The sequence below is a fragment of the Bradyrhizobium sp. 1200_D9_N1_1 genome, from assembly GCF_052075915.1.
Classification (GTDB): Bacteria; Pseudomonadota; Alphaproteobacteria; order Rhizobiales; family Xanthobacteraceae; genus Bradyrhizobium; species Bradyrhizobium diazoefficiens.
The window spans coordinates 5,187,386-5,243,911 of sequence record NZ_CP197226.1 but is presented as its reverse complement, the minus strand read 5'-3'; the positions used below and the strand labels follow the sequence as shown (position 1 = coordinate 5,243,911).

Below are 56,526 nucleotides of genomic sequence, written 5' to 3'. Positions count from 1 at the left end.
GACATCGATCCGCGCGAACATGCCGGGCAGGAGCTTGCGATCCGTATTGTCGAAAATCGCGCGGACCTGAACGTTGCGGCTGGCCTGATCGACCTTGGAATTGAACGCCTGCACCACGCCCTTGAAGCTGCGGTCCGGAAAGGCGTCGATGCGAGCGGTGACCTCCTGTCCGACTTTGACCTGGTCGAGTGCCTGTTGCGGCAGCGTGAAGTCGACAAAGAGCCGGTCGAGCGCCTGTAGCGTGACGATGGTGGTGCCCGCGGTCAGATACTGGCCAACATCGACCTGACGCACGCCGAGACGCCCGGCAAAAGGTGCCTTCAGCGTCTTTTGGTCCATGAGCGCCTGCTGCTGGGCGACCAGCGCCAGCGCGTTGCGCTCGTTCACGACATCGCTGTCGACCGTCGCCTGGCTGACCGCATTGATCTTCAGCTGACCCTGGTCGCGCCGCAACGTGATGGCGTAGCCGTCGGCGGTGGCCTGCAACGACTGCAGCTTGGCGACGTCGTCCTGCTTGCGCAGGTCGAGCAACACGTCACCGGCGCCGACATCCTTGCCGGATTCGAAATGAATGCCGTCCACGATGCCTGACTGTTGCAGCGACAGATCGGCGCCGTTCACCGCACGAAACGTGCCGATGGCGGTCAATGCGGATTGCCAGTCGCTGAGCTGCGCGGCGGTCGTCGACACCGTCTGCGGGGGATCGGCGAGCGCGGCCATGGCCTGTTTGATCATGCCGGCGCGGAAGCTGACGAACCAGGCGAGGGCGGCGAACACCGCACCGACGACACACAACATGATAATCATGCGCTTCAACATGGCTTCGGGCTTTCGCATCAGTTGGCGGGCGGGGTCGGCTGAGCCGGCAGGGCCCCCGCGGGGGTGAATATCGCGGCAACGCCCGCGGGCTTTACTTCGGAGGCGGGGGACTCATCGACGCGATTCCACCAGCCGCCGCCGAGTGCCTGGTACAGCGAGACGGTGTCGGCATAGCGCGAGGCCTGCGCCTTCACGCGGTTGATGCGCGCGGTCAGCAGCGTCTGTTCGGCGTTGATGACGGAGATGAACGTGGTGGAGCCGGCCTTGAACTGGGCCTGCGACATCTTCAGGCTCTCCGCGGCGGTCTTCTCCGCCTCGATCTGGGCCTTCAGCAGATCAGCATCCGACTGGATGGCGCGGAGCGCGTCGGCGACATTCTGGAACGCGGTGATCACGGTCGAGCGATATTGCGCGCCTTTCTGCTCCAGTGCAGCGACCTTGGACTCCTTGGTGTGGAACAGCGAGCCGGCATCGAAGATCGGGCCGGTGACACTTGCCGCCACGCTCCAGGCCGCCGATTGCGGGCCGTAGAGTCCCGACAGCGCCAGCGCAGAGCTGCCGCCCGAAGCTGACAGCGTCACGTTCGGCAGCATGTTGGCCGTGGCAACACCGACATTCGCGCTGGCCTGATGCATCTGGCTTTCGGCAGCTCGGATGTCCGGACGCTGCCGCACCAGCAGCGACGGTACGCTGACCGGCAGATCGCGCGGCAGGCGCAGGTTTGCCAGCGGCACGGCCTCGCCTCTGTCCTGGCTCGGCAGTCTGCCGAGATACGCCATCAGCTGGTTGCGATTTTGCGCGCGCGACTTTTGCAGCGGCGGCAGCGTCGCAAGCGTCTGCGCCAGCTGGGCCTTCTGAGTCAGGACATCGCTGTTGGCGACGGCGCCGAGGGCAAACTGCTGTTCGAGCAACGCGACCAGCTGACGCTGACCGTCGATCTGTTCCTGGGTCACGCGAATCTGCGCCGCGTAGGACGCATCGCTGATCGCGGTCGTCACGACGTTTGCCGTCAATGAGAGATAGGTCGCCTCGAGTTGGAAGCGCTCATAGTCCGCATTGGCGAGATCCGCCTCGATCCCGCGCGCTTTGCCACCGAAGATGTCCGGCGTGAACGAAACCGGGACCGAGGTCTTGTAGAGGGTGTACAGCGATGACGGTCCGGTCTGCCCGGACTGTGCCAGCGGCACCTGGCTGCGCGTCGCACTGCCTTCCCCGGTGATCGACGGCATCAGGGCGCTGGTGTCTGCCGCCGCAACTTCGCGAGCCTGGCGCAGCGCCGCTTGCGCCGCGGCAAGGTCCGGATGGTTGTCGATTGCTTCCCGGACGAAGGCTTCGATCTGCCGTGAGCGAAACACCTGCCACCAGACCGCCGGCACGTCCGCGCCGTTCACGATCCGCTGTGCCGTTCCGCCAGGCCCGTCTGCGCCCTTGGTCGCGGAGAATCCGCCCGCAGTGTAGCCGCTGACCGGCGGGGCGTCCGGCGCCTCGAAATTCGGGCCGACGGCACAGCCGGCGAGGGCGATCGCGGCTTGGGCTAACGGTATTATGGCGCCTCTACGGAGGAATGTTCTGAACGGCATCCAAGGCTCATATCGAAACTGAACCGTTCAGTACTTGACCGAGCAAGCAGTTGTTGTCAACGATACTGAACTGTTTAGTTTCGTTGTGTACCGTAAAGAAGTTTTGCTACCTGTGTCGTGCTCAGGGCGTCTCTTCAGTTCTTTCAAGCTGTTGAGACGCAGCCATTGTGCGCGTTGACGCCTACGACACCGATTCGCGAGCCGACGGAGAGTCACCCTTGATCGAAACGATCGCCCATCCTGTTCACGAGAAGGAGAGCGCACCAGCGGGCCGCAAGATGGACATCGTCATCCGAGCGGCGTGGCAGCTTTTTCTCGAGCAGGGCTTTTCCGCAACCAGTATGGACGCCATCGCGAAAGCCGCCGGCGTGTCGAAGGCCACGCTCTACGCGTATTTCCCGAGCAAGGAGGCTTTGTTCGCCTCGCTGATCGTGGCGGAGTGCGAGAGCCTGCAACGCGATTTGCCCGTGCCCAAACTGTCCGCCGGACTGTCTGAGGCGCTGCGGGATTTCGCCAGGCAATACCTCCACACCTTCATCCATCGAAAGGACGTTGCCTTCGTCCGCATCATCGCCAACGAGAGCGGTCGGTTTCCCGTGCTCGCCCGGCTCTTCTATGAAAGCGGACCCGAGGCGACGATTCGGCGGCTCGCTCAATTCCTCGAAGAAGCCAGGGCTGCGAGGGTCTTGGAGTTTGACGATCCGATGGAAGCCGCCAATCAATTCCTGAGCCTGGTCCGCGGCGAACTACCGCTGCTGATTGTACTGGGCCTCAGCGATCTCACGGAGGAGGCGATCGAGCAGGAGATCGAAGCAGGACTCAAATTCTTCCTGAAGGCGTGTCAGCCTCGCGCCTGAAGCGCTCACGAATGTTCAATGAGGGCAGGGGCGCGTTCTAGCCCGCACTGAGACGCACGCCCGCGCGCAGGAACTTCTGCGGGTCGACCGCTTCGCCGTCGATGCGGGTTTCGTAGTGCAGATGTGGACCGGTGGAACGGCCGGTCGAGCCGACGAGACCGACGACCTGGCCGATCTTCACGATCTCGCCGACCTTGACGTTGATCTCGGAGAGATGGCCGTAGCGGGTCGCAAGTCCGTTGCCGTGGTCGACCTCGATCATGCGGCCATAGCCCCCGGACCAGCCGGCCGAGACCACCTTGCCGTTGGCGGTGACGCGGACCGGATCGCCCGTGGCGGCACGGAAGTCGAGGCCGGTATGCATCGCAGGCCGACCCAGGAATGGATCGCTGCGCACGCCGAATCCGGAGGTGAACTCGACCTCGCCGATGACGGGCTTGCGATAGGGCACCAGCGCCAGCGTGCGATTGAGCCGGTCCATCTCGGCGCGGGTGACGTTGATGCGATTGAGCTGCTTCTCGAACGGCCCGGCATTGGGCGTCAGCTTGACGGGCACGAACGGCCCACCCATCGCGGTCCGCGGCACGGCGGCTTCGAGACTGGCGAGGTTCAAACCGAGATCGCTGACCACGCCGCGCATCCGGCGCATGCGCGAATCCATGCCGTCCTCGACGGCGCTGAGCGCCGCCATCTGACGACGCTCGACCTGATCGAGCGAGGTGGTGAGGCGGACCAGGACATTGTCGAAACCCTGGTTCTTGGCGAACTGATTGGCCTGTGGGGCCATGACCGCCGGCGCGCGCGACTCGAGCCGCGCTTCGCGATCCGGCGGCGCCACGAAGATCACGGTGTCGCTGATCGGCGACGGCTTTGGCGTGCCCTGCGTCGTGCTCTGGCCGGCGTCGCCACGCTGCGGGGTCGAACGGGGAATCGAGCCTGTCACGTCAGGCATGGCCCCGAGCGCCGTGGCCCGGGACTCCAGCGCCGTCTGGCGCTTCATGATCTGGTCGAGCTTCTGGTCGAACTGTTCCTGGTCGAGCAGCTGCCGGCTGGTGGTGCGATCGACCTTGGCGCGCAGCTCGGCGATGCGGTCCTCATAGGCGTACTGCATCTCGGCCTGGCGGGCGATCAGCCGGGTCAGGACATCGTCGCGAAAGGCAAAGTAGGTGGCGGTCGCGGCCGACCAGAGTCCGAGCAGCACGACCGTGCCGACCACGATCCAGAACACCACGGGCCCGAAGCGCACCTGCTTGCCGGCATGGACGATGGTGTAGGCGTCGTCGGTCGCGGGCAGGGGAATCGCAATTGCCGCTGTTGCGGCGGCTGGACGGCGATGGAGGGCCCGTCCGTGGTCGTGAGGATGATGTTGGGGGTACTGCGAGTATTGGGCAGAACTTTTCGACATCGGCACTCCCGCGCCGGTCGGATGAGTCCGTACGGCCTAATTGCCGCAGCAATCTGGGCCGGTCATGGTTAATTTTCCGGAAACGGGAACAGTCGTATTTAAAGGTCTGGTTAAAGACTTGTTGCCGCTTCCAGCACCTGGTCGGCATGGCCGTCGACCCGGACGTTACGCCAGATCCTGGCCACTTTGCCGTCGCTTCCGACCAGCACCGTGGTGCGAAGAATCCCGAGGAAGCTCTTGCCATACATGGATTTTTCGCCCCAGGCGCCATACGCCTCCAGCATCTCGTGCTTCTCGTCCGAGATCAGTGGAATGCCGAGGCTGTGCTTGTCGCGGAATTTCTCCTGGGCCTTTAACGAATCCGCGGAAATACCGATCACGGCCGTTCCGGCCGCGGCGAAGGCGTCGGCCAGGCGCGTGAAGTCGATGGCCTCCCTGGTGCAGCCGGGCGTATCGGCGCGGGGGTAGAAGAACAGGACGAGCTTCCGGCCGGCATAATCCGACAGCGTGACCGCGCCGCCGCCGTCGCGGGGCAGGCGGAAGGCTGGGGCCTTCTGCCCCTCGGCCAGGACCTGCCTGGCCGCAGACGCAGGGGCCGATCTGGAGGAATTTAACTGTTTCGATGCGGCGCCATGCGATGCTGCTTTTGCTATGCTCCCGGTTGATTTGCTCGCCGGTGTCCGCTGTGTTTTCGCGGACTTTGTTTGAGTCGCTGCCCGGGTTTTCGAGGCCTTCTTTTTTGCCGCTGTCGTGCCGGAGGGCGTTTTGGACGATTTCTTTTGGGATTTCTTGGACATACGCCTTCCTTTCGACGCTTTCGGCGGGTCAACCAAAGCGGTATTGCAGCTCTCGTCCGGTGTACCGGATTCGCGCCCTCGGCTGGGCAAGTCTGACGACGCCGGAGTATGGTTACAAGGAATTCCACGCACCACCCCACTGCTCGTTGAACGCGCTCCCGGGGCGAAATGACGAACAGCAGGAATATTCGAGGTATGGCGGCAACGCCGGCGCAGGGGCGTTCGCTCCCGGTCGACGGCTGCGGTCCCGGCGGCGCTCAATCCCACGATGGGCGCCTGTATCGAGAGGCAATGGCAAGGAATAAGTCGCCCCAGGATTACAATCGGGATTTCGATCGGCGCGGCGGTCATTCGGAGCCGCAGGAATGGGACGATGCCGACTGGGACCCGGATCAGGAAGCGGCGGCGGGCTATCGTGCGCGCCGGCTGTTGTCGCGTTCCAATTCGGGCTTCCATCGCTTCGGTGACGGGTTTGGGGCGGTGCGCCGCTGGCTGGCGGCCGATCGCTGGCTGAAGCGGCTGGCTATCGTCGTCGGCGCCTTGGCCGTCATCTTCGTCGGCTGTTTCGGCGCGCTGTGGTGGCGGCTCGGGACCGGTCCGATCAATCTCGACATCGCAACGCCCTGGCTTGCAGCGGCGATCGAGGACAACATCGGCCACGGCAATACTGTGGAGGTCGGCGGCACGCAGATCGAGCGGGCCGGGCGGATCCGTATCGCCGTGCGCATCCGCGACATCGTCGTTCGCGACCACGACCACGCCATCGTCGCCACCGCGCCGAAGGCCGAGGTGAAGCTGTCGGGTGCGGGTCTGCTGATGGGGCACCTGCGCGCCGAAAGCCTCAATCTCGTCGACGCCGAGCTTGCGATCCGCATCGCGCCCGACGGGACCGTCACGGTGTCGGCCGGTGATACCGCAAAACCGCTGGCAACCGGCGTGGCCTCCAAGAAGGACGCCGGCCTGCCGCCGACATTCCCGCGCAACGGAGTCCCGCCGCCGCCGTTCGCGACCGCGCCTGCAAGCCCCGATGCATCCCAGGCGGCGCCTCAGGCGACTGCGCAGAGCGGCATTCTCCAGGGCCTCGACTGGCTCGACAGCCTGAGCATGACCGGCCTCGACGGCCAGAACCTCAACGAGATCGGTCTGAAGAACGGCAATCTGATCGTCGACGATCAGCAGCGCGGCAGCAAATGGACGTTCGAGAACATCACGCTCAGCCTGCGCCGGCCGAGCCGCGGCGGCGTCGCGCTCAGCCTCGGCGAGGAGGGCGCGCGTCCATGGTCGCTGCGTGCCACGATCGGTCCCGCCGAGAACGGCGTGCGCTCGGTCGACATCCGCGCCGACAAGGTTTCCACCGCCAACATCCTGCTGGCGCTACGGGTCAAGGATCTCACCTATACCGCCGACCTGCCGCTGACCGGCGAGCTCAAGGGCGAGCTCGGCCGCGACGGCGTGCCGACCTTCTTCCGCGGCAAGATCACGGTCGGCGCGGGCAACATCATCGACACCGACACGCCCGATTATCCGATGGCGATCGACTCGGCCGAGATCAATGTCGAGTGGGACTCCAATCGGCGCGTGCTGGTCGCACCGTTCAAGATTCTCTCGGGTGCGAACCGCCTGACGCTGCTGGCGCATCTGGAGCCGCCCAACGGCAGCATCAACGACTGGCAGCTCGGCTTCAGCGGCGGCTCGATCCTCCTGGGCGGCATCGACAACGAGCCGCCGCTCGTCTTCAACCGCATTGCGATCGGTCTTCGCTTCGATACCGACCACAAGCGCCTCCTGCTGACGCAGGCCGATATCAGCAATGGCGAGATCGGCGTCGCCGGCACCGGCGCCATCGACTATTCCGGCGAGCCGCGGCTCACGCTGGGCTTTGCGGGAACGCCGATGTCGGCTTCCGCGCTCAAGCGGATGTGGCCGACGCTCGTCGTTCCGGAATTGCGCGAATGGGTGATCGAGCGGATCGAGCGCGGCACGCTCCAGCGCATCGAGATCGGCGTCAATTCGCCGACCAGGAACCTTCCACGGAAGGGCCCGCCCATTCCCGACGACGGCCTCTCGGTCAACATCGTGGCGAGCGGCGTCGCGGTCCGCCCGGTGGACGGCATGCCTGTCGTGCACGATGCCGATTTGAAGGCGCGCGTGACCGGGCGCACCGCCACCGTGAGCATCGGGCAGGGCATTGCCGACACGCCCGCCGGCCGCAAGGTCACGATCTCCGACTTCGTCTTCGAGGTGCCGGACATGGCACCCAAACCCTCGCCCTCGCGCACCAGGTTTCGCGTCGACGGACCCGTGCCTGCGGCGGCCGAAATGCTCGCCAATGACCGGCTGAGCGATCTGTCGGCGACCGTCGTCGATCCCAACACCAGCAAGGGAACGTTCTCGGCGAACATCCAGCTCGGCTTGCCGGTCAAGGGCGAGCTGACCAAGGCCGACACCACCTATGCCGTCACCGCCGATCTCAACGGCTTTGCCGCCGACAAGCTGGTGATGAACCAGAAGCTGGAGGCCAACAATCTGAAGATCGTCGCGAGCAACCAGGGCTACCAGGTCAAGGGCGACGTCAAGATCAACGGGCAGGCGGCCTCGCTCGACTATCGCAAGCAGGCCGAGGGCGATGCCGACGTCCGCCTGCAGGCGACGCTGGACGATGCGAGCCGCGCGCGTCTCGGCTTCGATCTCAGCCCGGCCGTCAGTGGCTCGTTGCCGATCAAGCTCTCGGGCAAGATCGCGGGCGGCGCGGACCAGACCACCAAGCTCGGCGTCGAGGCCGACCTGACCTCGGTCAAGCTCGACAACATCCTGCCTGGCTGGGTCAAGCTGCCGGGCAAGTCGGGCAAGGCCAGCTTCAAGGTGGTGCCGACCGCGCAATCGACGCGCTTCGAGGACATCGTCATCGAAGGCGGTGGCGCCTCGATCAAGGGCTCGCTCGAGGTGGACCCGAACGGCGACCTCATGAACGCGAACTTCCCGATCTACGCGCCATCCGACGGCGACAAGGCGTCGTTGAAGGTCGAGCGCAGCCAGGACGGCGTGGTGCGCGGCACGATGCGCGGCGACGTGTTCGACGGCCGCGGTTTCCTGAAGTCGGCGATCTCAGGCAATTCCAAGGACGATGCCAAGAGCAAGATGAAGAACGTCGATTTCGACATCGACGTGAAGCTCGGCGCCGTCGCCGGATTCAACGGCGAGGCGATGCGCAGCGTCGATGCCAAGATGTCGCGGCGCAGCGGCGCCGTCAAAGCCTTCACGCTGAGCGGCAAGATCGGCCGCGATACGCCGGTGGCGGCCGATCTGCGCGGCGGCCGTGCCCAGGGTGCCCGCGAGGTGATCTATCTCCAGACCAACGATGCCGGCGCGCTCCTGCGCTTCACCGATACCACCAACAAGGTCTTCGGCGGCCAGATGGTGGTGGCGATGGAGCCGCCGACGTCAGAGCCTACGACCAGGGAAGGCCTGATCAATGTACGCGACTTCACGGTCAAGGGAATGGATCAGCTCGATCGCGTGGCGGCGGGCGGTCCCAATGGCGCGCAGAGCGGCGTGTCCTTCACCGCGCTGCGAGCGGAGTTCACCCGGCAGAACGGCGCGCTCACGATCCGCGACGGCGTCGTCAAGGGACCGATGATCGGCGGCACCATCGAAGGCTCGATCGACTATCCCGGCAACCAGGTCTGCATGAGCGGCACCTTCGTGCCGATGTACGGCGTCAACAACATCTTCGGCCAGATCCCGTTGTTCGGCATCTTCCTCGGCGGCGGCAACAACGAGGGATTGATTGGCGTAACCTATGAGGTCGTCGGCACGCCGGCCGCGCCCGTGATGCGCGTCAATCCAATCTCGGCGATGGCGCCCGGCCTGTTCCGCAAGATCTTCGAATTCAACACCGGCAAGCAGAACACGCCGTTCGACGAACAGTTGCCATCGGCACAATCCGGCGACAGCCCGACGGGGTCAGCAAGACCGCTGTCGAGCGGTTGCAGCCTCGCGCGGCGCTAGCGACAAGCTTGAATGGCTCGTTATGCCCGGGACAAGCCCGGCCATGACGAATGCGGAGGTTTAGGCGTCCGGAAACTTACGCCGCGCGCACGCCTGCCAGGAAGGTGCCGACTTCGCCGGAGAGCTGCTCGGCCTGCTTGGAGAGGCTGCTGGCCGCCGCGAGCACCATGCCGGCGGCGTTGCCGGTTTCGTTCGCCGCGGTGCTGACGCCGCCGATATTGGTGGTGACCTCCTTGGTGGCCTCCGCGGTCTGCGAGACGCTGCGCGCGATCTCGGCGGTGGCGGCGCCTTGCTCCTCGATGGCCGCGCCGATCGAGGTGGCGATCCGGCTGACTTCCTCGATGGTGGCGGTGATGCCGCCGATGGCATCCACGGCTTCCTTGGTCGCGCCCTGGATCTGGGCGATCTTGTCGCCGATCTCGCGGGTGGCCTCGGCGGTCTGGCTTGCGAGCGACTTCACCTCGGAGGCGACGACGGCAAAGCCGCGGCCGGCTTCACCGGCACGCGCGGCCTCGATGGTGGCGTTGAGCGCGAGCAGATTGGTCTGCGCCGCGATGCTGGAGATCAGCTCGGCGACGTGCTCGATCTGTTGAGCGCCGTCCGAGAGGGCGCGCACGATGGTGTCGGTGCGGCGGGCGTTGTCCACGGCGCGGCCGGTGACCTCGGCCGATTGCGCGACCTGGCGGCTGATCTCGGTGATCGAGGACGAAAGCTCTTCCGCCGCCGAGGCCACGGTCTGGACGCGCTGGCTGGCTTCATTGGCGGCCGAGCCGACCAATGCGGCGCGGCGGTTGGTGCCTTCGGCGGTGGACGACATCGACTTTGCGGTGGTCTCGAGTTCACCGGAGCCCGAGGCCATCAGGCCGACGAGCTGGCCGACGGAGGCATCGAAGCGGTCGGCGAGCGCGATCAGGCCGTCGCGCTTCTCCTGCTCGCTGCGGGTCTTGTTGGCGATCTGCTCGGCCTCCAGGTTGCGCGCCGTGAGTGCGGTCTGCCGGAGCACTTCGAGCGTCTCGGCCATGCGGCCGATCTCGTCGCCGCGGCCGGTCTCCTCGACCGGCTTGTCGATGGCGCCTTCGGAAATCTCCTGCATGCGGTTCTTCTGGCGGTCGAGCGCGCCGAGCACGTCGCGGGCGATCAGCCAGGACAGTGCGGCCATCAGCAGCATCAGGCCGACGCCGATGACGGCTAGCTCCAGCGTCAAGGCACGCACGTCGGCGTCGATGTCGTCGACATAGAGGCCGTAGGCAATCGCGACGTTCCAGGGTGCAAACTGGCGAGCGAACACCAGTTTGCGGACTGGAACGGTTTCGCCGGGACGCGGGAACAGATAGGACAGGATACTGCCTTCCGGTGCCTGCTTGCCCGCGGCCACCGTGGCGTCGCCGATGACGATGCCATTGGCATCCTTGATGCCGTTGTTCTTGCCCTCGAGCTGAGGCGCGCCGCCATTCATCATGACAGTGGAATCGGCGGTGTAGACCACGGGATAACCTTGGCCGCCGTTGAACTTCATCTGTCGGCCGCGCAGCTTGAACTGGGCCTGCGCCTCGGCGAGCGTCATCTTGCCGCCGGCGACCTCGTCCTGGAGCGATTGCGCGAAGCCGTGCAGCAGATCGACCGCCGTCTGCATCTGGCGCGCGCGATCTTCGAGCATGCGGGTCTTGCTGAGATAGGCTGACGCGACGATGAGGGCGGTCACGGTGAGCGCCGCAAGACAGACCATGCTGGCGAGCTTGGTGCGGATCTTCAGGTGACTGAGCAGCGTCATGACGGCCTCGCGAACGGTTGTAAGATGCTTGTTCTCGCGCAGCCGTATCAGGAAGTGCTTACCATTCCTGAACGCAGGGCATGGCGTGTTCAGACGCGGCGCAATTTGCGCAGCCATGGACACGCATATGCAGGCGGGGTGCCGACGCCTGCGGCGACATGTCCAAAAAAATCGGTCGGGATCGTGTTCGCGCGATCATGCAGGTTCAAGCCGGGCATCGATTCGTCGATGCATCGTCGCGGTCAGGCCAACGCAGACGTCGCACGGCTTACGCCGCGCGCACGCCTGCCAGGAAGGTGCCGACTTCGCCGGAGAGCTGCTCGGCCTGCTTGGAGAGGCTGCTGGCCGCCGCGAGCACCATGCCGGCGGCGTTGCCGGTTTCGTTCGCCGCGGTGCTGACGCCGCCGATATTGGTGGTGACCTCCTTGGTGGCCTCCGCGGTCTGCGAGACGCTGCGCGCGATCTCGGCGGTGGCGGCGCCTTGCTCCTCGATGGCCGCGCCGATCGAGGTGGCGATCCGGCTGACTTCCTCGATGGTGGCGGTGATGCCGCCGATGGCATCCACGGCTTCCTTGGTCGCGCCCTGGATCTGGGCGATCTTGTCGCCGATCTCGCGGGTGGCTTCGGCGGTCTGGCTTGCGAGCGACTTCACCTCGGAGGCGACGACGGCAAAGCCGCGGCCGGCTTCACCGGCACGCGCGGCCTCGATGGTGGCGTTGAGCGCGAGCAGATTGGTCTGCGCCGCGATGTTGGAGATCAGCTCGGCGACATGCTCGATCTGTTGAGCGCCGTCCGAGAGGGCGCGCACGATGGTGTCGGTGCGGCGGGCGTTGTCGACGGCGCGGCCGGTGACCTCGGCCGATTGCGCGACCTGGCGGCTGATCTCGGTGATCGAGGACGAAAGCTCTTCCGCCGCCGAGGCCACGGTCTGGACGCGCTGGCTGGCTTCATTGGCGGCCGAGCCGACCAAGGCGGCGCGGCGGTTGGTGCCTTCGGCGGTGGACGACATCGACTTTGCGGTGGTCTCGAGTTCACCGGAGCCGGAGGCCATCAGGCCGACGAGCTGGCCGACGGAGGCATCGAAGCGGTCGGCGAGCGCGATCAGGGCGTCGCGCTTCTCCTGCTCGCTGCGGGTCTTGGCGGCGACCTGCTCGGCCTCGAGGTTGCGCGCCGTGAGCGCGGTCTGCCTGAGCACTTCGAGCGTCTCGGCCATGCGACCGATCTCGTCGCCGCGGCCGGTCTCCTCGACCGGCTTGTCGATGGCGCCCTCGGAAATCTCCTGCATGCGGTTCTTCTGGCGGTCGAGCGCGCCGAGCACGTCGCGGGCGATCAGCCAGGACAGTGTCGCCATCAGCAGCATCAGGCCGACGCCGATGACGGCGAGCTCCAGCGTCAAGGCACGCACGTCGGCATCGATATCGTCGACATAGAGGCCGTAGCTGATGGTCACGTTCCAGGGCGCGAACTTGCGCGCGAACACGGTCTTGCGGACCGGCTCGGTCTGGCCGGGGCGGGGATAGAGATAGGAGGTCACGCCGCCCGGCGCGGCCTGGTCGGCAGCCTTGAGGATGGCGTCGGCGATCAGCACGCCATTGGAGTCCTTGGCGCCCGTGATCTTGCCTTCGAGCTGCTGGTTGGCGCCGTTCACCATCAGGGACGTGTCCTGATTGTAGACCACCGGATAGCCCTGGCCGCCATTGAAGTTCATGCGACGGCCGCGCTGGTGGAACAGGGCCTTGGCCTCGGCCTGCGTCAGCTTGCCGGCGGCGACCTCGTCCTGGAGCGATTGCGCGTAGTTGTAGAGGAGCTCCACCGCGGTTCGCATCTGCTGGACGCGGTCCTCCATCATGCGGCTCTTGCTGAGAACGGTCGATACCCCGATGATGGCCGTGACAGTGAGCGCCGCGAGGCAGACCATGCTGGCCAGCTTGGTGCGGATCTTCAGATGACTCAGCAGCTTCATCGCAGCCTCTACGGAATGGTTATTATTGCTCGCATCGGTAGCATGAAGTTCTTACCAATCATGAATGGAGGCATGCGGCGGCCTGCCGCGCGGAACGGCATTCGCAGGCTTGTGCGCAACCGTGCAGGCAAACCGCCACGCGCCGGGAGGCACCGGTTCATGCGCTGGAAAAAATCGATCTTGGACTTTGGTGGCTACAGAGCCTGGCAGGACCTGCAATGAATCGATTCGTTCATCGCATCATCATGTCCGTGCTGCTCGTCGCGGCCCTCGTTCTCATCTGGAACGTGCTGGGAGCGCGCTAGGACGGCACCGGCGATCTGCGGGTGCCGTCCTGCTTGCGGATTGATCCGCGGGCGCGTCAGCGCCGGGCGTAGGCCTCGCCGGATGCGTCGCTCTCCTTGCCCATGACGGCATCGACGCTGATCGAGCCGCCCCCGGCTGCCGAGAGATAGAGGCAGGCGAAGCAGAACAGGATCGCGGCGGTACCGCCATTGAGCAGTGGCAGGAACACCGGCGAGCCGGTCTTGAGCATGTGGCCCATGAAGTAGGCGAAGGCCATTTCGCCCGACAGGATGAACGCCGTGATCCGCGTGAACAGGCCGAGCATCAGGGCCGCGCCGAGCACCAGTTCAAGCGTGCCTGCCGCGTAGATCAGCGGCGGAATGTCGGCGAAGTAGGGAAGCGCCGGAAACTTGAACAGTTTTGCGATGCCGTACTGGAACAGCAGCAGTCCGGTGATGAAACGAAACAGGCTCAGCAGAGCCGGTTGATAGCGAGAGAGATAGTTGAAGTTCATGATTTGCGCCCTTCCATCCAATTCCCAAGCGACTTGAATCGCATTCGGTTCCACCCTGCAAGCTGTAGGCGCGGAATCCGCGCTGACTTTTTCGTCATGTCGGACAAAACGCCGTAAAGCCCGGCGAGTTCGGATTATTCGCGGGTGGCCATGTCGCGCGAGCCCGTAATTTCCCGGTGGCGCGGAGGGGTGCAGGTTACCTCGGACATACCTACCGCCGCAAGGCGGGGACAACCAGGAATGGAATCATCCCGAGCACCACGCTCGCAAGTGCGAAGGCGAGCAACGCGTTGTAGCCGTGGGCCGCGTCGTGGATCAGGCCACCGCTCCAGGAGCCGAACGCCGAGCCCAGCCCGCTGCCGATCGAAATGGTGCCGTAGATCGTGCCGACCCGCTTGCCCTGAAAGATCCGCATCGCGGTCGCGCTGATCAGCGGGCCGCGCGAGCCCATCATGCTGCCGAAGCAGACGACGAATCCGCTGAGCACCAGGATGTTGGGGACGTATTGCAGCAGCCAGAGCAGGGCGATGCCGAGGATCGAGATCGCGTAGCTCAACAGCACGGAAGGCCTGCGCCCGATCAGTCCGTCGAGCGCGGAGACCCCCAACATGCCGAACACAAGCACGACGCCGGAGAAGCCCCAGGCCGTCGCGGCCTGGAGCGGCGGGAAGCCTGCGTCGATCAGGTAGGCCACGATCTGCGCGGCGATCGCGTACATGCCGACGGCGGTGAAGAAGAAGGTCGAGAACAGCGCCCAGAAGGCGTGATGGCGCATCGCGCCGAGAAGCGTCCAGCCGTTGTCGATGAAGTCAGGATCGGTCCTCTTCACCACATGCGGCGAGCCCGTGGCGAACAGCCGCCACGGCAGCAGCAGCAGCGGCACCAGCAGGCCCAATGCTGCAAAGCCGAACAGCTGGTAGGTGCCGCGCCAGCCGATGTGATCGATCAGCAGCTGCGAGGCCGGCAGCAGCGCCAGCACGCCGCCGCCCATGGCCGAATACACCACCGACATCGCGGTCGGCAGGCGCGGCCCGAACCAGCGGCCGAGCAGGATCGAGTTCGGCACGATGCCGATGAAGGCGACGCCGATGCCGACGCAGAGGCCGATCGAGAGCTGGAACTGCCACAGGTGCTGTGCGTGCGCCGCAATCAGGAATGCCGCGCCGAGCAGCGATAGTCCGAGCGCATAGACGATGCGCGGCCCGGAATGGTCGAACAGCCGTCCGACGAAGGGAGCGGTGAGACCGCTCGCGAGCCATGTGAGCGAATAGACCGAGACGATCTGTGCGCGGTCCCAGCCAAAGCTTTCCGAGATCGGCTTCAGGAATACCGTAAAACTGTCGCCGAGCCCACGGCCCAGCACGGCCAGCGTGAAGCAGAGTGCGAGCACGGTGAGTGCGACGCGCACGGCGCCTCCCGGCGTCGCCGCGACGCCATCCTTGCGCGATTCCCTGGGCGTCTTCTGATCCATTGCCGGTCAGGGAGCGCGCTTCGGCGCGCCCTGACAAGCAGCGAAAAGCTCATACGCCTATGCAGGCTTGATGAGGATGTGCTTCTTCTTGCCGAACGACAGCTTGATCACGCCCTCAGGCGTCAGATGGGCCGCCGAGAGCGCCATCTTGTCGTCGGTGACGGGTTCGTCGTTGACGCGCAGGCCGCCGCCCTTGATCTGGCGCCGCGCCTCACCGTTGGAGGCAACGAGGCCCGCCTTGACGAAGGCGTTGAGCACGCCGAAGCCGGCGTCGAGCTCGCCGCGCGGAATTTCCACCGTTGGCAGACTTTCGGCGAGCGCGCCTTCCTCGAAGGTGCGGCGCGCGGTTTCAGCCGCCTCATTCGCTGCGTCACGGCCGTGCAAGAGCGCGGTCGCCTCGGTGGCGAGCACCTTCTTGGCCTCGTTGATCTCCGAGCCGCCGAGCGCCTCGAGCTTGCCGATCTCGCTCATCGGCAGCGTCGTGAACAGCTTCAGGAATTTGCCGACGTCGGCGTCCTCGGTGTTGCGCCAGTACTGCCAGAAGTCGTACGGCGAGAACTGGTCGGCGTTGAGCCACACCGCGCCTTGCGCGGTCTTGCCCATCTTGGCGCCGGAGGCCGTCGTCAGCAGCGGCGTCGTCAGCGCGAACAACTGGTGCGTGCCCATGCGGCGGCCGAGGTCGACGCCCATGATGATGTTGCCCCACTGGTCCGAGCCGCCCATCTGCAATTTGCAGCCGGTGCGCTTGGCGAGCTCGACGAAGTCGTAGGCCTGGCAGACCATGTAGTTGAACTCGATGAAGCTCATCTCCTGCTCGCGCTCGAGGCGCAGCCGGACGGAGTCCATGGTCAGCATGCGGTTGACCGAAAAGTGCCGGCCGACGTCGCGCAGCATCTCGATCCAGTTCAGCTTGGTCAGCCACTCCGCATTGTCGAGCATGACGGCGTCGCTCTTGCCGTCGCCGTAACGCAGCACCTTTGCGAACACGCCGCGGATCGATTCCTTGTTGGCCTCGATCTCGGCGACGGTGCGCATCGCACGCGTCTCGTCCTTGCCGGAGGGATCGCCGACCATGGTGGTGCCGCCGCCCATCAGGGTGATCGGCTTGTTGCCGGACTGCTGGAGCCAGTGCAGCATCATCATGGTCAGGTAGTTGCCGATATGCAGCGAGCGGGCGGTGCAATCGTAGCCGACATAGGCGGTGGCCTCGCCCTTGGCGGCGAGCGCGTCCAGCCCCTCGAAATCGGAGCATTGATGGATGAATCCACGTTCCTGCAGGATATTGAGGAAATCCGATTTAAATGCAGTCATCTGTCGGCGTGCCTGACAATTCTTGGTTTACTGTTTCGGGAGCAATTTAACGGTCTTCCGTGGGAACTCGATTGCTGCCCGCCACTTGGCGCTGTGGCATTATAAGATGTGTCCCTCTGGCACAAGATCGGCATGCCAGAGGGGGGTATTGAGGACGCTGATCCATGATGTTGACGGCACTCGGTTTGATGAGCGGCACCTCGCTGGACGGGGTCGATGTCGCGCTGATCGAAACCGACGGAAAGCAAGTGAAGGCGTTCGGTCCGTCCGGCTACCGGCCCTACAGCCCGGTCGAGCGCAACCTGCTGCGCCAGGCGCTGAGCGAGGCCGTGCACCTGACGCGGCGCGATGCCCGGCCGGGGATACTGGCCGAGGCCGAACGCGCAGTGACGCAGGCGCATGCCGAAGCCGTCGCCGCCTTCGTGGCCCAGAACCGGATGAGGCCGGAGGACATCGACATCGTCGGCTTCCACGGCCAGACCGTGCTGCATCGGCCCGAGAAGCGGCTGACGGTGCAGATCGGCGACGCGCCGGCGCTGGCCAGGGCGATCCATATCCCCGTGATGCACGACTTCCGCGCCGCCGACGTCGAGGCTGGCGGGCAGGGCGCGCCGTTCGTGCCGGTCTACCACCGGGCGCTGGCACAATCGCTGGAGCGCGAGGGACCAATCGTCGTGGTCAATATCGGCGGCGTCTCGAACATCACCTATATCGACGGCAACGACACGTTGATCGCCTGCGATACCGGGCCCGGCAACGCGCTGCTCGACGATTTCATGTACCGCACCATGAACCAGGCGTTCGACACGGAGGGCAAGTTCGCCGCGCTCGGCACGGCGGATGAGGCCTGGATCGCGCGGGCGCTGGAATTACCGTTCTTCGCGCTGCCGCCGCCAAAATCGCTCGACCGTAACGATTTTGCCGCGCTGAAACTTGGCGACGTGCCGCCGGCCGTCGGCGCCGCGACGCTGACAGCTTTCACCGCGGCGGCGATCGCCCGCATCATCCCGCTGCTGCCGCGGCGGCCGCGGAGCTGGATCGTCTGCGGCGGCGGCGCCCGCAACCTCACCATGCTGCGGATGTTGCGGGAGCGGGTGGGGTCGGCCACCGTCGAGGCCGCCGAGGCCCTCGGGTGGGCCTCCGACGCCATCGAGGCCCAAGCGTTCGGCTTCCTCGCCGCGCGTGGGCTGAAGGGCCTGCCGCTGTCCTATCCGGCTACCACGGGCGTGCCGATGCCGATGACGGGCGGCGTGATCGCGCGGCCCTGAGGTCCAGGCCTTAAAAACAAGATCGGTTAATGCAAGTGCATGGATCTTGACGGATAGATGCAAATGCATCTATTATGGGTGCAGTTGCATCCAACCACCGGGATTGGCCATGACCGCTTCGCTCAAACTGATCAGCCACAAGCTTTGCCCCTATGTGCAGCGCGCGGTGATCGCGCTCAAAGAGAAGGGCGTGCCGTTCGAGCGCGTCGACATCGATCTCGCCAACAAGCCCGACTGGTTTCTCAAGCTGTCGCCGCTCGGCAAGGTGCCGGTGCTGGTGGTGACGACCGACAAGGGCGAGGTCGCGCTGTTCGAGAGCAACGTGATCTGCGAATACATCGAGGAGACGCAAGCGGGCGCGAAGCTGCATCCGGCGGATGCGCTGAGCCGTGCCGAGCACCGCGCCTGGATGGAGTTCGGTTCGGCGATCCTTGGCGATCTCTGGGGGCTGGAGACGACGACCGATCCCGCGACGTTCGAGAGCAAGCGTCAGGCGCTGGCGGCCAAGTTCGCGCGCGTCGAAGCTGCGCTCGGCGCTGGTCCGTATTTTGCGGGCGAGGCGTTCAGCCTTGTCGATGCCGTGTTCGCACCCGTCTTCCGCTATTTCGATCTGTTCGATGAGCTGACCGAGCATGGCATCTTCACGGATGTGCCGAAGGTCCGGGCGTGGCGAGCTGAGCTGGCGAAGCGTCCGAGCGTGCGGAGCGCGGTCGGAGCGGACTATCCGCAATTGCTCCGCGCCTTCCTCGTGCGCCACGACGCGCACCTGCTCAAGCTCGCGGCCTGAGCCCGCACCGATGTCACCATCATTGGCCTGGCTCATGCTGGTGATCGCCGGCGTGCTCGATGTCGGCTGGGCGATCTCGATGAAATATGCGGAAGGCTACACGCGGCCGGGCTGGAGCATCGCGTCGCTCGCGCTGCTCGCGGCCTTCGTGTTCCTGCTCGGACGCGCGCTGAAGGTGCTCGAGGTCGGCGTCGCCTATTCGGTCTGGACCGGCATTGGTGCTGCCGGCACCTTCGTCATGGGCGTGGTGCTGTTCGGCGAGACCCTGAGTGCAATGAAGATCGCCGGTATCGTGCTGGTGCTGACAGGGATCGCCGCGCTGAAGCTGGCCTAGAGCTCCGCGGCCATCCTGGCCAGCGTCGCGATCGTATTCATGTTACGCGCGGTGCCGGTTTTCGCGGCGGGGATGACGAGCTTCGATGTCCCCATGCCGTCGCCATAGTGGACGTAGATCTCGCGGCGGCCGAGGCGCAGCTCCTCGTTCTTCTGGCCGCGAATCCCGGACAGCGCATCCGCGGGCGGAGCCTTGTCGAGGAAGATCGCAACCGTGCGGTTGGGCGCGGCTTTCGGAAAGGGATTATCGGTCGCGACTTGCGCCATTTCGGCGGCGCTGCGCACAAGCACGCCAACCGGCGCACCGGCGTAGGCATGGAGGCGCTGTTCGAGTGCGCTCTTGATCGCAGCTTCTGATTTGCGGCTGGTGAAGACGACGTTGCCGCTGGCGATATAGGTGCGCACGGCGGCAAAGCCGAGATCCTCACACATCGCCTTGAGCTCGCTCATCGCCAGCTTGCCGGTGCCGCCGACATTCACGGCACGCAGCAAGGCGACGAACGAGCCCATTTGGGGCCTCAGCGCACGTTCGCCAGACGCATGTCCAGATAGGCCGTGATGGTTTCCATCAGCGGCTCGAGCTTGGCGTCGAAGAAGTGGTTGGCGCCGGGGATGACCTGCTGGTCGATCACGATGCCCTTCTGCGTCTTCAGTTTCTCGACCAGCGTGTTGACGTCCTTGGGCGGCACCACCGCGTCCTTCTCGCCATGCACGATCAGGCCTGAGGACGGGCAGGGCGCGAGGAAGGAGAAGTCGTAGAGGTTGGCGGGCGGCGCGATCGAGATGAAGCCCTCGACCTCGGGACGGCGCATCAGGAGTTGCATGCCGATCCAGGCGCCGAAGGAGAAGCCGGCGACCCAGCAGGCACGCGCTTCGGGGTTGATGGTCTGCGCCCAGTCGAGCGCTGCCGCCGCATCCGACAATTCGCCGGTGCCGTGGTCGAACGAGCCCTGGCTGCGGCCGACGCCGCGGAAATTGAAGCGCAGCACCGAAAAGCCGCGGTGCGCGAAGGCGTAGTAGCACTGGTACACGATCTGATGGTTCATCGTGCCGTGAAACTGCGGATGCGGATGCAGGATCATCGCGATCGGCGCGTTCTTCTGCTTGGCCGGGTGGTAGCGGCCTTCGAGACGGCCGGCGGGGCCGGCGAAAATAACTTCAGGCATCGATGATCTCTTGGTTGATTCCGTGGAGAAGCGGTCCTTGGCAATCAACCGATTGTGGCCTCATCGACAGTGATGCCGACGAAAGCGCGAATGGAAGGAAGCGGTGGCGCCCTCGGATGATGCGCGAGCGGCGCGCGGTGAACTGACGCGCGCGTTCTAACATGAGGCGTGGGTCAAAAAGCAAGCATCTTCGACATATCGCAATGGGCTCAAGAGCTTAACCTGTCGTCCGCATGTCACGCCAACAGCGGTCGGGATCGAACAAGGTGATGACGAGGAGCGCCATTGCGCCGACAACCAATTGGAATCACGATTGTTTATCGGCTGTCGGGGGCCTCCGGAGGCGATTCACACAAGGCGGTGCGGTCTCCGAGCGAGGCGACCGCGGGCCGGTAGCGGCGGCTGCCTCCCAGCGTCTGCCCGGTGTCGAAGGTGAGCTCGAAATCCCCTGACGGCTTGAACTCCACGCCACGCACCCGGTCGAGATTGGCGAGCCTTGTCCGGTGAACGCGCACGATGGCGAAGCGGGCGAGGTCGTTTTCGGTCGCGGCGAGCGTGCCGCGGATCAGGCGCTGGGTGCCGTCGGCGAGGCTGTATTCGATGTAATTGCCGGCGGAGGCGACCCACAGGATGTCGCGCGGTGCGACGCGAATACGGCTGGCGCCGTCCCGGAGCCAGATCAAACCGGGGGGCGGCTGCTCCAGTGGAGCGGCAGGCATAAACATCGCCGCGCGCGCGGCCTTCCTCAGCTCTCGTCGGCTTTCGATCAGCCAGAGTGTTGCTCCGAGCAGCGAAGCGGTCACGGCATCCTTGCGGAACTCGTACAGGATCACCGCGAGCGAGAAATGGAAGTCGTAGGCGCTTCCCGCGAGCCAGAGCGCGAGCTTCCGGACCCAGACCATTCCGGTGATGTGGAGGGCCGAGAAGCCGAGCAGGGCGACCGCAGCGATTCCGATGCGTATCGCCAGCCCCCGTGGCTGGCGCATGCGCCGGACGGCCAGCACCAGGATCGGCACCAGCAGCAGGATGACGATGATGCTCGACAGTTCCCAGAACAGTCGCCGGCCAATGTCATAGCTGTCGCCGCGCCAGGCGGCGTCCTGCGCGCCGGAGAGTGCATTGACGATTCCGATGGCGAACGCGACGGCCGCGATCGCACCGAAAATCGTCCAATCGCCGCCGCTGATCCCGCCGCGCCAACCGCTTGTCCCGGGCGCCGACGCCTCGTCCCCGCGCGCCCGGTCCTGATCCCAAACCGTCTCGACGCGCTTCGTTTCGGGGGCATTTTGGCCGTCAGCCATGGCCCGAAAACCGCGTTTGTCGTCCCGTGAAGGAGCAGAACACCATGTCAACACCGCAGCAAATTTCGATCTCGGAACGGCGCATCGATCTGGATTGGGTGCGGATTTTAGCCTTCGGGCTGTTGATCTTCTACCACGTCGGCATGCTCTACGTGTCGTGGGGATTTCACATCAAGAGCGTGCATCGGCTGACCTGGCTCGAGCCCGTAATGCTGTTCCTCAATCCCTGGCGGCTGTCGTTGCTGTTCCTGGTCTCCGGGGTAGCCAGCCGCTTCATGCTGGGAAAGTACCGGCTCGCCGCCTTCGCCCGCGCGCGGTCGGCGCGGCTCTTGATTCCGCTGATCTTCGGCATGCTCGTGATCGTGCCGCCGCAATCCTACCTCCAGATCGTCGAGAGCCTCGGCTATCCAGAAGGCCTCGTCGATTTTTACATCCGGCACTACCTCGCGTTCAGCTCGCAATTCTGTCCGAACCCCTGCATCGTACAGCCGACCTGGAACCATCTCTGGTTCTTGGTCTATCTCTGGATCTACACCATGGTCTTGGTCGGCGTGCTGGCGTTGTGGCCGGCAGCCGCGGATTGGATCGGCGAGAGGGTGGCGGCCGCGCTCGCCGGACCATGGCTGCTGTTGCTGCCGTGCCTGCTGTTTGCAGCTTGGCGGCTGTTTCTCTCGCCAATCTTCCCGTCGACCCATGCGCTGTTCGGCGACTGGTACAATCACGCAGACTATGCGACCGCGTTTCTGATCGGCTTCCTGCTCGCGCGCGAGAACAGCATCTGGCGCGACATCGAGCGGCAACGGTGGGTGGCGCTGACGCTTGCAGCCGCCTGCTTCGCCGCCTCCGCCCTCGTTTATGCCGGCTTGTTCCCGCGGTCGCCGATGCTGAGCTGGTTCGCCGGCTCGGTCTATGGCTGCTACCAATGGCTGGCGATGGCGGCGGTGCTCGGCTTTGCCCGACGCCATTTGACGGCCGACAGCCCCGTGCGCCGCTATCTGACCGATGCGATCTTTCCCTATTACATCGTACATCAGACCGCGATTATCGTGATTGCGCACGCGCTGCGGGACAGCGGGCTGTCAGCCGGAAGCGAGGCCGTGATCGTGATTGCCGGTACCGCGCTCACGTGTTTGGTCAGCTACGAGATCGCGCGCCGGATCGCCTGGCTACGGCCGCTGTTCGGATTGCGAATGGAGTCCCGTTCCGCGGCGGGGATTGCGCGGCAACAGCCGGCCTGATCTGCGACGGCTCGCGATTGGCGCGATGATAAAAGGTGCTAAGAGGGCGCCATGCCAAGCCGCGTCTATCTCGACTGGAATGCGACCACGCCGCTGCGCCCCGAGGCGCGGGCGGCGATGGTCGCTGCCTTCGACCTGATCGGCAATCCGTCCTCGGTTCATGCCGAGGGGCGACAGGCGCGGCGGCTGGTCGAGGAGGCTCGCGTCACGCTTGCCGCGGCGGTGGGGGCGTTGCCGCGGAACGTCATCTTCACCTCCGCCGGAACCGAGGCCAATGCGCTGGCGCTGTCGCCCGGTCTGCGGGGGCCATCCGGCGGCCCTGTCGAGCGGCTTCTGGTCTCCGCCGTTGAGCATGCCTCGGTGCTGGCGGGTGGCCGGTTCCCGGCGGACAAGGTCGGTCATATCAGGGTGACCCGCGCCGGCGTGGTCGATCTCGACCACCTCAGGGCGCTGCTGAAGGACGGCCCGCCGGCCCTGGTCTCCATCATGGCGGCCAACAACGAGACCGGCGCGCTCCAGCCGGTCGCGGAAGCCGCCCGGATCGTTCATGAGGCCGGGGGCCTCCTGCATATCGACGCGATCCAGGCGCTGGGCAAAATTCCGTTCAATATTAATGCGGTAGGTGCGGACCTTGCGACGTTTTCTGCACACAAGATCGGCGGTCCCAAGGGCATCGGGGCGCTGGTCGTGGCCGAAGGGCTCGCGGGCCTGGAGCCGGTGCTGCGCGGCGGCGGGCAGGAGCTGAACCGGCGCGCGGGAACCGAGAATGTCGCGGGCATTGCCGGCTTCGGCGCGGCCGTGAAGGTCGCGCTTCAGGCTTTTCCGGAGGATGCAAAGCGGATGGCAAGCCTCAGAGATCGCTTGGAAAATGGCATCCGGGCGATCGCTGGAGCGACGATCTTCTCTGACGACACCGAGCGGTTGCCAAATACCATCCTGTTCACCGCCCCCGGCCTGAAGGCCGAAACCGCGGTGATCGGCTTCGACCTCGAAGGCATCGCTGTTTCCTCCGGCTCCGCCTGTTCCTCGGGCAAGGTCCAGCCGTCCCACGTGCTGTCCGCCATGGGATTCGATCCAGCCGTGGCCCAGGGAGCGGTGCGCCTCAGTCTGGGCTGGTCTACAGAACCGGACGACATCAATAGGGCGTTAGAGGCTTGGCGAAAGCTCGGTAATACCCTACTTAGAGACTAAGCGACGAAACACGGCTTGAACGGTTCTAAGCGCGTGCTTTCGGCCAGAAAACATCGTAATACTCGTCCGAGTTTGATCCACCGCGGTCCTTGAAACCGCGAGCGGAGGATAGAATGCCAGCCGTGCAAGAGACGGTCGAGCGCGTGAAGCGCATCGACGTCGATCAGTATCGTTATGGGTTTGAGACCCTGATCGAGTCCGACAAGGCCCCCAAGGGATTGTCGGAAGAGACCGTCAAGTTCATCTCCGAAAAGAAGAACGAACCCGCCTGGATGCTCCAGTGGCGGCTCGAGGCCTATCGGCGCTGGCTGACCATGACCGAGCCGACCTGGGCGCGCGTCGACTATCCCAAGATCGATTTCCAGGACCTCTATTACTATTCGGCGCCGAAGCCGAAGAAGTCGATCACCTCGCTCGACGAGATCGATCCGGAGATCCTGAAGACCTACGAGAAGCTCGGCATTCCCCTGCGGGAAGTCGCCATGCTCGAAGGCGTCGAGCCGAAGGTGGGCGAGGAAGACCCGGCCCGGCGCAAGATCGCGGTCGATGCGGTGTTCGACTCGGTCTCGGTTGCTACCACCTTCAAGGCGGAGCTGAAGAAGGCCGGCGTGATCTTCATGCCGATCTCGGAGGCCATCCGCGAGCATCCCGAACTGGTGCAGAAGTATCTGGGCTCGGTGGTTCCGACCTCCGACAATTTCTACGCGACGCTGAACTCAGCGGTGTTCTCCGACGGCTCGTTTGTCTACGTGCCGCCGGGCGTGCGCTGCCCGATGGAGCTGTCGACCTATTTCCGCATCAACGAGCGCAACACCGGCCAGTTCGAGCGCACGCTGATCATCGCGGACAAGGGCTCTTACGTGTCCTATCTCGAAGGCTGCACCGCGCCGCAGCGCGACGAGAACCAGCTGCACGCCGCCGTGGTCGAGCTCGTCGCGCATGACGACGCCGAGATCAAATATTCGACGGTGCAGAACTGGTATCCCGGCAATTCGGAAGGCAAGGGCGGCATCTACAATTTCGTCACCAAGCGTGGCGACTGCCGCGGCGATCGCTCCAAGATTTCCTGGACCCAGGTCGAGACCGGCTCCGCCATCACCTGGAAGTATCCGAGCTGCATCCTGCGCGGCGACAATTCCAGCGGCGAGTTCTACTCGATCGCGATCTCGAACGGCTTCCAGCAGGTCGATTCGGGCACCAAGATGATCCATCTCGGCAAGAACACGTCGAGCCGCATCATCTCCAAGGGCATCGCGGCGGGCAAATCGCAGAACACCTATCGCGGCCTCGTGACGGCGCATCGCAAAGCGACCGGCGCGCGCAACTTCACCGCCTGCGATTCGCTGCTGATCGGCGACAAATGCGGCGCGCACACCGTGCCGTATATCGAGGCGAAGAACTCCTCGGCGACGTTCGAGCACGAAGCGACGACCTCGAAGATCTCCGAGGACGTGCTGTTCTACTGCATCCAGCGCGGCCTTTCGCAGGAGGAAGCCGTCGGCCTCGTCGTCAACGGCTTCGTCAAGGACGTGCTCCAGCAGCTCCCGATGGAGTTCGCGGTGGAAGCGCAGAAGCTGATCTCGATCTCGCTTGAAGGGTCGGTCGGTTAACACCGACCCTCGCGGTGCGCTTCGGCGCTCCATGCATCATTTGAATAGACTGGACACCAAAATGGCTTTGCTTGAAGTGAAAGACCTGCAGGTTCGTGTCGAGGAGCGTGAGATCCTCCACGGGCTGACGCTGACCGTGAACGAAGGCGAGGTGCACGCGATCATGGGGCCGAACGGCTCCGGCAAGTCGACGCTCTCCCACGTCATCGCCGGCAAGCCCGGTTATGAAGTCACCGGCGGCCAGATCCTGTTCAAGGGCGAGGACCTGCTGGAGATGGCCCCGGACGAGCGCGCCGCGAAGGGCGTGTTTTTGGCGTTCCAGTATCCGGTGGAAATCCCCGGCGTCGCCACCATGACATTCCTGCGCACCGCGCTGAACGCGCAGCGCAAGGCGCGCGGCGAGAGCGAATATTCGACCCCGGACTTCCTGAAGAAGGTCCGCGAAGTCTCGAAGTCGCTGAACATCCCGCAGGACATGCTCAAGCGCGGCGTCAATGTCGGCTTCTCCGGCGGCGAGAAGAAGCGCAACGAGGTGCTTCAGATGGCGCTGTTCGAGCCGAGCCTGTGCATTCTCGACGAGATGGATTCCGGCCTCGACATCGACGCGCTGCGGATTGCGGCCGACGGCGTCAACGCGCTGCGCGCGCCCAAGCGCGCGATGGTCGTCATCACCCATTATCAGCGGCTGCTGAACTACATCGTGCCTGATTTCGTGCACGTGATGTCGAAGGGCCGCGTCGTGAAGAGCGGCGGCAAGGAGCTGGCGCTGGAGCTGGAAGATTCCGGCTACGCCCAGTTCGAGGACGCGTAAGGATTGTTGGAGATGAACGTTGCTGTGGCAAAGACCGGAAACGGCCGCGCGGTGAGCGATCTCTTCGCCAGCGCCGAAGGCCGGCTGCCGGGTTCGCCGGCGGTCGTAGCAGTGCGCCGCGAGGCGTTCGAGACCTATGAGCGTCTCGGCCTGCCGCACCGCCGGATCGAGGAATGGAAATACACCGACCTGCGCGCGCTGGTCGGCGAGGTGCTGCCGCTTGCGGCTGCGCCCGATACGGCCGCGCTGAAGCGCGCTGCGGACGCCGTGAAGGCGCACGCGATCGAAGGCGCGCGCAAGCTGGTGCTGGTCGATGGCGTGTTCGCGGCCGACCTTTCCGACGTCAAGGCGCTTGCCTCCGAGGTAGGCTTCAAGACGCTCCGGGAGACGCTGGAGAAGGATGCCGCTCTCCTGATGACGGCGTCCACCGACGCCGTGATCGCGCTGAACGCGGCGCTGGCGACCGACGGCGTCGTGCTGTCAATTGCCGATGGCGCGCAGCTGTCCGCGCCGATCCAGATCATTCATATCGCGACCGCGGCTTCCGCTTCGGCCTTCACCCGCTCGCAGGTCGCGGTCGGGAATGGCGCGCGCGCCACCATCATCGAAAGCTTCGTTGCGGCCGGTGCAAAGGCCTACCAGGTCAGCGACGCCGTGATCGTGACGATCGGCGACAACGCCGACGTCGCGCATATCCGCCTGATGGACGACGCGCCTGACGCGGTGAACATCACCTCGCAATTCGTCACCGTCGGCGCCAACACCAAGGTCAATTTCTTCAACATGACCAGCGGCGCCGCCGTCAGCCGCCTCCAGGGCTTCATCACGCTGGCGGGCGAGGGCAGCGATCTCGCGATCAATGGCGTGAACCTGTTGCAGAAGACCGAGCATGGCGACACCACGCTGGTGGTGGACCATGCCGTGCCGAATTGCGTCAGCCGCGAGATCTTCCGCGCCGTGATCGACGACCGCGCCCATTCGGTGTTCCAGGGCCGCATCATCGTCCGTCCCGACGCGCAGAAGACCGACGGCAAGATGATGACGCGGGCGCTGCTGCTCTCGGACGAAGCCGAGGCCGACAACAAGCCCGAGCTCGAGATCTTTGCCGACGACGTCTCCTGCGGCCACGGCGCCACCGCCGGCGCGCTGGACGACAGCCTGCTGTTCTATCTGAAGGCGCGCGGCCTGCCTGAGAAGCAGGCCCAGGCGCTGCTGATCCAGGCCTTCGTGGGCGAGGCGATCGAGCAGATCGCCGATGACGGCTTGCGCGAGCACGTGATCGGCATTGCCGAGCGCTGGCTGGAGCGGCGGTCATGAGCACGCATCCGGCAGTCAGGAACGGCTCCTACGACGTCGCCCGCGTCCGCCAGGATTTCCCGGCGCTGGCCATGCAGGTCTACGGCAAACCGCTGGTCTATCTCGACAACGCCGCCTCCGCGCAGAAGCCGCAAGTCGTGCTCGACCGCATGACGCAGGCCTATACGAGCGAATACGCCAACGTGCATCGCGGCCTGCATTACCTCGCCAACGCCGCGACCGAAGCCTATGAGGGCGGCCGCACCAAGGTCGCGCAGTTCATCAACGCCGGCCGCACCGAAGAGGTGATCTTCACCCGCAACGCGACGGAGGCCATCAACCTGGTCGCCTCGTCCTGGGGCGGGCCGAACATCAAAGAGGGCGACGAGATCGTCATCTCGATCATGGAGCACCACTCCAACATCGTGCCCTGGCATTTCCTCAGGGAAAGACAGGGCGCGGTGATCAAATGGTCGCCGGTCGACGACGAGGGCAATTTCCTCATCGAGGAGTTCGAGAAGCTCCTGACGGCGAAGACCAAGCTGGTTGCGATCACGCAGATGTCGAACGCGCTCGGTACCATCGTCCCGATCAAGGACGTCGTGAAGATCGCCCACGCCCGCGGCATCCCCGTGCTGGTCGACGGCAGCCAGGGCGCGGTGCATATGCCCGTCGATGTCCAGGATCTCGGCTGCGACTTCTACGTCTTCACCGGCCACAAGGTCTACGGCCCGACCGGCATCGGCGTGCTCTGGGCCAAGTACGACCATCTCGTCGCGATGCGCCCCTATAACGGCGGCGGCGAGATGATCCGCGAGGTCTCGCGCGATGTCGTCACCTACGGCGATCCCCCGCACAAGTTCGAGGCCGGCACACCCGCGATCGTCGAGGCCGTCGGCCTTGGCGCCGCGATCGACTACGTCAATTCGATCGGCAAGGAGCGCATCGCCGCGCACGAGCACGATCTCGTCACCTACGCCCAGGAGAAGCTGCGCGAGATCAACTCGCTGCGGCTGATCGGCACCGCCCGCGGCAAGGGCCCGGTGATCTCCTTCGAGCTCAAGGGCGCTCATGCCCATGACGTCGCCACCGTGATCGACCGCCAGGGCATCGCGGTGCGCGCCGGCACCCATTGCGTGATGCCGCTTTTAGAGCGGTTCAACGTGACGGCCACATGCCGGGCCTCATTCGGCATGTATAATACGCGGGAAGAAGTCGATCATCTGGCACAGGCGCTTTTGAAGGCGCGGGATTTGTTCGCATGAGTGACACGGCCGAAATCAAAGCCAATCCGATGGAAACCCGGTCGGCGCTGCCGCCGGAGGAAACCGAGCGGCTGACCACCGAGATCATCGCGGGCCTCAAGACCGTGTTCGATCCGGAGATTCCGGCCGACATCTACGAGCTCGGCCTGATCTACAAGGTCGAGATCAAGGACGACCGTTCCGTCGACGTGCAGATGACCCTGACGACGCCGAACTGCCCGGCCGCCGGCGAGTTGCCGACCATGGTCGAAAATGCGGTCGCCAGCGTCCCCGGCGTGGGCGTGGTCGACGTCAAGGTCGTCTGGGAGCCGCCGTGGACGCCCGAACGCATGAGCGACGAGGCCCGCCTCGTGCTCAACATGTGGTGACGCGTACGTTCTGCTTTTCATTCCTGGCATTGAATTTGCTCCGCAACGGACCACATCACTGACATGACACAGGCAACACCAGCATCCTCCACTCCGAAGCCGCGGCGGCCGCGCCCGCAGGTGATGCGGCTGACGGATGCCGCCGCCCAGCGCATCAGCGAGCTGACCCAGCGCGCCGATTCCGAGATCGTCGGCCTGCGCGTCGGTGTGAAGAACGGCGGCTGCGCCGGCCAGTCCTACACCGTCGAGTACGCCCATGATGTCCGCCCGACCGACGAGGTCGTCGAGGACAAGGGCGTCAAGATCCTGGTCGATCCCAAGGCCGTGCTGTTCCTGCTCGGCACCGAGATGGACTACAAGGCCGACAAGATGCAGGCCCAGTTCGTCTTCAACAACCCCAACCAGGTCTCCGCCTGCGGCTGCGGCGAATCGGTCGAGCTGCGGCCGGCGAAGATCGACGGGTAGGCCCGGCTCTCCCGTTTCACTCCGCCGTCGTCCTGGCGAAAGCCAGGACCCATACCGCGTGATCTCTCGATTGTGGGAAGTGCCGGTGCCGCGTAGCGTGACTTCGAGTCTTCGCTAAACTCCTCCTTGGGTAATGGGTCCTGGCTTTCGCCAGGACGACGATGAGGAGAGGGGGGCCATGGACCGCGAATTCCTGATCGACCTGTTCGCCGATTTCGGCCCCGTCACCATCCGCAAGATGTTCTCCGGCTACGGCATCTCCGCCGACGGTACCAACTTCGCGCTCGCCCTGCGCGCGGGCCTGTTCCTGCGTGCCGACGAATTGACCATCCCGGACTTCGAGACAGAAGGCTCAAAGCCGTTCCAGTACTCGACCCGCGCCAAGACCGTGACGGTCAACTCCTACTGGGAGCTGCCCGCGCGCTTGTTCGACGATTCCCAGGAGCTTGCGCAATGGGCGAGGGCGGCGCTCGCCGCCGCCCAGCGCGCCAAGGTGAAGCAGCGGCCCAAGGGCAAGAAGGCGTCGAAGAAGGTCGCGCCGAAGAAGCCCGTTGCGAGGAAGCGGCCAGCCAAGAAAGCGGTTCGTAGGGTAGGCAAAGCGAAGCGTGCCCACCGTTGAGGTGCTGGTGCGGAGAGACATGGTGGGCACGGCGCTGCGCGCCTTTGCCCACCCCTACAGGACTTCACTCCACCGCCTTGGTCAGGCCTACCCGCATGTCCTTGGCTGTGAAGACGCAGGCGCCGTCGGCAAGCACCCGGCCATCGGCAATTCCGAGCACCAGCTTGCCGCGCCGGACCATGCGCATGGCGACCTCGTAGCGCACGCGTTGCACGGTCGGTGTGATCTCGCCCGTACATTCCACCTCGCCGACGCCGATGGCGCGGCCTTTGCCCGGTGAGCCCGACCAGCCGAGCCAATAGCCGATCATCTGCCACATGGCGTCGAGCCCGAGAGAGGACGGCATCAGCGGATCGCCGCGAAAGTGGCAGTCGAAGAACCAATGGCCCGGTACAATGTCGAGCTCGCCGACGATATGGCCCTTGCCGAACTCGCCGCCGTCCAGGCTAATCTCGGAGATGCGGTCCATCATCAGCATCGGCGGTGCCGGCAATTGCGCATTGCCGGGACCGAAATAGCCGCCTTCGCTCGACCTCAGCAGCTCCTCCCTGGTGTAGGACGGTTGCGGCGTGTGGAAATCATGAGGGTTGGGCAAGACGACATGTCCTCGCGTCAGGCGCGTTGAGCCAGCGCGGAAGATGTCGCCCGTCAGGAAAGAATGTCAAGCGCGCGCGGTTCGGCGCGGTGCTTCCGTCACGCCACCCGGCTGTGCGTCTCAACGGCAAATTCCGGATCCGCTTCGCAGATCACGCGGTTGCGGCCGTTGCGCTTGGCGGCGTAGAGGCAGGCATCGGCGCGTTCGATCAGCGCGTCGGTGTCGTCGCCCGGCTTGAGCATGGAGACGCCGACGGAGATGGTGACGCGGCCGAGAATCTCGCCGGTGGACTTCTTCTTCAACTCCTTCGCCATCACGGCGCGGCGGATGTGATCGGCGACCGTGAGGGCCTGGCGCAGCGCCGTGTTGGGCAGCAGGACGGCGAACTCCTCGCCGCCGTAGCGCGCGGTGATGTCCTGGCCCTTGATGGTCTGCTTCATGGACAGGCCGACCAGGCGCAGCACCTGGTCGCCGGTGAGATGGCCGTAGGAATCGTTGAACGACTTGAAGTGGTCGATGTCGAACAGCAGCAGTGACAGCGGCTCGCCCGATGCGAGCGCACTCTGAACGGCCATGCCGATCATGCGATCGAAATATTTGCGGTTGCCGAGGCCCGTGAGCGGGTCGGTCAGGCTCTCGGCACGGATCGCCTCCAGGCTCTGCTGGAGATTGCTGATCTCGTTCCTGGACAGCGTCAGCCGGTCTTCCAGCGCCTTGTTGGTCTCACGCATCTCGCTGGTCGAGCGCACCAGCGTCTCGACGATCGCCTTGATCTGCTCGCGGCTCTTGGCCGACGACAGCCGTTCTGTCGCGCCCGACAGGCTGGCGTCGTAGGAGCCGGTCATGCCGAGCGCATCGCCGAGAACCTTCATCACGTCATCGATCTCGCCGATGACGCGCGCACCGACCTTGTCGATGCGGTCGGTGGTCTTGATGTGGGAGAGATAGGTCTCGTAGATCTGCTCGAGATCGGCTTCGGTCAGCTTGCCGTGGCGGGCCAGCGTCTCGTTGATGATCTTGTTGAGCGGTGCGTTGTAGCCGGTCGCGTAGACGTACCAGATCTCGTAATTGCGGGGAATTGCCGTCTGCCGAAGCGATCGGATCTGACCGAGCGCCACCTCGGCGAACGCCATCGTGCGTTCGTGTTCGTCAAGCACCTTGACCACGGAACATACCCCACGGCGGCCAATGCATCGTCGACCGCAGCAATGCTTAAATTATGTTCGTAGGCTAACGGACGATCGTGAACGACCCGTAAATATACGTTCACGAATGCGCCTGAAAACGTGTGCGGCGCTCTGTCTCAACCAGCCTGAAACGCGTCGCGCTTCAGGCGCCGGCGGGGGAGCGGACCGGGCGCAACAGAAACGCCGGAAGGTGGGAATGATCGCCCGGCTCGGTGTCGGCCTCGCGCTGGCGGCGCGGTTCGGGACGGCCGATCGACGGCACATGCGACGCATTGGCCTGCGGGCGCGAGCCGTGACGCGGCTCGGGTGATGGCCTGGCTTCGCGCGGAGGTCTCGGCTCGCGTGCGGGCCTCGCCTCGGGGGCGGGGCGTGCTTCGGCTGAAGGCCGCGCCTCGCGCGGCTCGTGGCTGCGCTCACGGTCGCGGCCGCGTTGCGGCTTGCCGCGTCCGCCGCGTGAACGTTCGCGGCCGCGCTGCTCGCGCGGACGGTCGGTCGCATCGCCGGCTTCTGCGTGGACTTCGTAGTCGCCTTCAGCGCGCGGAATGCTCTGGCCGATCAGCTTCTCGATCGCAACCATCGACTTCTGGTCGAGCGGCGTGACGATCGAGATCGCCGTACCACTGCGGCCGGCGCGGCCGGTGCGGCCGACGCGATGGACGTAGTCGTCGGGATGATGAGGGACGTCGAAATTAAAGACGTGGCTGACCTCGGGGATGTCGAGGCCGCGGGCCGCGACGTCGGAGGCGACCAGCAACGGCAGCTCACCCTTGCGGAACTGCTCGAGTGCGGCCATGCGGGCCGGCTGGTCCATGTCGCCGTGTAGCGCGCCGACGCTGAAGCCGTGCTTCTGGAGCGATTTGTGAACGATCGCGACTTCGCGTTTGCGATTGCAGAAGATGATCGCGTTCTTGAGATCCTTCGCCTCGCGCAGCAGGCGGCGGAGCAGTTCGCGCTTTTCATGCGCCTCGCGCCCGGCCGGGACCTGGGACTGCGTGACGGTGACGGCGGTGGTGGCGGGCTTGGAGACTTCAACCTTCTGCGGGTTGTGCAGGAAGGTCTCGGTGATGCGCCGGATTTCCGGCGGCATGGTCGCGGTGAAGAACAGGGTCTGCCGCGTGAACGGGACGAGCTTGCAGATGCGCTCGATGTCGGGAATGAAGCCCATGTCCAGCATGCGGTCGGCTTCGTCGATGACGAGCAACTCGACGCCGGTGAGCAGCAGGCCGCCGCGCTCGGTGTGGTCGAGCAGGCGGCCCGGGGTTGCGATCAGCACGTCGACACCGCGCGTCAGCTTGGCATCCTGGTCGCCGAACGAGACGCCGCCGATCAGCAGGGCGACGTTGAGCTTCTGGCCGGCGCCGTAGCGATCAAAATTCTCTTTGACCTGTGCCGCGAGCTCGCGGGTCGGCTCCAGGATCAGGGTGCGCGGCATGCGCGCCCGGGCTCTGCCCTTTTCGAGGATGGTGAGCATCGGCAGCACGAAGGCCGCGGTCTTGCCGGTGCCGGTCTGGGCGATGCCGAGGACGTCCTTGCGTGCGAGGACGTGAGGGATCGCCTGTTCCTGAATGGGGGTGGGGGTGGTGTAACCGGTGGCCGCCACTGCGGCGAGGACTTTTTCGGATAGTCCGAGATTTGAAAAGGACATTGAGCCTCTGGTCGAAACCGCCGTTCGGAATCGAGGGTAATAAGGCTGGTCGCGTTCCACCCCGAAACGGCGCGCTCTCTAGGAAGCTGGGGGTGCTGACTCACGCGAACAAAGCGCAAGGCTCAGGAATCGCTCTTCGATCCGAGCTGCGTCGCCCCGGAACATAGGCGGGAATTGGCCAAAGTCAATGGAGCAGGCGCGGGAAGGCCCTAAAAACCCTGAGGTTTTACCCAAATAGCGGGCCCGGCTGGGGTTTTTCGCCTCGGCCATTGGCCGGGCGGAGGCAGCGCCTAATGCCCTTCTGGGACCCGAGCCCGGAAGTCGCCGGGGGCCATGCCATAGGCGGCGTTGAAGACCCGGTAATAGGTCGCCAAGCTCTCGAAGCCGCAGGAGGTCGCGATGTCGGCGATCAGCCGCTCCGGCGCCTCGCGCAGCAGGCGGCGGCTTCTCTTCAGGCGCTCGTCGGTCACGGTCTGCGAGAAGCTCTTCTCCGCGGCTTCGAACAGCATGTGCAGGTGACGCACGGAAACGCCGAGCAGGTCGGCCACCATCGCCGGCGCCAGATCCGGGTTTTGCAGCTGGCGCGCGATCAGACGCCGCGCCTGCGAAAGACGGGCGGTCCGCAGCGCAGCCTGCCCGAGCCGGCTGCCAGGGCGCACGATGCCGCGCTCGATCAGCGCGAGGTGGGCCAGGGCCTGAACCAAGGAGGTCTGGACCAGGGAGGTCGCATCGGCAGCACCGTCATCGCCAGCACCGTCATCGCCAGCGGCGACCTCGCCGAGATCGGCAAAGCAGGCCGCGAGCAGGGGCGCCAGCGCATGGTCATTGAAGGTCTTCGGCGTGAGTTCGCGGATGCGCCTGTCCTGCGCCGGGATGCGGCTCACCGGGATCTTCAGGATGCGCAGGTGGAAGCCCCCGGCGTCGAGTGGCGCGGTGCGATAGGGCAGGTCGGTATGGCTGGTGGCGAAGCTGCCATTGGCGATCGCGAAGTCGGATCCGCGCATGCCGCCGAACCAGCCGCCGCTGCCGAGCTGCTGGTAGACGCAGATGCTGTCGCCGGGTGTGTAGGCGATGTCGGAGGTGCTGCGCTCGACCGTGTAGGGCGAGGCCTTCAGCTCGACGAGACCGCCAGCGCCGAGCTGGCGCAGTGAGAATTCGCCGAAGAAGTCCGCGCGCCGTTCGCGCTCGAGCTCGGCGGTGACGCCGAACAGGCCCTTGGCGCGCACCTCGCGCCAATAGTCGAAGCGCTCCTGCGGCTCGACCTCGTCAGTGCACCAGCGATACACGATAGCCCCTCGTCCGCGAACGGAATTGCGCCTAAGAGAAACCAGATTCCAGCTGTTCTTGCCATAGGCCCAGACGATGGAACCGGTGGCTGTGCCGGTTGAACCGCCGCTATGGCTGGACCGACTATGACAACAACGGCCGAAGGTCGCCAATGGACTGTACGAGGGGCGCCGGCGGTAAGCCGTCCTGCAACGGGAATTTTTCGATGACGCGTCGGCTTTTCAGAATTCTGGTGACCCTTGGCCTCGCGGCGAGCCTTGGCGGCTTCGCGCTTCCCGCCTGCGCCGAGAAGCGCGTCGCGCTCGTCGTCGGCAACAACGACTACAGGAATGTCCCGAAACTGCTCAAGGCGGTCAACGACGCCCGCACCATGGGCGACACGCTGAAGCAGCTCGGCTTCTCGGTGATGGTGGCGGAGAACCAGAGCCGGCAGCAATTCTCCGAGACGCTGCTTGCGTTCGACCGGGCGATCGAGCCCGGCGACACCGCGTTCTTCTTCTATGCCGGCCACGGTTTCGAGATCGCGGGCCAGAACTACCTGCTGCCGACCGACGTGCCGGCGGCGACGGAAGGGCAGGAAGAGCTGGTGCGCGACGCCTCCATCCTGGCGGACCGCATCGTCGAGCGCCTTCAAAACAAGAAGGCGCGGACCTCGATCCTGGTGTTCGACGCTTGCCGCAACAATCCGTTCGAGCGCAAAGGGACCCGCGCGGTCGCCGGCGGCGGCGGGCTCGCGCCGATGATGCAGCTGCCCGAAGGCGTGTTCTCCGTGTTCTCGGCCGGTCCCCGCCAGACCGCGCTCGATCGCCTCTCCAACGACGACGCCGATCCCAATTCGGTGTTCACGCGCACCTTCGCCAAGGAGCTGCTGCAACCCGGCGAGAACCTCGTGCAGGTGGCGCAGCGCACCCGCCGTCTCGTCAGCGAGATGGCCGATACCGTCAAGCACAGGCAGGTGCCGGTCTATTTCGACCAGATGGTCGACGACGTCTTCTTGAGCGGCGCCGCGAAAGACGCGGCTGCGCGCCCGGCCGATCCACCGCCGCAGAAGCTTGCGGCACTGCCGCCGGTGTCGGTGCCGCGCGTGCCGAAGGAGGAAACCACCAACGCGCCGATCGCGAGCTTCTCGCGCCACAATGGCGGCTGGAGCGTGGTGTTCTCCTTCGCCGATCCGACGCTCGGCATTTCCTGGCGCATGGCCGGCAATGGCGATTTCCGCGAGACCGGATTCATCGACACGCTCGATCCGCGCACGCGCAAGCGGATGCCGAACCCGTCGATCGAATTGCCGCCGGATGCACAGGCCGGCACCATCGAGGTCCGCTATGTCGATCAGTCGGGCGACATGCAGGGCCCGTTCCCGATCAGGTTCGATCCCGAGGCCGCGCTGATCCGCGACCAGCGCAAGATCCTCGACATGACCGCGACGAGCTGGCTGTCATTCCGCGAGTTCAACGGGCTGCTCGTCTACTACACGCACCTCGTGTCCTACCGCTGTGCCATCCGCGAGGTGCGCATCGGCATCGACACCGCGGTACCCAATCAGGTGCTGAAGATGCCGGGGTGTGACATGCGCGACCCCAGCGCGATCACCGCCGGCATGCCGCTCTACATGAAGCTCGCTCCGGCCACGCAGTTCGTCTCGGTGGAGCTGACCTATCGCGACGGCAGCGTATCGGAGATCAAGAGTTTTCGCGCGGCGAACCGCAGCAACAACTGAGGTGTCGCGCAGGCGGCGTCCGCCGCCGCTACGCGCGGCGCTTCCTGATGCGGCGCTTGATGGACTCGACGGCTTCGATCAAGGGCGGAGCCAGCGAGAAGAGCGCGCCCATCGCGATCGAAATGATGACATGGCGAAGCAGGAGCTTCTCCGGCTCCTCGAACGGATAGCCGTTCTGGTCGATGGGCACCGGCGCAAGCGTGCCGGTCTGCCGCCGATGCGACTTCCGCGGCGGGATCATGATCACGACGAAAAGCACGTTGATCAGGATCCAGACGCCGAGCAGTATGAGGATAGTCCGCACCGCAATTTCCTGAAAGAAATCGAAATTCGTTGCAACGCTAACGGGCATTCACAGCTGCGGCAAATTAAACTTGCTTGCTGCACCGCACAGAAAACTTAAGTCGTAAATGAGGGGCGGCCTTGAACCCGAGTTCCTCCGTAAAAGTCCGGTGTTGCATCGTCGGCGGCGGACCCGCCGGCATGATGCTCGGCTATCTCCTGGGGCGCGCGGGCATCGACGTCGTGGTGCTGGAGAAGCATGCGGATTTCTTTCGCGACTTTCGCGGCGACACCGTGCATCCATCGACGCTCCAGGTGATGGATGAGCTCGGCCTGATCGACGGTTTCCTGAAGCTGCCGCACCAGCGCTTGCAGAAGATGGACGGCCTGTTCGGCGGTACGCCGGTGCGCATCGCCGATCTGAGCCGGCTGAACACGAAGTACCCGTTCATCGCCTTCATGCCGCAATGGGACTTCCTGAACTTCCTGCGCGAGGCCGGCAAGCGCTTCGCCTCGCTCAGGGTGATGATGAACACGGAAGCCGTCGACCTGATCCGCCGCGGTGAGACGTTCGCCGGCGTGCGGGCAAAGACGCCGGAGGGACCGATCGACATCGAGGCGGATCTCACCATCGCCTGCGACGGCCGGCATTCGACGGTGCGCGAGCGCGCCGGTCTCGAGGTCGTGGAAATCGGCGCACCGATGGACGTGCTGTGGTTTCGCGCCGGCCGCAAGGCGGACGAGACGGAAAGTGTGTTCGCGCGCGTCGAGCCCGGCAAGATGATGATCACCTTCGACCGCGGCGACTATTGGCAATGCGCCTACGTCATCGCCAAGGGGCAGCACGATGCGGTGAAGGCGAGGGGATTGCAGGCGCTGCTCGACGACGTCGTGCGCATGGCGCCGATCCTCCGAAGCGGCATTGCCGACGTGAAGAGCTTCGACGACATCAAGCTGCTCACCGTTGCGATCAACCGCCTGGCGCGCTGGACGCGGCCGGGCCTGCTTCTCATCGGCGACGCCGCGCATGCGATGTCGCCGGTCGGCGGCGTCGGCGTCAATCTCGCCGTGCAGGATGCGGTCGCGACCGCCAACCTGCTCGCGGACAAGCTTCAGCACGGCTGCCCGTCCGAGGATGAGCTCGACGCCGTGCGCCGCCGGCGCGAGTTCCCGGTGAAGATGACGCAAGCCATGCAGGTGATCGTGCAGAACAACATCATCAGCGGCGCCCTGCAGGGCGGCGACCGGCCGTTGAAGGTGCCGCTGATCGTGCGCCTGATCACCGCGCTGCCATGGCTCCAGGGCATCCCGGCGCGCCTGATCGCGCTCGGCGTGCGGCCCGAGCACGTTCAGTCCAAGGCCGCGCCGGCATCGTAGCGCTGTAATCGGGTAGGGATAATTTCGCGTTAAATCGCGCGCGGCGCGTTGCGGGCGTGCAACAGCGCAGACGGATTCAAGCACCGCAACCTGCCAATCCGGCGTCTTAACTTTGTTGATTCAAATTTGAGTAAGACCTGCATGTGAGCGTGCGCCCATCAAAGGACACGGGGTGTACCATGCGTAACAAATTGATTGCCGCCTTCGCCTGCACGACCGCGCTGGTTTCGACCGGCGCCGCGTCCGCCGCCGATCTCGGTGCGCGCTACACGAAGGCGCCCGCCTATGTCGAGCCGCTGTTCAACTGGACCGGTTTCTATGTCGGCGGCCACATCGGTGGCGCCTGGACCAACGAGCAGTTCATCAACAACGGCAACAGCGGCGGCTTCGGCGATCTGGTTCCGGGACAGGGCTATCGTCAGCGCAACTCGGGCGTCCTCGGCGGCGCGCAGATCGGCTACAACTGGCAGGCGAACAACTACGTGTTCGGCATGGAAGGCACGATCTCCGGCCTCGATAACAAGGGGTCGTTCCTGAATACTGCGTTCGGTGCCGGTGACGACGTGTTCTCCTGGCGCGCCAATGTGCTTGCGACCGTCGTCGGCCGCGCTGGTTTCGCCGTGCAGAACAACCTGTTCTACATCAAGGGCGGCTATGCGGGCGTGAACAACCGCCTGTCGGTCAGCGATACGGTTGGCCCGGCGACGGGCTCGGGCGGTCAGACCCACTGGGCCAACGGCTGGACCGTCGGCGCCGGCTGGGAATACGGCGTCACCCGCAACTGGATCGTCGGCCTCGAATACAATTACGCGGCCTTCGGCAGCCAGACCTATCAGCTCGGCGGCACCACGACCAACTACACCTTCGACGCCAAGCCGCGCGACCTTCAGTGGGCCGTCGTGCGCGCGAGCTACAAGTTCGACGCGCCGGTCATCGCGCGCTACTGAGCAACCAACGACCAAGCAGCAGAAAAAGACGATCACTGACAAATTCAAAGCCCCGGCATCGCCGGGGCTTCTTTTTGCGTGCAGCGAGCCTGCGCCTCAGGCCATGACCGAGAATCCGCCGTCGACGGGGATCGCGGTGCCCGTGACGAAGTTCGAGGCGGGCGAGGCGAGGAACACCGCGATGCCGGCGAAGTCGTCGATCTCGCCCCAGCGCCCCGCAGGCGTGCGCGCCAGCACGCGCTCGTGCAGGCCCGACACCTGCTGCCGCGCGCCGCGGGTGAGGTCGGTGTCGATCCAGCCCGGCAGGATGGCGTTGACCTGGATGTTGTCGGGCGCCCAGGCATTGGCGCAGGCGCGCGTGTACTGCACGATGCCGCCCTTGCTCGCCGCATAGGCCGTCGCAAAGCTGGCGCCGAAGATCGACATCATCGAGCCGATGTTGATCACCTTGCCGTTGCCGGACGCCTTCAGCGCCGGATAGGCCAGCTTCGAGCACACGAAGGCGCTGGTGAGGTTGGTGTCGATCACCTTGTTCCACTCGTCGAGCTCGAGCTCGTGCGGCGGCTTGCGGATGCTCATGCCGGCGTTGTTGATGAGGATGTCGATGCGGCCGAACTCCTTGACGACGCGGTCGATCATGGCTGCGACCGCCGCCTGGTCGGTCACGTCGGTGGTGACGGCGATCGCCTTAACACCGCGCTGTCTGAGATCGGCAACGGCCGCGGCCGACTTGGTTTCGTTGCGCCCGACCACGGCGATATCGGCGCCGGCATCGGCGAGCCCGTGCGCGAGGCCGAGCCCGATGCCGCCATTGCCTCCCGTGACGATCGCGACCTTGCCGCGGAGATCGAACCGGCTGGATGTCATGCTTTCACTTCCTGGTTTCTTCTATTGGTTGCTTTGCCAGATCAGGACCAGCCCGAACCCGGCCATGGCAGCGCCATAGCCGGCCCATTGCAACTGGTTGACCATGAAGCTCGATCGTGGCCAGGGAACGGTGCCCGTGCCCTGTCCGATCCAGAGCAGCCCGACGGCGGTCGCAAACAGGCCTGCTACAAGCAGAAATCTGCGCATGCATTCCTCCCCGTTGGCCTGGTTCTGTCGCAGCCCACGGCCTGAACGACTGCCGCGGCCACGAAAACTTGGGCACACAGTAACCGTAGCTGCGGTTCGGATACAACGAGCGGGGCTCGCACAAGCGCCCGGCGTGAGCGGGAGCCACGGCGATTCGCACTGCTCGGGGTAGGGCGATACGGACCGGGCGGCGATCGAAGTCAGCTCGCCTGCGCCTACAAGGCGCTGAATGCGATCGTCCGCCGCCGGCATTCCCGCAACGAAAAAGCCCCGGACGATGCCGGGGCTTTGACGTCTGAACTTGCGTTCGGATCAGTACTTGGCGACGACCGGGCCGGTCCAGTTGAAGCGGTAGACCAGCGAGGTCGAAACCGTCTGGTTCCAGCTGTTGGCGCGGATGCTGTTGACCAGCGGAACGTTGCCGGCGTCGAGCAGCTCGGTCTGGGTCTTGGCATTGTAGAAGGCCGAGCGATATTCGGTCTTCATGAACCAGCCGGGCGAGGTGATGCCGAAGATATTCAGGCTGTTCTCGACGCCGCCACCGATGAACCAGCCGTTGCGGTTGTAGCTGGCGAGATGAGCGCCGACGGGCACGCCCGCGAGGTCCGTGAAGTTGGTCTGGCCGAAGTGAGCGCCTGAGTAACCGCCATTGACGTAGGAGAGAACGTTCGGGGCGACCAGCCAGCCGAGGCGAACGCCCGCGGCCCAGGAGTCTTCCAGCTTCTGGTTGCCGGTGATGCCGAAGATCGGATCCTGAATGGTGGCGCGGATGCTGCCGAACTGACCGTCGGCGAACACACCGGCGACCCAAGTGCCGCTGAACTGCCAGTCGTAGCCGAGACCGACGGTGCCGAACCAGCCCGAGCCACCCTGGCGTTGGGTGATCGTCAGCGGGGTGCCCGTGACAGTATCAACCACGCTCTGGTCAGCGTTCGACAGGCCACCGCCGCCACCGCCGAAGATGTAGAAGCCGGTCCAGTTGGCAACCGGAGCCGCCATCGGAGCCTTCACGTAGGGACGCGCCGCGAGATCAGCCGCCGAGGCCGAACCGGTCATCGCCGCAACCGCGGTCAGAGCCAGCAAAATCTTCTTCATGATAAAATCCCCAACCTTGGTCTGTAGCAGGCGCGAGCGCACTGAAGTTCGTGTCATCTGATGCCCGGACTATAGACGCTTTCCGCCGAAATGCTGTTGCGTGGCAGGCACAGTCGCCGGAAAACGCCCGCCGGCCGGCCCTGGGGAGGATGACGTTAGACTTACAAAAAGAGATGTAATTTCAGTGCGTTATGTGGATTTTCGAATTCCCGGCCCGGGTAAGATTTCGTTAGCAAACTCAGCCTTGTCCGAAGCGGAGGTAGTCCTGCCTCGGCCTTGGTGCCGGTGAGTCGCTGGCCGAGTCGCGGGCCGGTGCGCGGCGTGGAGCGGCGGCATCCGGCATGAAGTGCCGGGACGAGGGCGGTATCGTCTCCACAAATGAAAAAGCCCCGGACTTGAGCCGGGGCTTTTCGACGGGACCGCGCGAGGTCAGACGTCGAGCAGATCCTCGTTCGCGAATTCGGCCTTGTCCGAGATGAAGGCAAATCGCGCCTCGGCCTTGGTGCCCATCAGACGCTCGACCGAATCCGCGGTCGTGTCGCGGTCGTCGGCCAGCAGGACCACCTTCAGCATGGTCCGCTTGGCCGGATCCATGGTGGTCTCCTTGAGCTGCGCCGGCATCATTTCGCCGAGGCCTTTGAAGCGGTTCACCTCGACCTTGGCGTTGGCGTTGAACTCGCTCTTGATCAGCGCCTCCTTGTGCGCGTCATCGCGGGCGTAGACCGACTTCGAGCCGTGGGTGAGCTTGTAGAGCGGCGGCACCGCGAGGAAGAGGTGGCCCTCGTCGATCAGCCGCGGCATCTGCCGGTAGAAGAAGGTGATCAGCAGCGAGGCGATATGGGCGCCGTCGACGTCGGCGTCGGTCATGATGATGATGCGCTGATAGCGCAGATCCTCTTCGCGATATTGCGCGAGCGTGCCGCAGCCGATCGCCTGCACGAGGTCGGAAAGCTGGGCGTTCGCCGTCAGCTTGTCCTTGCCGGCAGAAGCGACGTTGAGGATCTTGCCGCGCAGCGGCAGCACGGCCTGGGTCTTGCGGTCGCGTGCCTGCTTGGCGCTGCCGCCGGCCGAGTCGCCCTCGACGATGAACAGCTCGGAGCCTTCGGTGCCGGCGTCGCTGCAGTCGGCGAGCTTGCCGGGCAGGCGCAGCTTCTTGCCCGCGGTTTTCCGCGCGGTCTCTTTCTCCTGGCGGCGGCGCAGGCGCTCCTCGGCGCGGTCGATCACGAAGTCGAGCAGCTTGTTGGCCTGGTTCGGATTGCCCGACAGCCAATGGTCGAACGGATCCTTCATTGCCTGCTCGACGATGCGTTGCGCTTCGGCGGTAGCGAGCCGATCCTTGGTCTGGCCCTGGAATTCAGGCTCGCGCACGAACACCGAGAGCATCACCGCCGCACCCACCATCACGTCTTCCGACGTGATGGAGGAGGCGCGCTTGCCCTGGCCGACGCGTTCGGCGTGATCCTTCAGGCCGCGCAGCAGCGCGCTGCGCAGGCCGGATTCATGCGTACCGCCATCGGGCGTCGGCACCGTGTTGGTGTAGGACGAGAGGAAGCCGTCGGCATCCGCGGTCCAGGCGACCGCCCATTCGCAGGCGCCATGCGCGCCGTTGCGGCCCGACTTGCCGGAGAAGATGTCGGGATGCACCAGCGTGTCGGCGTGGATCGCGGCGGCGAGATAATCCTTCAGGCCGCCGGGGAAGTGGAAAGTCGCTTCCGCCGGCACGTCGTCGATGCCCTTGAGCAGTTCGGGCGCGCAGTTCCAGCGGATCTCGACGCCGCCGAACAGATAGGCCTTTGAACGCGTCATCTTGAACAGGCGCTGCGGCTTGAACGCGGCCTTGGCGCCGAAGATGTCGGTATCGGGCTTGAAGCGCACGCGCGTGCCGCGGCGGTTGTTGATCTTGCCGAGATCCTCGAGCTTGCCCTTGGGGTGCCCGCGCTCGAACGTCATGCGGTAGAGTTTCTGGCTGCGCGCGACCTCGACCTCGAGAAGGGAGGAGAGGGCGTTCACGACGGAGATGCCGACGCCGTGCAGGCCGCCCGAGGTCTCGTAGACCTTGCTGTCGAACTTGCCGCCCGAATGCAGTGTGCACATGATGACTTCGAGCGCCGACTTCTTCGGAAACTTCGGATGCGGATCGATCGGGATGCCGCGGCCGTTGTCGGTGACGGTGAGAAAGCCGTCCGCGCTGAGCTCGACGCCGATGAAGGTCGCGTGCCCGGCGAGCGCCTCGTCCATCGAGTTGTCGATGACTTCGGCGAACAGGTGATGCAGCGCCTTCTCGTCGGTTCCGCCGATATACATGCCGGGTCGGCGCCGCACCGGTTCCAGGCCTTCGAGCACCTCGATGTCGGCCGCGGTGTAGTCGGCTTCCGCGCCGCCCGCGCGTGGCGACGCCTTGGCGGCGGCGCGGGGCTTCGGCTCGTTGCCGCCGAAAAAGTCGTCTTTTGCTTTTGGTTTCAACTGCTTGGACATGAATTTTGATGTGTTTTGAGGGCCGCGCGGGCGGCGAATCGGTTCGGGCGACTATGACACGGCTGGCCTGGAAAGGTCACCGCAGGGCCGGCGGGGGCTGGGGTTGGGAGCTAATCCCGGCGATTTTACGCCGCGGGCCGCTCCGTTCCCGGCAATTTGACGGTGAGGTCGACGCTCAGCCGGGTTTTGTGACTTGATGTCACACAAGTCCCTGGCTTACCAGTCTTTTTCACTGAGCAGGACCTTGAGACGGGGCGGGAAGGCTATTCTGGCATGGAGCAGTTTGCGCACGCACTGGCCGACTTCGTGCGTGCTCACGAGGCTTGGGCGGCTCCGATCGTGTTCCTGCTGGCGTTCGGGGAGTCGCTCGCCTTCATCTCGCTGCTCATTCCGGCCTGGGGCGCACTGGTGGCGATCGGCGCGCTGATCGGGGTCAGCGGCATCAGCTTCTATCCGGTGTGGATTGCCGGCGGCCTCGGCGCGGCGCTCGGCGACTGGGTCTCCTACTGGTTCGGCTATCGCTACAAGGAGCATGTCGCGCAGATGTGGCCGCTCTCGCGCTATCCGGAACTTCTGCCCAGGGGTGAGGCCTTCGTGCGGAGCTGGGGCGTGCCCAGCATCTTCATCGGCCGGTTCTTCGGCCCCTTGCGCGCGTCCGTGCCGCTTGCTGCCGGCATTTTCGAGATGCCCTATTGGAGCTTCCAGGCCGCCAATTTCGTCTCGGCGCTGGTCTGGTCGGCGGCGCTGCTGCTGTTCGGCGACGTGATCGCGAAGATCATGGAATGGATCTGGCGCGTGATCTGACGCCTGAACCTTGACGGGAACCGGATCTGGCCCTATAGCCCCGCGCCATGATCAACGCCGCGACCATCCTGTTCGCCCGTCGCCGCCGCCGCTCTTTAGCGGTTTGGGCGGTCGATCGCGTTTGAGATCATCGTCTTTGCCGCTGGACCCGATCCGCGGCATTCTTTCTCCTGTCAGCGCGATCTGATCCGGCGGCCCCCCAAGGAGGCCCAGCAGGAGACCACGATGTACACCCCACCTTTTTTCAAGCAGGACCGCGCCGCGAGCCTGAAATTCGCTGAGGAGCGCGGCTTCGGCACGATGTGCGCCTTCGACGGCCACAAGCCGGTCGCCTCGCCGCTGCCGTTCTACCTGACCTATGCCGCCGACGGCACGCCGCAGGCCGCCTTTCATGTCGCCCGTCACAATCCGCTGCTAAAGCTTGCGGACGGCGCGACCTCCTGGCTGCTCGTGGTCAACGGCCCCGATGCCTATGTATCGCCGGACTGGTACGTCTCGCCGGACCAGGTGCCGACATGGCTCTACCAGTCGGTGCATCTGACCGGATCGGTGCGGCTGCTGTCGGATGACGAGCTGTTGGTGCAGATCGATACGCTCAGCGACAAGTTCGAGAGCTGGCTCTTGCCGAAGAAGCCGTGGACGTCGGGCAAGATGACGGCGGGCCGGCTCGAGGCAATGAAGAAGGGGATCGTGGGCCTGGTCATGACGGTTGAAGAGGTCGAAGGCAGCTTCAAGCTCAACCAGCACAAATCGGACGCCGACTATACGGCGATCGCCAACGCGCTCGGTGCGCAACCCGCCGCCGACGCCAGGGAGATCGCGCAACTGATGCAGGACGTGAGGCCGGAAGCCTTCGCGGCCGAAACCAACAAGCTCGAAAGGAGCGTGCCATGAGCCTCACGGAAACCAGCAAAGCCCCGACCACCGGCGCGGCCAAGAAGCCCGCCACCGTCTTCGTCGACGGCGGCTCCGGCACCACCGGGCTCGGCATCAACGAGCGGCTGAAGCTCCAGAGCGACGTCGCGGTGAAGACGATCGCCGACGACAAGCGCAAGGATCCCGCGGTGAAGAAGGCGCTGATGGAGGAGGTCGATCTCGTCATCCTCTGCCTGCCCGACGAGGCCGCCAAGGAGACGGTTGCGCTCATCGACAGCATGGGGCCGTCGGGCCCGAAGGTGCTGGACGCCTCGACCGCCTACCGGGTTGCGCCCGACTGGGCCTACGGCTTTCCGGAACTGACGCCGGATCAGCCCGCCAAGATCAAGGCCGCGAAGAAGGTCTCCAATCCCGGCTGCTATCCGACCGGCGCGATCGCGCTCTTGCGGCCGATCGTCGATGCCGGGCTGTTGCCATCAGACTATCCCGTCACGGTGAACGCGGTGAGCGGCTATTCCGGCGGCGGCAAGTCGATGATCGCGAGCTTCGAAGACGGCAGCGCGCCGTCCTTCGAGCTCTACGGCCTCGGCTTCGAGCACAAGCATCTGCCGGAGATGCAGCTCTATTCGAACCTGACGCGGCGGCCGATCTTCATTCCCTCGGTCGGCAACTACCGGCAGGGCATGCTGGTCTCGGTGCCGCTCCAGCTCGACATGCTGCCGGGCAAGCCCAGCGGTGCCGATCTCCAGGCCGCGCTGGCGAAACGCTACGCCGGCTCGAAATACGTCTCGGTGATGCCGCTCCAGAGCGAGGCGACAAAGGGCGGCCGGCTCGAGCCGGAGGCGCTGAACGAGACCAACATGCTCGAGCTCTACGTCTTCGCCAGCGACAAATATCACCAGGCCGTGCTGGTCGCCCGGCTCGACAATCTCGGCAAGGGTGCCTCGGGCGCGGCCGTGCAGAACATGCGGCTGATGCTGGGCCTGCCGGAGGCGTAGCGGCAAGGCTCTCTCTCCACCGTCGCCGCGAGCGAAGCGAAGCAATCCAGAATCTTTCCGCGGCGACAGTCTGGATTGCTTCGCGCCTCGCCATGACGCCGGGAATGCTCGGTGGCAAGATACGCGGCTGCCGGGGCTCTTCGTGCCGTGCCAAAATTCAGCGCAAAATCACGTCCGCCGGAAACGGCCGAACGGGACGGCCGGCACAGACATTGTCACGCGCCACCACCGCGTCGTGGTGAGACTTTTCGATTTCACCGAGCGAGCGGCTGGAGATGTCGCACGCCTCCTGATGGTCTTGCGCGTAGGCGTGCAGGGAACTCCAGGCGAGCGATGCGCGGATGTAAGCGTTACAGCGGTCCGGCATCAATCCACGGTTCATCGGCTTGGTGGCTTCGATGGCTTCGCTGCGCAGGCGCATCAGTTCGGAGCATTGCGCCTGCACCTCGCCGCCAAATCCGGCGAGCGCGATCATCGCGATGGCTGAAAGAAGGGTCCGCATCCGGAATCCTCGCTTCGGCTGCCTCAGCCCGCGTGACAATATCGCAGATCGCAGGGGCCTGCGCCTGCTTTTCGGATGCTCAAAGCACCTTGAAGATCGCCAGCGCCAGCACGGCCTGCGCGAGGAAGCCGACGGTGAAGGCCAGGGTGCGGAACACCGGGATTCCCATCGCGTAGACGATCAGATGTGCGACGCGCGACCAGAAATAGACCGCGCAAGCGAGAACGGTCCATTTCGACGAATAGTCGATCGCGTTCAGGATCAGCACCAGCGGTGCGAAGATCACGAGATTTTCCACGGCGTTGTCATGCGCGAACATGAGTCGCGTCGCCCAGGGCGATTGCGGCTTGTCGCTGCGGGAGGGGTTTGCCATGGCGCCCGACAGCCCGCGAACCTGGCAGCGGTCGAGGATGTAGGGGACCCACAGGATGCCAGTGAAAATCACCGTCAGTGTCAGCCAGAACAATTCACGCGTCATAACCCGGTCCCCTCATTCATCACTGTGCTGAAGGTGAGCTTATACAAGCGCAGGAGATTCCGCTATGCGCGAACCCTGACATAGCTGCCGGGTGCATCCTCGATCGGGGGGAGCGCCTCGCTGCCGACTGCGCGCGCCGGGACTTCCTCGGGGTCGAGCTCGCCGAGCCATTGCCGCCAGTCCGGCCACCACGAGCCCTTGTGCTCGACCGCGCCCTTCATCCACTCGGCGACGTTGACGTCCTTGATGTTGTCGTTGGTCCAGTACTGGTACTTGTTCGAGGCGGGCGGGTTGACGACGCCGGCGATATGGCCCGAGCCGGACAGCACGTATTTCACCGGGCCGCCGAAGAATTGCGAGCCGTACAGCACCGACTCGGCCGGCGCGATGTGGTCCTCGCGGGTGGCGAGGTTGTAGACGGGCACCTTGACCTTGGAGAGATCGAGCAGCGTGTTGTCGAGCACCATCGTGCCAGTGGACAGCCGGTTCTCCAGATAGCAATTGCGCAGGTAATAGGAATGGTTCGACGCGGTCATGCGCGTCGCATCCGAATTCCAGTGCAACAGGTCGAACGCGCTCGGCTGCTGGCCCTTCAAATAGTTGCTGACGACATAGGACCAGATCAAATCGTTGGAGCGCAGCATGTTGAAGGCCATCGCCATCTTCGAGCCTTCGAGCACGCCGGCGGTCTTCATGTCGTGCTCGAGCGATGCGATCTGATCCTCGTCGACGAACACGAGGAGATCGCCGGCATGGGTGAAGTCCACCTGTGCCGCGAAGAACGTCGCCGAGCTCACGCGCTGGCGGCGCTTCTCGGCGAGCCAGGCCAGAGTGGTCGCGAGCATCGTGCCGCCGACGCAATAGCCGGCGGTGTGCACCTTCATCTCGCCGGTGACCTTCTCGATCACGTCCATCGCCGTGAGCGGGCCTTCCTTCATGTAGTCTTCCCAGCTCTTGTTGCCGAGCCGCCTGTCGGGATTGACCCATGAGATCACGAACACGGTGATGCCCTGGTCGACGCACCACTTGATGTAGGATTTCTCCGGCTTGAGATCGAGAATGTAGAACTTGTTGATCCAGGGCGGCACGATCAGGAGCGGGGTGCGCAGCACGTTCTCCGTGGTCGGAGAATACTGGATGAGCTGCATCATCTCGTTCTGGTAGATCACCTTGCCCGGCGTCGTCGCCATGTTGACGCCGACGACGAGATTGTCCGGGTTGGACTGGCGGATCTTCAGCATGCCCTTGCCGGCCGCGATGTCCTCGGCCAGCATCTTCAGGCCGCGCGCTAGATTCTCGCCGCTGCTCGCCACCGTCTCGCGCAGCACTTCCGGATTGGTCAGCACGAAGTTCGAGGGCGACAGCGCGTTGGTGACCTGCTGGACGTAGAACTCGGCCTTGCGGCGGGTCTGCGGGTCGAGCCCCTCGGCGTCACGCACCAGCTCCTGCGCCCATTTGGTCGTGAGCAGATAGAGCTGCATCACGAAATCGAAGAACTGGTTCGACTTCCATTCCGGATCGGCGAAACGCTTGTCGCGCGGCGAGGGCGCAATCGCGGGCGGGGCGTCCTGGCCGGCCATGCGGCGCGCCGCCGCGCCCCAGAGGTCGAGATAGTCCTTGGCGAGCTTGGTCTGGAGATCGGACGAGCGCGAGGTGTCCGACAGCCAGTATTCGGCGACCGATGTGAAGGCCTTGATGACTTCGGCAAGCTCGGCCGGCGGACGGTCCTGCACCTCGCCGCTCTCGCGCGGCTTGAGGAAGGCGGCCAGCGCCTTGCCGCCGCTCTCCATCGCCCGCGCGACATTCATCGCGAAGGCTTCCGCATCGAACTTCGTGTCGGGTTTGGGCGTGTCGGTCGTGGCCATGCTCATGAGCAGAACAGTAACGATTCATTCCGTATTCGTCACCGCGAAGCTCGCATGTTTGACGTTAAACACTCTCGAAGATGTGTTGCACTGCGACAAATTTTCTTGGTTCCGTCACAATCGAGCCGCACCGCTCGGTTTGGTAGTGCCGGGGTGTTTTCTCGCTCGGACCATTTGGGCAGCAATGGTTTGAGCTTGGGCTTGGGCGTGGTCTTGGGTAAGGTTGCCCGGGGCCGTGCTTTGGGACGAGTAGGGGATTTTCCCAAGTGTTGGCGTTGAGGGACCTGCAAAAGTCGCTGCTGATCTGCGGCGCGCTGCTGAGCGTGGCGTTCGCGCTGGGCGGCTGCTCGAGTCAGCTCGCGGATATGACGCCTGCGGATGCGCAGGCGCATTCCAGGGAGCCCGGCACCTATTTGCCGGTGCATGATCTGCCGCCAGAGCGCGATCAGGCGGTCATCCCGCCGGACCAGCGCGCCAAGATCGAGGCCGAGCTTGCCGCCGCGCGCGACCGCCAGGCGGTCGCCGCCAAGGATGCCAAATGAGGCGGTGCAAGGTAATCGCTGGCGCGACCGCCTTGGCGTGCTAAAAAGACCTCAGTTCAGCCGAGAGTCAGGGCGAACGACTTCAGCCCCCCGTCGTCGGAAGTTGCTCTAAACGTTTGATTTTGAGCAATTTTTGCGAAGGGGGCGAGCGCGTCTCCGAACGGCCGTTCTAGCCTGTCGATTCTGTCCTGACCGGGTGCCCGGAGCCCAGAGAGCCATGGAAGAGTTTTACCGCATCCGCCGCCTTCCGCCTTACGTGTTCGAGCAGGTCAACCGGGCCAAGGCGGCCGCGCGGAACGCCGGCGCCGACATCATCGACCTCGGCATGGGCAATCCGGACCTGCCGGCTCCGCCGCACGTGCTGGAGAAGCTCAAGGAGACGCTCGGCAAGCCGCGCACCGACCGCTACTCGGCCTCCCGAGGCATCCCCGGCCTGCGCCGGGCCCAGGCCGGCTACTATGCCCGCCGCTTCGGCGTGAAGCTCAATCCCGACACCCAGGTGGTGGCGACGCTGGGCTCGAAGGAGGGCTTCGCCAACGTGGCGCAGGCGATCACCGCGCCGGGCGACGTCATCCTGTGCCCCAACCCGAGCTACCCGATTCACGCCTTCGGCTTCCTGATGGCGGGCGGCGTGATCCGCTCGGTACCCTCCGAGCCGACGCCGCAGTTCTTCGAGGCGGTGGAACGGGCGATCGTGCATTCGATCCCCAAGCCCCTGGCGCTCGTCGTCTGCTATCCCTCGAACCCGACCGCCTATGTCGCGAGCCTCGACTTCTACAAGGACCTTGTGGCCTTCGCGAAGAAGCACGAGATCCTGATCCTGTCCGATCTCGCCTATGCCGAGGTCTATTTCGACGAGAACAACCCGCCGCCCTCGGTGCTCCAGGTGCCGGGCGCGATGGACGTTACCGTCGAGTTCACCTCGATGTCGAAGACCTATTCGATGGCCGGCTGGCGCATGGGCTTTGCGGTCGGCAATGAGCGCGTGATCGCGGCGCTCGCCCGCGTCAAATCCTATCTCGATTACGGCGCCTTCACGCCGGTTCAGGTCGCCGCGACCGCGGCGCTGAACGGCCCCGACGATTGCATCAAGGAGATGCGCGACACCTACCGCAAGCGCCGCGATGCGCTGGTGGAGTCGTTCGGCCGCGCCGGCTGGGAGATTCCGCCGCCGGAGGCCTCGATGTTCGCCTGGGTGCCGCTGCCGGAAGCGTTCCGCAGCGTCGGCAGCATGCAGTTCGCGACCCTGATGGTGGAGAAATCCGGCGTCGCGGTGTCGCCCGGCGTCGGCTTCGGCGAGCATGGTGAAGGATATGTCCGCATCGCCATGGTGGAAAACGAGCAACGGATCAGGCAAGCCGCGCGCGGCGTGCGCCGCTTCCTTGAAAGCGGCATCGAAACGTTGCACAACGTCGTTCCGCTCGCCAATCGGCGCTAATTCTCTTCGACAGGTTTTCGATAAGCATCATGGTCGCACCCCTGAAAGTGGGCATAGCGGGGCTCGGCACCGTGGGTGCCGAAGTTGTCCGTTTGATTGAAACGCAGGGACGCGTGCTCGCGGGCCGCAGCGGCCGCGGTATTCGCGTGGTAGCCGTGACCGCGCGCTCGAAGGCCAAGAAGCGCGCTGTCGACCTGCGCGGCGTCGAATGGGTGAAGGATCCGATGGCGCTCGCCACCCATCCGGAGGTCGATTGCTTCGTCGAGCTGATGGGCGGCGCCGGCGATCCCGCGCTCTCCGCGGTCGAGGCTGCGCTCAATGCCGGCAAGTCCGTCGTCACCGCCAACAAGGCGCTGCTGGCCAAGCACGGCCTCAAGCTCGCCAAGGCCGCCGAAAAGCACGGCGGCGCGCTGAATTTCGAGGCAGCGGTCGGCGCCGCGATTCCCGTCATCAAAACGCTACGCGAGGGCCTGGCGGGAACCGGCATCAACCGCGTCTACGGTATCCTCAACGGCACCTGCAATTACATCCTGACGCGGATGGAGCAGGAGGGGCTGTCGTTTGCCGAATGCCTCAAGGACGCGCAGCGGCTGGGCTATGCCGAGGCCAATCCGTCCTTCGACGTTGACGGCCACGACACCGCGCAAAAACTCGCCATTCTCGCCAGCCTCGCTTTCGGCACGAAAGTTGCTCAAAGCGCGGTGTATGTCGAAGGTATCTCCTCCATCGCGCCGGAAGATCTTCGCGCGGCCGCCGATCTCGGCTACCGCGTCAAGCTGCTCGGCGTTGCCGTTCGCACCGCCAAGGGCATCGAGCAGCGCGTGCACCCGACCATGGTTCCCAAATCCTCCTCGATCGCGCAGGTGATGGGTGTCACCAATGCGGTCACGATCGATGGCGAGGGCATTCCGCCGATCACGCTGGTCGGCCCCGGTGCAGGCGGTGCCGCGACCGCATCGGCCGTTGTCGCCGACATCGCCGACGTCGCGCGCGGCATCCGCGCCAATCCGTTCGGCCGGCCGATCTCGCATTTGCGCGACACCAAAAAGGCGCCGATGGAGCGCCACGAGGGCGGCTACTACATCCGCCTTTTGGCGCGCGATTTCCCGGGCACTGCGGCGGCAATCGCGACCCGGCTGGCAGAACAGAAGATTTCGATCGAGTCGATCGTGCAGCGTCATCCGAATGGCGGCACTGCGTCGGCGAACGGCAAGGCGGTCCCCGTGCCCGTCATCCTGATCACCTATGCGACGCACGAGGACGCGGTGCGCCGCGCGCTCGCCGCCGTGCAGCGCGACAAGGTGATCAGCGGACGGCCGCAGGTGATCCGGATCGAGAAGAACTAGAGCATGCTCCAGACCCGGAGGGCCGCGCCCGCGCAAAAGTGTGAAGCGGTTTTCCGGAAAGAGCAGGCTCAAGCAATGACACGGTTCGAACGAACTGTGGGTGTTACGAGTTGATGCGGGCGGAGATTTCCGTCCAGAACCGTTTCGAAGGAGTTAGCCGATGTCGACCCATATTTCAGTCCCGCCGCACGCTTTGCTCGAGCGCATCCTCACGCTGGAGATCGTGCGGGTGACCGAGCGGGCGGCGGTGTCTTCGGCGCGGCTGCGCGGCCACGGCAACGAGAAGGCGGCCGACCAGGCCGCCGTGGACGCGATGCGGCGCGAGCTCAACAAGCTGCCGATCGAGGGCACCATCGTGATCGGCGAGGGCGAGCGCGACGAGGCGCCGATGCTGTTCATCGGCGAGAAGGTTGGCATGAATGCCGGCCCGCAGGTCGACATCGCGGTCGACCCGCTCGAGGGCACCACGCTGTGCGCCAAGAACATGCCGGGCTCGATCGCCACCATGGCGATGGCCGACGGCGGCACGCTGCTGCACGCTCCCGACGTCTACATGCAGAAGCTTGCGATCGGACCGGGCTACGACAAGGGTGTCGTCGATCTCGATGCGAGCCCGGCTGACAACGTCCGCCGCCTCGCCAAGGCCAAGGGTGTCCAACCGGACGGCATCACCGTTCTCGTGCTCGACCGCCCGCGCCATGCCAGCATCATCGAGAGCGTGCGCTCGACCGGCGCGGCGGTGCGCCTCATCACCGACGGCGACGTCGCCGGCGTGATCCATTGCGCCGATCCCGACAACACCGGCGTTGATATGTATCTCGGCACCGGCGGTGCGCCGGAAGGCGTGCTCGCGGCCGTGGCGCTGCGCTGCATCGGCGGCCAGATGCAGTGCCGCCTCATCCTCGATTCCGACGAGAAGCGCGAGCGCGCCGCCAAGATGGGCGTCAACGATCCCAAGATGATCTACGGCATCGAGGACATGGCGCGCGGCGACTGCCTGTTCGCCGCCACCGGCGTCACCACGGGCTCGCTGCTGTCGGGCGTCAAGTTCCGCAAGGACGGCGTGATCGAGACCGAGACGGTGGTGATGCGCTCCGTCACCGGCACCGTGCGCTACATCAAGGCCGAGCACCGCGAGCTGGCGAAGTTCCACCTGGACTGACGTTGGCCGTCATTCCGGGGCGAACGGGACCGCGCGAAGCGCGGCCCGGAGAACCCGGAATCTCGCGCCGACAACCTCTGGATTCCGGGTTCGCGCTCCGCGCGCCCCGGAATGACAAAGACAAAAGCAAAAAGAGGAAGCGCCCATGTCCGATCTCTCCGCCGTCAAAGCCCTGGTCTTCGACGTGTTCGGCACCGTCGTCGACTGGCGCACCAGCCTGATCACCGACTTCATGTGGTGGAGCAGGCAGCGCGGCATCAGCGCCGACTGGACCGCCCTGGTGGACGGCTGGCGCGGCATGTACATGGCCTCGATGGACGACGTGCGCAGACATCCCGAGCGCGGCTATGTCATGCTCGACGATCTGCACCGCCGCTCGCTGGAAAAGCTGGTCGCGCAATTCTCGATCAAGGACCTCACCGAAGCTGATCTCGACTACCTCACCAAGGGCTGGCATCGCCTGCATCCCTGGCCCGACAGCGTCGCCGGCCTGACGCGGCTGAAGTCGAAATTCGTCATCTCGCCGCTGTCGAACGGCAACGTCGCGCTGCTCACCAACATGGCGAAGTTCGCCGGCCTGCCGTGGGACCTCGTCATGTCCGCGGAGGTGTTCGAGCACTACAAGCCCGATCCCGAGACTTATCTCGGCGCCGCGCGCCTGCTCGGCCTCAAGCCGGGCGAGGTGATGATGGTCGCCGCCCACAACGGCGATCTCGCCGCCGCGCAGAACAACGGCCTGAAGACCGCGTTCGTGGCGCGGCCGACGGAGTACGGGCCGTTGCAGAAGGTCGACTTCGAAGCCACCGGCAACTGGGACATCGTCGCCAAGGATTTCGGCGGGATCGCCGACAGGCTCGGCTGCTGACATCTTGCGCCGAAGCGCCTTGGCCCGCGCGCTACTTCGCGATCGGCGTTGTCAACTCGGTATCGGCGGTGTCCACCACGAAGACGGCCAGCAGCTTCGCCGGCTCGGTATCGCTGGCGTTGGTGCTGACGGCATGGCGATCGCCGGGCTTCTCGGAGAAGTTCTCTCCCTTGTGAAAGACCTTGGCGGGCTCGTCATTGACCTGGCTGCGTATCGCCCCTTCCAGCACCGTGGCATAGATGAACGCGGAGCGTGCGTGGGTGTGGGCCGGTGAGGAGCCTCCGGGACCATACTCGACCAGCACGCCCTTCATGCTCTTGCCGGGAGCATTCGGTAGGACCTGGTCAAACACGACAGTCACCTTGGCCGACTTCGCAGCCGGCTGCGTCTCGGCTGCCTGGGCCGCCAGGACGAATGCGGCGTAAGCCGCCGTTGCGATCAGCAATCTGCGCATGGGATTTCCTTCATTGCCGTGGTTGCAGCGACCTTGGGATCGCAGATCCTCAAGCCGTCGCGAGCCATTTTGCGAGCGACGTTTTCCCGAGCCGCGCCTCGCCGAGCGGGACCAGCGAGGTGTCCTCGATGGGGGCACCGTAATATCCTGCCTTGGCGTCTCCCACCACCGGGCGGCTGTCGCCCGATGCTTTCAGGCGGCGCGCGACGAACTCGTTGAAGGGAGCTTTTTCCGGTCCCGCGATATCGATCGTGCCGTTGAGCGGCCGTCCCGTCGCGACCTCCGCGAGGGAAGCAACCACGTCGTCGGATGCGATCGGCTGAAACGACGCCGATGGCACGACGATCTTGCCGTCAATCGCTCCTGCTTCGCCGATGGCCCCGAGGAATTCAAAAAACTGCGTGGCGCGAACGATCGAGTAGGGGACCGGAGATGCCTTGACGATGGTCTCCTGCGCGAGCTTGGCACGAAAATAGGCGATGTCGGGCGAGCGATCGGTTCCCACGATCGACAGCGCGACATGATGCTTGACGGCTGCTGCGGCCTCGGTCGCGGCGAGGTTCTGGCTCGAACGCTGGAAGAATTCCAGCACGGCGGCCGGCTCCCAGGACGGCGCGTTGGCGACGTCGACCACGACATCCGCGCCTGCCAGCGCGGCAGCGAGGCCTTCCCCGGTCACGGCGTTCACGCCTGTTTTTGGAGAGGCCGCTATGACCTCGTGGCCTTGCTGCTTGAGTCTCGACACGAGCTTGGATCCGATCAATCCGCTGCCGCCGATCACGACGATCTTCATGGCATGTCTCCTGAGCATTTTGCGAGCGTGAGCGGCGTCAGGCCAAAGGGGCGTCACGAGCTCTCGTCGACGAAAGTGATGCGAGGGGACTCTTATCCGAGCAGTGAGGCGAGCTCTTGCCTGGAACGGGCCTGCCTTGCCGAAAAATGCTCCAGAAGTGTCGTTGCGACGCGACAGGAACCGGTCAGGGATCATTCCCCTCTGTCGGTCAGATCAAGCG

Annotated in this window: 52 protein-coding genes (1 of these 52 running past the window's edge); 26 read left to right on the top strand and 26 right to left on the bottom strand. The window is 64.9% G+C overall.

What is annotated here, in order from left to right; genetic code table 11:
* Positions 1-819, bottom strand: partial view of an efflux RND transporter periplasmic adaptor subunit gene (locus tag AB5K84_RS25415; protein WP_028171251.1) — the 5' portion only. The gene continues 306 nt to the left of window position 1, outside the view; 819 of the gene's 1,125 nt are visible here — the first part of the coding sequence; its start codon is at positions 817-819; its stop codon lies off the left edge, out of view.
* A gap of 17 nt (positions 820-836) precedes the next feature.
* On the bottom strand, positions 837-2,399 hold the full coding sequence (locus AB5K84_RS25410) for an efflux transporter outer membrane subunit (protein ID WP_011087094.1): 1,563 nt from the start codon (positions 2,397-2,399) through the stop codon (positions 837-839).
* 218 nt (positions 2,400-2,617) lie between these two features.
* Between AB5K84_RS25410 and AB5K84_RS25405 the strand changes: the two genes are divergently transcribed.
* The gene (locus AB5K84_RS25405; RefSeq protein WP_038966858.1) at positions 2,618-3,256 is read left to right on the top strand and encodes a TetR/AcrR family transcriptional regulator; all 639 of its coding nucleotides are present in this window, start codon (positions 2,618-2,620) and stop codon (positions 3,254-3,256) included.
* A gap of 37 nt (positions 3,257-3,293) precedes the next feature.
* On the opposite strand, the gene AB5K84_RS25400 is transcribed toward AB5K84_RS25405, so the two are convergent.
* Both AB5K84_RS25400 and AB5K84_RS25395 read right to left on the bottom strand, forming a co-directional pair.
* Positions 3,294-4,661: a M23 family metallopeptidase gene (locus AB5K84_RS25400; protein ID WP_171463760.1), complete on the bottom strand. Its 1,368-nt coding sequence runs from the start codon at positions 4,659-4,661 to the stop codon at positions 3,294-3,296.
* A gap of 110 nt (positions 4,662-4,771) precedes the next feature.
* Complete coding sequence (locus tag AB5K84_RS25395; RefSeq protein ID WP_011087097.1) at positions 4,772-5,458, bottom strand: peroxiredoxin; 687 nt, start codon at positions 5,456-5,458, stop codon at positions 4,772-4,774.
* A gap of 195 nt (positions 5,459-5,653) precedes the next feature.
* Here AB5K84_RS25395 and AB5K84_RS25390 point away from each other — a divergent pair, with 195 nt between their 5' ends.
* Positions 5,654-9,466, top strand: coding sequence for a YhdP family protein (locus AB5K84_RS25390; RefSeq protein WP_028171255.1), 3,813 nt, complete (start codon positions 5,654-5,656; stop codon positions 9,464-9,466).
* 76 nt (positions 9,467-9,542) lie between these two features.
* On the opposite strand, the gene AB5K84_RS25385 is transcribed toward AB5K84_RS25390, so the two are convergent.
* Together AB5K84_RS25385 and AB5K84_RS25380 are read right to left on the bottom strand one after the other, a co-directional pair.
* Positions 9,543-11,237, bottom strand: a complete 1,695-nt coding sequence (locus AB5K84_RS25385; RefSeq protein ID WP_063921459.1) for a methyl-accepting chemotaxis protein — start codon at positions 11,235-11,237, stop codon at positions 9,543-9,545.
* 268 nt (positions 11,238-11,505) lie between these two features.
* The gene (locus AB5K84_RS25380; protein WP_011087100.1) at positions 11,506-13,200 is read right to left on the bottom strand and encodes a methyl-accepting chemotaxis protein; all 1,695 of its coding nucleotides are present in this window, start codon (positions 13,198-13,200) and stop codon (positions 11,506-11,508) included.
* Here AB5K84_RS25380 and AB5K84_RS25375 point away from each other — a divergent pair.
* Positions 13,183-13,422: a hypothetical protein gene (locus tag AB5K84_RS25375; protein ID WP_133415017.1), complete on the top strand. Its 240-nt coding sequence runs from the start codon at positions 13,183-13,185 to the stop codon at positions 13,420-13,422. The two genes, AB5K84_RS25380 and AB5K84_RS25375, sit on opposite strands and share 18 nt — an antisense overlap.
* A 139-nt stretch (positions 13,423-13,561) precedes the next feature.
* Here the strand turns inward: AB5K84_RS25375 and AB5K84_RS25370 are convergent, their stop codons facing one another.
* From AB5K84_RS25370 to tyrS, 3 genes are all read right to left on the bottom strand, one after another.
* A complete protein-coding gene (locus AB5K84_RS25370; RefSeq protein ID WP_038967103.1) occupies positions 13,562-13,999 on the bottom strand; it encodes a DoxX family protein in 438 nt (145 codons plus the stop codon).
* A gap of 211 nt (positions 14,000-14,210) precedes the next feature.
* Positions 14,211-15,470, bottom strand: a complete 1,260-nt coding sequence (locus tag AB5K84_RS25365; protein WP_011087102.1) for an MFS transporter — start codon at positions 15,468-15,470, stop codon at positions 14,211-14,213.
* A gap of 57 nt (positions 15,471-15,527) precedes the next feature.
* Positions 15,528-16,781, bottom strand: coding sequence for a tyrosine--tRNA ligase (tyrS, locus tag AB5K84_RS25360; RefSeq protein ID WP_011087103.1), 1,254 nt, complete (start codon positions 16,779-16,781; stop codon positions 15,528-15,530).
* Between the two features lie 164 nt (positions 16,782-16,945).
* On the opposite strand from tyrS, the gene AB5K84_RS25355 reads away from it, so the two are divergent.
* From AB5K84_RS25355 to AB5K84_RS25345, 3 genes are all read left to right on the top strand, one after another.
* The gene (locus AB5K84_RS25355; RefSeq protein ID WP_011087104.1) at positions 16,946-18,049 is read left to right on the top strand and encodes an anhydro-N-acetylmuramic acid kinase; all 1,104 of its coding nucleotides are present in this window, start codon (positions 16,946-16,948) and stop codon (positions 18,047-18,049) included.
* A gap of 109 nt (positions 18,050-18,158) precedes the next feature.
* A complete protein-coding gene (locus AB5K84_RS25350) occupies positions 18,159-18,836 on the top strand; it encodes a glutathione S-transferase family protein (protein ID WP_011087105.1) in 678 nt (225 codons plus the stop codon).
* Positions 18,837-18,846: 10 nt separating this feature from the next.
* A complete protein-coding gene (locus AB5K84_RS25345) occupies positions 18,847-19,170 on the top strand; it encodes a DMT family transporter (protein ID WP_011087106.1) in 324 nt (107 codons plus the stop codon).
* Here AB5K84_RS25345 and AB5K84_RS25340 read toward each other — a convergent pair.
* The 3 genes from AB5K84_RS25340 to AB5K84_RS25330 form a co-directional block, all read right to left on the bottom strand.
* Entirely contained in the window at positions 19,167-19,679 is a 513-nt protein-coding gene (locus AB5K84_RS25340; protein WP_028171262.1) for a DUF1697 domain-containing protein, read from the bottom strand. The two genes, AB5K84_RS25345 and AB5K84_RS25340, sit on opposite strands and share 4 nt — an antisense overlap.
* An 8-nt stretch (positions 19,680-19,687) precedes the next feature.
* Positions 19,688-20,335 (bottom strand): alpha/beta hydrolase, encoded by a 648-nt coding sequence (locus tag AB5K84_RS25335; RefSeq protein ID WP_008143006.1) that lies wholly within the window; start codon positions 20,333-20,335, stop codon positions 19,688-19,690.
* 317 nt (positions 20,336-20,652) lie between these two features.
* Positions 20,653-21,636: a LytTR family DNA-binding domain-containing protein gene (locus AB5K84_RS25330; RefSeq protein ID WP_162494093.1), complete on the bottom strand. Its 984-nt coding sequence runs from the start codon at positions 21,634-21,636 to the stop codon at positions 20,653-20,655.
* A gap of 44 nt (positions 21,637-21,680) precedes the next feature.
* Between AB5K84_RS25330 and AB5K84_RS25325 the strand changes: the two genes are divergently transcribed.
* The 9 genes from AB5K84_RS25325 (at position 21,681) to AB5K84_RS25285 (ending at position 30,499) form a co-directional block, all read left to right on the top strand.
* Complete coding sequence (locus AB5K84_RS25325; RefSeq protein ID WP_038967105.1) at positions 21,681-22,874, top strand: acyltransferase family protein; 1,194 nt, start codon at positions 21,681-21,683, stop codon at positions 22,872-22,874.
* Between the two features lie 51 nt (positions 22,875-22,925).
* The gene (locus AB5K84_RS25320) at positions 22,926-24,065 is read left to right on the top strand and encodes a cysteine desulfurase family protein (RefSeq protein ID WP_011087110.1); all 1,140 of its coding nucleotides are present in this window, start codon (positions 22,926-22,928) and stop codon (positions 24,063-24,065) included.
* 113 nt (positions 24,066-24,178) lie between these two features.
* Positions 24,179-25,675 (top strand): Fe-S cluster assembly protein SufB, encoded by a 1,497-nt coding sequence (gene sufB / locus AB5K84_RS25315; RefSeq protein ID WP_011087111.1) that lies wholly within the window; start codon positions 24,179-24,181, stop codon positions 25,673-25,675.
* A gap of 61 nt (positions 25,676-25,736) precedes the next feature.
* Positions 25,737-26,486 carry a Fe-S cluster assembly ATPase SufC gene (gene sufC / locus AB5K84_RS25310; protein WP_028171266.1) on the top strand — a complete coding sequence of 250 codons (750 nt, stop codon included), beginning with the start codon at positions 25,737-25,739 and terminating at the stop codon, positions 26,484-26,486.
* Between the two features lie 12 nt (positions 26,487-26,498).
* The gene (gene sufD, locus AB5K84_RS25305; RefSeq protein ID WP_011087113.1) at positions 26,499-27,803 is read left to right on the top strand and encodes a Fe-S cluster assembly protein SufD; all 1,305 of its coding nucleotides are present in this window, start codon (positions 26,499-26,501) and stop codon (positions 27,801-27,803) included.
* Complete coding sequence (locus tag AB5K84_RS25300; RefSeq protein ID WP_011087114.1) at positions 27,800-29,047, top strand: cysteine desulfurase; 1,248 nt, start codon at positions 27,800-27,802, stop codon at positions 29,045-29,047. Before sufD ends, AB5K84_RS25300 begins: the two co-directional genes overlap by 4 nt.
* A complete protein-coding gene (locus AB5K84_RS25295) occupies positions 29,044-29,415 on the top strand; it encodes an SUF system Fe-S cluster assembly protein (protein WP_011087115.1) in 372 nt (123 codons plus the stop codon). Before AB5K84_RS25300 ends, AB5K84_RS25295 begins: the two co-directional genes overlap by 4 nt.
* Positions 29,416-29,538: 123 nt before the next feature.
* The gene (locus AB5K84_RS25290; protein ID WP_014495548.1) at positions 29,539-29,880 is read left to right on the top strand and encodes a HesB/IscA family protein; all 342 of its coding nucleotides are present in this window, start codon (positions 29,539-29,541) and stop codon (positions 29,878-29,880) included.
* 178 nt (positions 29,881-30,058) lie between these two features.
* A complete protein-coding gene (locus tag AB5K84_RS25285; protein ID WP_028171268.1) occupies positions 30,059-30,499 on the top strand; it encodes a TfoX/Sxy family protein in 441 nt (146 codons plus the stop codon).
* A 64-nt stretch (positions 30,500-30,563) separates the two neighbouring features.
* On the opposite strand, the gene fabA is transcribed toward AB5K84_RS25285, so the two are convergent.
* The 4 genes from fabA to AB5K84_RS25265 form a co-directional block, all read right to left on the bottom strand.
* On the bottom strand, positions 30,564-31,094 hold the full coding sequence (fabA, locus tag AB5K84_RS25280) for a bifunctional 3-hydroxydecanoyl-ACP dehydratase/trans-2-decenoyl-ACP isomerase (protein ID WP_011087118.1): 531 nt from the start codon (positions 31,092-31,094) through the stop codon (positions 30,564-30,566).
* A gap of 98 nt (positions 31,095-31,192) precedes the next feature.
* The gene (locus AB5K84_RS25275; RefSeq protein ID WP_011087119.1) at positions 31,193-32,260 is read right to left on the bottom strand and encodes a GGDEF domain-containing protein; all 1,068 of its coding nucleotides are present in this window, start codon (positions 32,258-32,260) and stop codon (positions 31,193-31,195) included.
* A gap of 163 nt (positions 32,261-32,423) precedes the next feature.
* The gene (locus tag AB5K84_RS25270; protein ID WP_038967106.1) at positions 32,424-33,926 is read right to left on the bottom strand and encodes a DEAD/DEAH box helicase; all 1,503 of its coding nucleotides are present in this window, start codon (positions 33,924-33,926) and stop codon (positions 32,424-32,426) included.
* A 290-nt stretch (positions 33,927-34,216) separates the two neighbouring features.
* Entirely contained in the window at positions 34,217-35,212 is a 996-nt protein-coding gene (locus AB5K84_RS25265) for a helix-turn-helix domain-containing protein (protein WP_011087121.1), read from the bottom strand.
* A gap of 206 nt (positions 35,213-35,418) precedes the next feature.
* On the opposite strand from AB5K84_RS25265, the gene AB5K84_RS25260 reads away from it, so the two are divergent.
* A complete protein-coding gene (locus AB5K84_RS25260; protein WP_038967108.1) occupies positions 35,419-36,933 on the top strand; it encodes a caspase family protein in 1,515 nt (504 codons plus the stop codon).
* A gap of 28 nt (positions 36,934-36,961) precedes the next feature.
* On the opposite strand, the gene AB5K84_RS25255 is transcribed toward AB5K84_RS25260, so the two are convergent.
* Positions 36,962-37,237 (bottom strand): hypothetical protein, encoded by a 276-nt coding sequence (locus tag AB5K84_RS25255; RefSeq protein WP_028171274.1) that lies wholly within the window; start codon positions 37,235-37,237, stop codon positions 36,962-36,964.
* A gap of 119 nt (positions 37,238-37,356) precedes the next feature.
* Between AB5K84_RS25255 and AB5K84_RS25250 the strand changes: the two genes are divergently transcribed.
* Positions 37,357-38,592, top strand: a complete 1,236-nt coding sequence (locus AB5K84_RS25250; protein ID WP_074076985.1) for an FAD-dependent oxidoreductase — start codon at positions 37,357-37,359, stop codon at positions 38,590-38,592.
* 179 nt (positions 38,593-38,771) lie between these two features.
* Entirely contained in the window at positions 38,772-39,539 is a 768-nt protein-coding gene (locus AB5K84_RS25245; protein ID WP_038967110.1) for an outer membrane protein, read from the top strand.
* 96 nt (positions 39,540-39,635) lie between these two features.
* On the opposite strand, the gene AB5K84_RS25240 is transcribed toward AB5K84_RS25245, so the two are convergent.
* The 4 genes from AB5K84_RS25240 to parE form a co-directional block, all read right to left on the bottom strand.
* On the bottom strand, positions 39,636-40,406 hold the full coding sequence (locus AB5K84_RS25240; RefSeq protein ID WP_011087125.1) for an SDR family NAD(P)-dependent oxidoreductase: 771 nt from the start codon (positions 40,404-40,406) through the stop codon (positions 39,636-39,638).
* Positions 40,407-40,427: 21 nt separating this feature from the next.
* The gene (locus tag AB5K84_RS25235; RefSeq protein ID WP_018641722.1) at positions 40,428-40,613 is read right to left on the bottom strand and encodes a hypothetical protein; all 186 of its coding nucleotides are present in this window, start codon (positions 40,611-40,613) and stop codon (positions 40,428-40,430) included.
* A gap of 312 nt (positions 40,614-40,925) precedes the next feature.
* Positions 40,926-41,708, bottom strand: a complete 783-nt coding sequence (locus tag AB5K84_RS25230) for an outer membrane protein (protein ID WP_038967111.1) — start codon at positions 41,706-41,708, stop codon at positions 40,926-40,928.
* Between the two features lie 429 nt (positions 41,709-42,137).
* Positions 42,138-44,183 carry a DNA topoisomerase IV subunit B gene (parE, locus tag AB5K84_RS25225; RefSeq protein WP_011087127.1) on the bottom strand — a complete coding sequence of 682 codons (2,046 nt, stop codon included), beginning with the start codon at positions 44,181-44,183 and terminating at the stop codon, positions 42,138-42,140.
* 273 nt (positions 44,184-44,456) lie between these two features.
* Between parE and AB5K84_RS25220 the strand changes: the two genes are divergently transcribed.
* The 3 genes from AB5K84_RS25220 (at position 44,457) to argC (ending at position 46,861) form a co-directional block, all read left to right on the top strand.
* A complete protein-coding gene (locus tag AB5K84_RS25220) occupies positions 44,457-44,987 on the top strand; it encodes a DedA family protein (protein ID WP_011087128.1) in 531 nt (176 codons plus the stop codon).
* Positions 44,988-45,212: 225 nt separating this feature from the next.
* Positions 45,213-45,881 carry an FMN-binding negative transcriptional regulator gene (locus tag AB5K84_RS25215; protein WP_011087129.1) on the top strand — a complete coding sequence of 223 codons (669 nt, stop codon included), beginning with the start codon at positions 45,213-45,215 and terminating at the stop codon, positions 45,879-45,881.
* Positions 45,878-46,861 carry an N-acetyl-gamma-glutamyl-phosphate reductase gene (gene argC, locus AB5K84_RS25210; protein ID WP_038967112.1) on the top strand — a complete coding sequence of 328 codons (984 nt, stop codon included), beginning with the start codon at positions 45,878-45,880 and terminating at the stop codon, positions 46,859-46,861. The genes AB5K84_RS25215 and argC overlap by 4 nt, the downstream gene beginning before the upstream one ends.
* A 157-nt stretch (positions 46,862-47,018) precedes the next feature.
* Here the strand turns inward: argC and AB5K84_RS25205 are convergent, their stop codons facing one another.
* The 3 genes from AB5K84_RS25205 to AB5K84_RS25195 form a co-directional block, all read right to left on the bottom strand.
* A complete protein-coding gene (locus tag AB5K84_RS25205; RefSeq protein WP_162603518.1) occupies positions 47,019-47,336 on the bottom strand; it encodes a hypothetical protein in 318 nt (105 codons plus the stop codon).
* 106 nt (positions 47,337-47,442) lie between these two features.
* Positions 47,443-47,841: an MAPEG family protein gene (locus tag AB5K84_RS25200; protein WP_011087131.1), complete on the bottom strand. Its 399-nt coding sequence runs from the start codon at positions 47,839-47,841 to the stop codon at positions 47,443-47,445.
* A gap of 62 nt (positions 47,842-47,903) precedes the next feature.
* Positions 47,904-49,712, bottom strand: a complete 1,809-nt coding sequence (locus tag AB5K84_RS25195; protein ID WP_038967114.1) for a PHA/PHB synthase family protein — start codon at positions 49,710-49,712, stop codon at positions 47,904-47,906.
* A 260-nt stretch (positions 49,713-49,972) separates the two neighbouring features.
* Between AB5K84_RS25195 and AB5K84_RS25190 the strand changes: the two genes are divergently transcribed.
* The 5 genes from AB5K84_RS25190 (at position 49,973) to AB5K84_RS25170 (ending at position 55,059) form a co-directional block, all read left to right on the top strand.
* Positions 49,973-50,248 carry a hypothetical protein gene (locus AB5K84_RS25190; RefSeq protein WP_028171283.1) on the top strand — a complete coding sequence of 92 codons (276 nt, stop codon included), beginning with the start codon at positions 49,973-49,975 and terminating at the stop codon, positions 50,246-50,248.
* Positions 50,249-50,465: 217 nt separating this feature from the next.
* Positions 50,466-51,686 carry an LL-diaminopimelate aminotransferase gene (locus AB5K84_RS25185; protein WP_028171284.1) on the top strand — a complete coding sequence of 407 codons (1,221 nt, stop codon included), beginning with the start codon at positions 50,466-50,468 and terminating at the stop codon, positions 51,684-51,686.
* A 29-nt stretch (positions 51,687-51,715) separates the two neighbouring features.
* The gene (locus tag AB5K84_RS25180; RefSeq protein WP_011087134.1) at positions 51,716-53,032 is read left to right on the top strand and encodes a homoserine dehydrogenase; all 1,317 of its coding nucleotides are present in this window, start codon (positions 51,716-51,718) and stop codon (positions 53,030-53,032) included.
* Positions 53,033-53,192: 160 nt separating this feature from the next.
* Complete coding sequence (gene glpX, locus AB5K84_RS25175; RefSeq protein WP_011087135.1) at positions 53,193-54,194, top strand: class II fructose-bisphosphatase; 1,002 nt, start codon at positions 53,193-53,195, stop codon at positions 54,192-54,194.
* Between the two features lie 145 nt (positions 54,195-54,339).
* On the top strand, positions 54,340-55,059 hold the full coding sequence (locus AB5K84_RS25170) for a haloacid dehalogenase type II (protein ID WP_011087136.1): 720 nt from the start codon (positions 54,340-54,342) through the stop codon (positions 55,057-55,059).
* A 31-nt stretch (positions 55,060-55,090) separates the two neighbouring features.
* Here AB5K84_RS25170 and AB5K84_RS25165 read toward each other — a convergent pair whose 3' ends face one another.
* Both AB5K84_RS25165 and AB5K84_RS25160 read right to left on the bottom strand, forming a co-directional pair.
* Positions 55,091-55,513 (bottom strand): cupin domain-containing protein, encoded by a 423-nt coding sequence (locus AB5K84_RS25165; RefSeq protein WP_011087137.1) that lies wholly within the window; start codon positions 55,511-55,513, stop codon positions 55,091-55,093.
* Positions 55,514-55,562: 49 nt separating this feature from the next.
* Positions 55,563-56,306, bottom strand: coding sequence for an SDR family oxidoreductase (locus AB5K84_RS25160; protein WP_011087138.1), 744 nt, complete (start codon positions 56,304-56,306; stop codon positions 55,563-55,565).
* Between the last annotated feature and the right edge of the window lie 220 nt (positions 56,307-56,526).

Bases quoted from the DNA above. Each gene is read 5' to 3' on its own strand.
- AB5K84_RS25410 (WP_011087094.1), bottom strand. From the start codon at position 2,399: ATGCCGTTCAGAACATTCCTCCGTAGAGGCGCCATAATACCGTTAGCC.
- AB5K84_RS25400 (WP_171463760.1), bottom strand. From the start codon at position 4,661: ATGTCGAAAAGTTCTGCCCAATACTCGCAGTACCCCCAACATCATCCT.
- AB5K84_RS25395 (WP_011087097.1), bottom strand. From the start codon at position 5,458: ATGTCCAAGAAATCCCAAAAGAAATCGTCCAAAACGCCCTCCGGCACG.
- AB5K84_RS25390 (WP_028171255.1), top strand. From the start codon at position 5,654: ATGGCGGCAACGCCGGCGCAGGGGCGTTCGCTCCCGGTCGACGGCTGC.
- AB5K84_RS25385 (WP_063921459.1), bottom strand. From the start codon at position 11,237: ATGACGCTGCTCAGTCACCTGAAGATCCGCACCAAGCTCGCCAGCATG.
- AB5K84_RS25375 (WP_133415017.1), top strand. From the start codon at position 13,183: ATGACTCAGCAGCTTCATCGCAGCCTCTACGGAATGGTTATTATTGCT.
- AB5K84_RS25380 (WP_011087100.1), bottom strand. From the start codon at position 13,200: ATGAAGCTGCTGAGTCATCTGAAGATCCGCACCAAGCTGGCCAGCATG.
- AB5K84_RS25370 (WP_038967103.1), bottom strand. From the start codon at position 13,999: ATGAACTTCAACTATCTCTCTCGCTATCAACCGGCTCTGCTGAGCCTG.
- AB5K84_RS25365 (WP_011087102.1), bottom strand. From the start codon at position 15,470: ATGGATCAGAAGACGCCCAGGGAATCGCGCAAGGATGGCGTCGCGGCG.
- tyrS (WP_011087103.1), bottom strand. From the start codon at position 16,781: ATGACTGCATTTAAATCGGATTTCCTCAATATCCTGCAGGAACGTGGA.
- AB5K84_RS25355 (WP_011087104.1), top strand. From the start codon at position 16,946: ATGATGTTGACGGCACTCGGTTTGATGAGCGGCACCTCGCTGGACGGG.
- AB5K84_RS25350 (WP_011087105.1), top strand. From the start codon at position 18,159: ATGACCGCTTCGCTCAAACTGATCAGCCACAAGCTTTGCCCCTATGTG.
- AB5K84_RS25345 (WP_011087106.1), top strand. From the start codon at position 18,847: ATGTCACCATCATTGGCCTGGCTCATGCTGGTGATCGCCGGCGTGCTC.
- AB5K84_RS25340 (WP_028171262.1), bottom strand. From the start codon at position 19,679: ATGGGCTCGTTCGTCGCCTTGCTGCGTGCCGTGAATGTCGGCGGCACC.
- AB5K84_RS25335 (WP_008143006.1), bottom strand. From the start codon at position 20,335: ATGCCTGAAGTTATTTTCGCCGGCCCCGCCGGCCGTCTCGAAGGCCGC.
- AB5K84_RS25330 (WP_162494093.1), bottom strand. From the start codon at position 21,636: ATGGCTGACGGCCAAAATGCCCCCGAAACGAAGCGCGTCGAGACGGTT.
- AB5K84_RS25325 (WP_038967105.1), top strand. From the start codon at position 21,681: ATGTCAACACCGCAGCAAATTTCGATCTCGGAACGGCGCATCGATCTG.
- AB5K84_RS25320 (WP_011087110.1), top strand. From the start codon at position 22,926: ATGCCAAGCCGCGTCTATCTCGACTGGAATGCGACCACGCCGCTGCGC.
- sufB (WP_011087111.1), top strand. From the start codon at position 24,179: ATGCCAGCCGTGCAAGAGACGGTCGAGCGCGTGAAGCGCATCGACGTC.
- sufC (WP_028171266.1), top strand. From the start codon at position 25,737: ATGGCTTTGCTTGAAGTGAAAGACCTGCAGGTTCGTGTCGAGGAGCGT.
- sufD (WP_011087113.1), top strand. From the start codon at position 26,499: ATGAACGTTGCTGTGGCAAAGACCGGAAACGGCCGCGCGGTGAGCGAT.
- AB5K84_RS25300 (WP_011087114.1), top strand. From the start codon at position 27,800: ATGAGCACGCATCCGGCAGTCAGGAACGGCTCCTACGACGTCGCCCGC.
- AB5K84_RS25295 (WP_011087115.1), top strand. From the start codon at position 29,044: ATGAGTGACACGGCCGAAATCAAAGCCAATCCGATGGAAACCCGGTCG.
- AB5K84_RS25290 (WP_014495548.1), top strand. From the start codon at position 29,539: ATGCGGCTGACGGATGCCGCCGCCCAGCGCATCAGCGAGCTGACCCAG.
- AB5K84_RS25285 (WP_028171268.1), top strand. From the start codon at position 30,059: ATGGACCGCGAATTCCTGATCGACCTGTTCGCCGATTTCGGCCCCGTC.
- AB5K84_RS25270 (WP_038967106.1), bottom strand. From the start codon at position 33,926: ATGTCCTTTTCAAATCTCGGACTATCCGAAAAAGTCCTCGCCGCAGTG.
- AB5K84_RS25260 (WP_038967108.1), top strand. From the start codon at position 35,419: ATGACGCGTCGGCTTTTCAGAATTCTGGTGACCCTTGGCCTCGCGGCG.
- AB5K84_RS25245 (WP_038967110.1), top strand. From the start codon at position 38,772: ATGCGTAACAAATTGATTGCCGCCTTCGCCTGCACGACCGCGCTGGTT.
- AB5K84_RS25240 (WP_011087125.1), bottom strand. From the start codon at position 40,406: ATGACATCCAGCCGGTTCGATCTCCGCGGCAAGGTCGCGATCGTCACG.
- AB5K84_RS25235 (WP_018641722.1), bottom strand. From the start codon at position 40,613: ATGCGCAGATTTCTGCTTGTAGCAGGCCTGTTTGCGACCGCCGTCGGG.
- AB5K84_RS25230 (WP_038967111.1), bottom strand. From the start codon at position 41,708: ATGAAGAAGATTTTGCTGGCTCTGACCGCGGTTGCGGCGATGACCGGT.
- parE (WP_011087127.1), bottom strand. From the start codon at position 44,183: ATGTCCAAGCAGTTGAAACCAAAAGCAAAAGACGACTTTTTCGGCGGC.
- AB5K84_RS25220 (WP_011087128.1), top strand. From the start codon at position 44,457: ATGGAGCAGTTTGCGCACGCACTGGCCGACTTCGTGCGTGCTCACGAG.
- AB5K84_RS25215 (WP_011087129.1), top strand. From the start codon at position 45,213: ATGTACACCCCACCTTTTTTCAAGCAGGACCGCGCCGCGAGCCTGAAA.
- argC (WP_038967112.1), top strand. From the start codon at position 45,878: ATGAGCCTCACGGAAACCAGCAAAGCCCCGACCACCGGCGCGGCCAAG.
- AB5K84_RS25205 (WP_162603518.1), bottom strand. From the start codon at position 47,336: ATGATCGCGCTCGCCGGATTTGGCGGCGAGGTGCAGGCGCAATGCTCC.
- AB5K84_RS25200 (WP_011087131.1), bottom strand. From the start codon at position 47,841: ATGACGCGTGAATTGTTCTGGCTGACACTGACGGTGATTTTCACTGGC.
- AB5K84_RS25195 (WP_038967114.1), bottom strand. From the start codon at position 49,712: ATGAGCATGGCCACGACCGACACGCCCAAACCCGACACGAAGTTCGAT.
- AB5K84_RS25185 (WP_028171284.1), top strand. From the start codon at position 50,466: ATGGAAGAGTTTTACCGCATCCGCCGCCTTCCGCCTTACGTGTTCGAG.
- AB5K84_RS25180 (WP_011087134.1), top strand. From the start codon at position 51,716: ATGGTCGCACCCCTGAAAGTGGGCATAGCGGGGCTCGGCACCGTGGGT.
- glpX (WP_011087135.1), top strand. From the start codon at position 53,193: ATGTCGACCCATATTTCAGTCCCGCCGCACGCTTTGCTCGAGCGCATC.
- AB5K84_RS25170 (WP_011087136.1), top strand. From the start codon at position 54,340: ATGTCCGATCTCTCCGCCGTCAAAGCCCTGGTCTTCGACGTGTTCGGC.
- AB5K84_RS25165 (WP_011087137.1), bottom strand. From the start codon at position 55,513: ATGCGCAGATTGCTGATCGCAACGGCGGCTTACGCCGCATTCGTCCTG.
- AB5K84_RS25160 (WP_011087138.1), bottom strand. From the start codon at position 56,306: ATGAAGATCGTCGTGATCGGCGGCAGCGGATTGATCGGATCCAAGCTC.